The sequence below is a fragment of the Streptomyces rapamycinicus NRRL 5491 genome, from assembly GCF_024298965.1.
Lineage (GTDB): Bacteria > Actinomycetota > Actinomycetes > Streptomycetales > Streptomycetaceae > Streptomyces > Streptomyces rapamycinicus.
Map to the genome: position 1 here is coordinate 1,892,574 of NZ_CP085193.1, position 54,722 is coordinate 1,947,295.

Consider the following 54,722-nt stretch of genomic DNA (forward strand, 5'->3'; position numbering starts at 1 on the left):
GGAGGAGGTCCCCGACGCCCGGCCGCGCGACTTCGACCTGGCCACCATGCCGGTGCGCTACCGCGAGCTGGGCGATGTGCACGCGGACATGGACGAGCACACCTTCCGCCTGGAGGCCGTGCTGGAGCTGGCCGCGCGGGACGAGCGGGAGCACGGTCTGGGCGACCTCCCGTATCCGCCGGAGCATCCGAAGGTGAAGGGCGAACCGAAGCGGGTGCAGCCGAGCCGCGCCAAGAAGTGATGGCCGGATCCTTGGCGGCTGCGAGAATCGCGCCATGTCCGTCTTCACTCACCCCGGCCGCCATCGGGTGGCGGTGCTGGTCCGCCACGGCCTGCTGCCGTTCGAGCTGGGCATCGCGCACCGGCTGTTCGGCCGGGCCGTATCGGCCGCGGGCGACCCGCTGTACGAGGTGGTGACCTGCGCGCTGGTCCCCGGTGAGGTGCGTACGGACTCCGACGTCACGATGAACGTCGCACATGGCCCGGAGGCGCTGGCCGAGGCCGACACCGTGCTCGTCCCGGCCGCCAACGAACCGGACGCGCCACAGACCGAGGGCAGGCTGGGCGCCGAGCTCACCGGCGCCTTCGCCCGGATCCGCCCCGGCGCCCGGATCGCCTCGATCTGCACGGGGGCGTTCGTCCTGGCGGCCGCGGGGCTGCTGGACGGCCGCCGGGCGACCACCCACTGGCAGGAGGCCGACCGGTTCCGGGAGCTGTTCCCGGCCGTCGCGCTCGACCCGGACGTCCTCTACGCGGACGAGGGCGAGGTGCTGACCTCGGCCGGGGACGCCGCCGGTATCGATCTGATCCTGCACATCATCCGGCGCGACCACGGCGCGGCGGTGGCGGGCGAGGTGGCCCGCGCCTCGGTGGTGGCGCCCCATCGCGACGGCGGCCAGGCGCAGTTCATCCGGCGGCCGGTGCCGGAGCGGCGCGGCGGCTCCACGGGAGCGGCCCGCGCCTGGGCGCTGACCAGGCTCGACCGTCCGCTGACCCTGCGGGAGCTGGCCGAACGGGAGTCGATGAGCGTACGGACCTTCTCCCGGCGGTTCCGGGACGAGGTGGGGATGACCCCGGTGCAGTGGCTGACCCAACGGCGCCTCGAGCGCGCCCGGCAGCTGCTGGAGGAGAGCGATCTGCCGGTGGACCGGATCGCGGCGGACGCGGGGTTCGGCACCGCCGCCTCGCTGCGGCAGCATCTGCACACCGCCCTCGGGGTGTCACCGAGCGCCTACCGCGCCACGTTCCGCGGCACCGCCACCCGCCACCAGGCGGCGTCCGGCGGATCAGTCCCCTCCCCGCCCCTTCCCTCAACTGGGGCTCCGCCCCAGACCCCGCTCCTCAAGCGCCGGAGGGGCTGATTTCAGCCCGTCCGGGGTCCAGGAACGGAGCCTCTGGTAACGGGAAGGGGCGGGTAGGGGACTGATCCGCCGCAGGCGTCAGAACCGGGCGGACACCCCCTAACGGCGGGCCGTGAACTCGCCGGTGCCGAAGGTGTGGAACCAGCTCTGGATCCGGTGCTCGTTGTGGCTGGTGGCGAGCGAGAGGAGCAGCAGCAGCCGGGCCTTCTGCGGGGTCAGATCCTGGGCGCCGATGACGCCGCGCACATCGGGGTCGTAGACCGCGCCGGAGCCGGTGCGGGAGGCGGAGACCATGACCACCCCGTTCTTGACGGCGTCGTCCCGGGCCTCGGTCATGGCCGGGGAGAGACCGCCGGCCCCGGTGCCCGCCGTGACGATCCCGGCCGCCCCGGCGTCGGCGAACGCCTTGATGGCCTGGGGTCCGGCGCCCTGGTAGCTGTAGGCGATGTCGACCTTCGGCAGTGGCCGCCGGGCGATCCGGTCGAGGTTGAACGGGGTCTTCCAGCCGGGCTTGCCGCACTGCTCGACGCGGGCGGGCGCGCGGTTGACGCGGATGTGGTTCTGGTCGATGACGCCGAGCTCTCCGCTGCTGCCGCTGCTGAAGGCGTTCAGCCGCAGGGTGTCGGACTTGCGCACCTCGCGGGCGGCGTGGATCTGGTCGTTGAGCATCACCACCGTGCCGAAGCAGGTGGTCCGGCCGCTGGCGGCGAGGTGGATGGCGTTGTAGAGGTTGGCCGGGGCGTCGGAGCCGATCACCGTCCAGGGCCGCATGGCGCCCGTGAGCACCACCGGCTTGTCGCTGCGGACGGTCAGGTCCAGCCAGTACGCGAACTCCTCCATGGTGTCGGTGCCGGTGGTGACCACGACCCCGTCGTTGAACTTCAGGGCGTGGTCGACGGCGGCGGTGAGGCGGCGGTATTCGGGGATCGTGTAGTTGTTGGAGTCCTTGTTGCCGAACTGCTGGGTGGTCACGTCGGCGATCCGGTTCACCTCGGGTCCGAGGTCGTTCACCAGCCGGGAGACGGGGAGCTTGCCCGCCTGGTAGTCGTCGAAGGACACCTTGGTCCTGCTGACGCCGGCGATGGTGCCCCCGGTGCCGATGACGGCGACCTTGGGGGTGGGCCTGGGGATCGGCTCCGCGGCACCGGCGAGGGTGGTCGTGGTCCCCAGGGCGAGGGCCATCAGAGTGATCAATACGCCGGAGCGGCGGGCGAGCTGAGCCATGGGGACGTCATCTCATCGATGGAGTGCGTGACGGGTCGGCCCTTCTTCAGCCACTTTCCACAGTTCTTCAGCCACTTTCCACGGTAACCACGGACTCCTCCGGCAGGCGCGGGCGGCGCAGCCGGGCCAGCAGCAGGGCCACGTCGTCGTCCGGCGCCCCGTGCAGCGCGGCCAGCACCTGGTCGCAGATCCGCTCCAGCGGGCCCTGGTGGCGGCGCAGCAGCTGGACCAGGGTGTGCAGCCCCACGTCGAGGGACTGGTGGCGCTTCTCCACCAGGCCGTCGGTGAACAGGGCCAGCAGCGCCCCCTCGGCCAGTTCCCGCTCCACCGAGGCGAAGGGGACGCCGCCGACGCCGAGCGGGGCGCCGGTGGGGATGTCGATGAGTTCGGCGTCGCCGCCGGGGTGCACCAGCACCGGCGGCAGATGGCCGGCGGTGGACATCTCGCACCGCCCGGTGCGCGGATCGCAGACCGCGTAGAGACAGGTGGCGATGGACTCCCCCAGGCTGGGCGTGATCTCGTCGAGATGGCACAGCACCTGGGCCGGGGGCAGTCCGAGCCGGGAGAAGGCCCGGGTGGCGGTGCGCAGCTGGCCCATGATCGCCGCGGCGTGGATGCCCTTGCCCATGACATCGCCGACCACCAGCCCGACGTTGCCGTCCGGGAGGGGCAGCACATCGAACCAGTCGCCCCCGGCGGCGCTGACCGCGGGCAGGTACCGGGAGGCGATCTCCAGTCCGTCCAGGTCGCGCGGCTGCTGGGAGAGCAGGCTGCGCTGGAGGGTGAGCGCGGCGTCGCGTTCGCGGGCGTAGAGCCGGGCGTTGTCGATGCACAGGGCGGCGCGGATGGCCAGTTCGCAGGCGAGGGTGAGGTCCTCCTCGTCGAACGGCCTGGGGTTGATGGTGCGGTGCAGGCTGAGGGTGCCGAGTACACTGCCGCGGGCGATCAGCGGGGCGGCGATGTACGAGTGCACTCCCTCGCGCAGCAGCACCCTGGCGGCGGCGTCGTCCCGGGCGATCCGCCGTACGTCCTTCTCCGTCACGTGCGGCACCAGCAGCGGCCGGGCCTCGCGGACGCACTGGGTGATCAGCCGGGTGGGTTCGTAGCGGGCGATCTCGCCGACCGGGTCCGCGGCGTGGACGGCGTCGGTGGGATACCCGGCGGCGACTGCGAGCGCCCGGAAGCGGGCGGAGCCGTCGGCCCACACCCGGGGCGTCGCCTCGCGGTGCACCACGGAGTCCAGGACGTCGACGGCCGCGAGGTCGGCGAGCCGGGGCACGGTCACATCGGCGAGTTCCTGGGCGGTCTGGCGCAGGTCCAGCGTGGTGCCGATGCGGACGCTCGCGTCGGCGATCATGGCCAGCCGCTCCCGCGCCTCGGCGATCTCGCTGGTCTCCCGGTGGCGCCGGGAGATGTCCATGATGGAGACGGCGATGCCCAGGATCCGGCCGCTGGGGTCCTCCAGCCGGTAGTACGACTCCGACCAGGCGTGGTCATGGTCGGGGTCGGCGGGGGTCCGGCCGACGCTCTGCTGGTCCAGCAGCGGTTCACCGGACTCCAGCACCTGCCGCATCGCGCCCTCTATGCCCTCGACGTCGAGCCCCGGCAGCACCTCCCCGAGGCGGTGGCCGCGCACCCGGGACTCGGTGATCGAGTTCATCTGCTGGAGGGCCGGGTTGGCGAGCAGCCAGCGCAACTCGGTGTCGAACACCGCGAGTCCCACGGGCGACTGTTTGATCAGGAAGCCGGAGACGGCCAGGTCGGTCTCCAGCCGCCGTACGGTCCCCTCGTCGGCGGCCAGGCCGAGGGCGTAGCCCTCGCCGTGGGCGTCGCGCAGGCCCATGGTGCGGAACTCCACCTCGAGGGTGGAGCCGTCCGGGCGGCGGACCGGGAAGACACCGGCCCAGGTGTCGCCCGCCCGTACCCGTGCGAAGAGCTCCACGGCCGCCCGGCGGTCCTTCGGGTGGACCAGCAGCTTGTCCGCGCGGCGGCCCAGCGCCTCGGCCGCCCGGTAACCGAACAGTTGTTCAGCCTCGGGGCTCCAGAGGGCGATCCGCCCCTCGACGTCCAGGGCCACGGCGGCGACCCGCAGCAGGTCGAGCACCCCTCCCGGGCCGGTCGCCATGCTGCTGATCGCCGCCTCTTCCTCCTGGTCCACACGGTCATGCGTCGTCATACCGGCACCTCACCGGCTCGCCGTGCCCTCCTACTGTCATACCTCGCCCGGCGGGCCGCCGCACACGGATATGACATGGGCACGGTCTCAGATCCCGGTTCAGATGGTGAAGGGCCGCTGCCGGGCGAAAGCGGAGTTCAGCGCACCCGCCTGGAAGAGGTTGGGCGTCTGGTCGGGCGGCATCCGCTTGACGATCTCCCGGTGCAGCCCGCGGTAGTTGCCCGCGAAGGCACCGCCCCGCCAGACCTCCAGCAGGGTACCGGTGAACAGCCCGTTGACGATCCCGTCGGCCGAGGTCTGATTGTCCTGGCAGCCGGAGATCTGCAGCACACTGGCGTCGATCTTGGCGAGGTCCTTGGCGGTACGGGTGTTCTGGATCCGGTCGTAGGCGTCGCGGTCACGCCGGTAGACGGCGGCCTGCACGGACTGGGGCATGGCCCGGATCCTGCGGCCGACCTCCTGGGGGTCGGCGGTGCTGAAGCGCCGGTCGAGCTCCTGGGGACTGAGCATCTCGGGCAGCCGCCGGGCGACGGTGCCGCTGTGGCAGCTGTCGGAGAGCAGCCAGATCCGCACCCCCTTGGCGAACTTCCCGAACAGCTCGAAGAGCTCGTCGTCGACCAACTGCCGGTCGTACAGCACCCAGGTCTCGTCGAGGCGGTCGCCGGTCTCGTCGTGGTTGAGGTCGGGCACCTGGCCGCCGTGGCCCGAGTAGGTGAGGAAGAGGATGTCCCCCTCGGCCAGCCGCCCGGCCGCGGCCTCCAGGGTGGCGGTGACGGTCTCCGCGGTGGCGGCCTGGCTCAGCAGCGGGCCGGTCACATCGAACCCCGCGGCGTCGGCGAGCCCGGCCATGTCCACGGCGTCCTGCTCACAGGCGCCCAGCTCACCGCTCCAGCCGTCGTACGCGGCGGGGTCGACCTGATTGAGTCCGATGTGGACGGAGAGGCCGATGGACATGGGGGCTCCTTGGGTCGAGGACGTGCGGCGGCTCACCATCGCTCGTCCTAAGCGATGATGCGGGCCCGCGACCCGCCATGCCCTGTTCTCCGGCCCCATCCGGAGGAGGCACCCCGCACGCACTCGGCGGGCGGTCCGGCCGTCAGGCCCCGCGCGGCCGGGCGCCCAGGGCCCGCAGCGCCATATCGGCGGCGCGCTCGAAGTAGCCGGGCTCCAGGGGCGCGCCACGGGCCGAGACCCGCCAGTAGACCAGCCCGCCGAGCAGATCGAGCGCCAGCTCGCGGTCGAGGTCCGGCGACAGCTCACCGCGCTCCACCGCCCGGTCCAGCGCATCGGTCATCCGGGCGCGCCGCGGCTCGCCGATGCAGCGGGCGAGGGCCTGACTCAGCTCCTGGTCGCGCTGGGCCTCGGCGATCAGATCCGGCAGGATGCGGGAGAACCGCGGATGGGTCAGCCAGTCGGCCACCGCGCGCAGCCCGGCCAGCACATCGCCGCGCAGGGACCCGGTGTCGGGCAGTTCGACCAGGGCGACGCTCAGCTCGGACACGACCGCGATGACCATCCGCTGCTTCGACGGCCACCGCCGGTACAGGGCGCTCTTGCCCACCCCGGCCCGTTTGGCCACCGCCTCCATCGACAACCGGCCGTAGCCCTGCTCGGCGAGCTCGTCGAGGACGGCTTCGGAGATGGCCGCGGTCTTGTCCGCGCGCAGGGTGGCGGCGCCGCTCGGGGGGCGCCGGGTGGGCTCCGGCATGACCCCGAGGTTAGCAGATGGACAGGACGGTACCGTCTCGTCCTATGCTGTACGGACGGGACGGTACCGTCCCGTCCTGCTGATTCCCGTTGATTGAGGAGAGGTACGTCATGGACGACCGCGTCAAGGTGTTCGAGCGGGCGAAGGAGCTGCTGCTCGGCCACGACATGATGGGATTCGCGGATCTGTGGGCCGTCGACGGCACCATGGTGTTCCCCTTCGCCCCGCCCGGCCGGCCGCGCCTGTTGGAGGGGCGCGAGGCCGTGCGCGAATACGTGCGGGACTACACCGACCACATCGACCTGCGTGCCGTCGCACACGAGGTCGTCCATCTCACCGAGGACCCCGGCGTGCTGATCGTGGAGTTCTCGATGGACGCCGTGGCCGTCGGAACCGGCCGCCCGCTCCGCCCCGGCTACGTCGCCGTCATCACCGTCCGCGACGGTGAGATCGCCTCGTACCGCGACTACTGGAATCCTCTGATGCTCGACGAGATGAGCTTCGGTTCCGAGGAGGGCCGGACCCATGGCTGAACCCACCGTTCTGGTCCTCGGCGCCACCGGGAACACCGGCTCCAAGGTGCTGCGGATGGTGCGCGCGGAGGGCGCGCGGGCGCTGGCCGCCACCCGGCGGCCCGAGGCCGCGGCCGCGGCGGGCGTGGCCGGCGCCGTACGGTTCGACTGGCACGACCCCGACGGCCACCCGGCGGCGCTGCGCGGCGTGGACCGGCTCTATCTCGTCGCACCCCTGGGGGTGGCCGAGCCGCTGCCCGTGGTCGAGCCGTTCCTGAAGACCGCGGTCGCCCAGGGCGTACGGCGGGCGGTGCTGCTGAGCTCGTCCGCGGTCGACGAGGCGGACACCGGACTCGGCGCGCTGCACACGCTGGTGCGGCGGACCGTGCCCGAGTGGGCGGTACTGCGGCCCTCGTGGTTCATGCAGAACTTCACCGGTGACCTTCCGGCGGCCCAGGCCATCCGCGGCGACGGCGAGATCGTCACCGCCACCGGGAACGGCAGGGTGGCCTTCGTCGACGCGACGGACATCGCCGCCGTCGCCACCCGGGCCCTGCTGGACGACCGTCCGCACAACACGGACCACGTCATCACCGGCCCGGAGGCGCTCGGTTACCCGGAGGCGGCGCGCATCGTGGCGGAGGTCTCCGGACGGCCGGTCCGCCATGTCGCGGTGGGGGCCGGGGAGTTGACCGAGAGGCTGAAGGCGACAGGGCTGCCGCCGGAGTACGCCGCGTTCCTCGCCGGGCTCGACGAGGACATCCGGCACGGCGCGGAGGACCGTACGACGGACACCGTCGAGCGGGTCACCGGGCGCGCTCCCCGCTCCTTCCGCGCCTTCGCCGAGGCGCACCGCGCCGCGTTCGCCCCGCCGTCGGCGGCCTAGACCCCGGTCCGGGTAGGGGAAAAATCCGCCGGACGCCCTGGAGCGGCCGGGCTCAGCGGGCGGCGAAGGCCAGGAAGTCCGCCCAGGCGGTGGCGGCTATGTGGAGGCGGGGGCCGTCGGGGTTCTTGGAGTCCCGTATGTGGACGGCGGTGGGGGTGGTGGCGACCTCGACGCAGTCGCCGCCGCCCGCGTCGCTGTGGCGGGACTTGTGCCAGTCGAGAGCGATCTCGACGCACTCGCCGCCGCCCGAGTCGCTGTAGCTGCTCTTGAACCACAACAGGTCGTCGCTCATCTCTCACCCATCAACTGCTCGATGAAGCTCACGGATTCGTCTGGCCTGAGTGCCTGAGTCCGGATCATCGCATAGCGGCGAGTGAGTGCAGCCACCTTGTCCGGCCTGGATACCAAGATGCTCTCGCCGTGGCTTTCCGTGTAGACCAGGGAAGTGTCCTCAGGAGTCTCGATCACCGTGAACGGACCGCGCAGACCGGCATGCTCGGCCTGATTCATTGGCATGACCTGGATACTCACACCGGGGCGGGCTGCGCACTCGACGAGGTGCTCGTACTGGCGGCTCATGACTTCCGGGCCGCCAATTTGCCGCCGTAGCGCAGCCTCTTCGAGGATGACGTGGATCAGTGCCCTCGGCTTTCGCTCGAAGATCGCCTTGCGGTCTAGGCGACCTTGCACGAGCTGTTCGAACTCTGCATCTTCGAAAGGCGGGTAGTTGCACGCGAGGAGCGCCCGGATGTAGCCCTCTGTCTGCAGAAGTCCATGGATCACCTGGGTGCAGTACGACGCGATGCTCAGGGCTTCCTGCTCAAGCTGAACGAAGCCCTGGAAGTACACCGGGTAGCGCTCAAGCCGCAAGTACTTGATCGCAGAACGAAGCAACCCGCCCGCGTCCAGTGCCTTCTCGGCCGCGTCGATGAACTCGTCCGTCGGCGGCTTCGCGCATGTCTCCACGGCGCTCACCGCCGACCCGGTGTAGTTCATCAGCGCACCCAACTCGTCCTGGGTGAACCCCGCCCGCTCGCGCAGAAGCCGCAGGACAGCGGCGAAGTACTGCACGGTCGGCGGAGCGGAGTCCTTCTTCTTCGACTGGGCCACGCGGGCCACCCCCTCAACAGCTCCCAACGCCAATCAACCCGCGTTCGACCAGAGTTGCCGGTCGCCGCAGTTGACGCTCTGTTACTGGTGAAGGTAGCCGCCTGCACTGACAGTGGGAGCATGAACGCGGAAAGTCACGACGTAAACCCGCTCCATGGCTGGAAGCAGAGCTCGGCGGCCCTGGTCGGGCGTCCGGGAGCGCATCGTCGGCAAAACGGGCTGGGCCCGAATCCGCGCGTAGCGGTCGCCGGTTGGGCGCGGCGCCGTCTCGCGCCTTCGGCGCAATTGAGCATGGGTTGGGGGTGCCGGGGCGGGGGCCACGTCGCCGGCCGCCGGGCAAGTGGGGGCGGGGCGAGTGGCGGCATCCAGGCTCGCGGGTCGGGTCGATCCGGACTGCGGGCCGGACGATGTGGCCCCTCCGGGTACCTCTCTCAAAAACACTTGATCTGGCGCAACTAGTAAGCCAAGCAATTTCCAGAGGGGTAACCCACCCCCGGCAGAGTCGTCCGGCATCGGCCCAAGCCCCCGAGTGCGGAAGCCGCCACCGGGCCCGACCTCCCACCGACCCGGCGGCCGGCGACGCGGCCCCCGCCCCCCACCTGCCGCCCCCATGCTCAAATGCGCCGAAGGCGCGAAACGGCGCCGCAGACAACCAACGACAAGCGACAAACGGCCCCGACGCTCACTCCAGGACATGCCGCAGATCTCACGGCCCCCTGGACCGCCTCGGCCGCGACGCGCGAACGTACGGCGATGCGCGCCTATGCGGAACTGATGCGTCATGGATCGGCTCGGCGGCTGATGCTCGCCTCCACCACCGGAAAGCTGGGCTTCGCGGTCTTCCCCCTGGCGACCGTCCTGCTCGGGCACGGCTCGTCGGGCTCGTTCCTGGACGCGGGGATCGTGGCCGGGGCCTGGAGCGTGGGCGGCACCGTGACGGCGCCGCTCCGGGGCAGGCTGGTGGACCGTCATGGGCAACAGTGGCCCATGGGGGCGATGGCCGTGCTCACCGCGCTCGCCGTGGCCGGTCTGGTGACGGCCACGGCGACCACACAGCTGGTGCTCTCCGGCGCCCTCGCCGGGGCGAGCGCGCCGCCCATCGTGGCGAGCACACGCTCCCTGTGGGCGCGGGCCGTCCCCCATGACCTGCTGCGCGGCGCCTACGCGCTCGAAGCAGTCCTCACCGAGGTGACCAAGATCTGTGGCCCGCTCGTCGCGGCAGCGGTGGCCGTACGGTCCCCTCGGCTCGCCGTGATCGTCGCCGGGGCGCTCCTGGTGGCGGGCTCGTGCCTGGTGATGGCACACCCTCCGGCCCTCTCCGCCCGCGCCGCCTCCGCCCAGGGCACCGGCAGCCGCGGCGTCCTGGGCTCGCCCGCGCTGCGGCTGCTGCTCCTCACCAACGTCTGCGCCGGAATCTGCCTCGGGGCACTGACGATCGGCCTTCCCGCCCGGGCCGCCGAAAGTGGTTCGGCGGCGGGCGCGGGCTGGATGTTCGCCTGCCTGGGCCTGGGCAGCGCACTCGCCGGCGCGCGCTTCGGCACCCGCGACCGCGCGGCCCCGCCCGCCACCGGCTATCTCACCGCCCTCACCTGGCTCGCACTGCTCCTGGCCCTCCTGGCCGCCATATCGGAACCCCCGCTCATGGCGATCCTCCTCACCCTCGCCGGGGCGGCGTTCGCGCCCATGACGGTCTGCCTGTTCGAGCTGCTGGACGCACACGCGCCCCGTGGCACGGCCGTCGCGTCCATGATGTGGATGGTCGCGGGCGAGGAACTCGGCATCGCCGCCGGGACCATGGCCACCGGAGCCCTGGCCCAGCAGGCAGGCGCCTGGCCGACCCTCGCCCTCGCGGCGGCGGCTTGCGCACTCGGCGCCACGATTACCGCGCTGCGCACCACCGAATTGGCCTGTGACGAACGATCACCGTGAGGCGAGCGAAAAGCCACTCGGCTCCGGCGGGCCGCGGTGCGCCCCGAAGGGGCGCGGGGGCTGTGTCGAAGTGCGGCTCCGCCGCGCGGCTGTGTCGATACGCGGCTCCGCCGCGTGGGACCAGCCACGACGGCGCCGCAGACGATCGACGGCACCTCGCGGCACTTCCCGCGGACCGCCTAGCGGAACAGCACACCCGGGAGGCCGGGGCGGTCGATGGCCTCCTGGAGGGCGGCGCGCAGGGTGTGGCTGCCGGTGAGGGGGCCGCCGGGCCGGATCAGCCAGACATGGCCCTGCCGTACGCAGCCGGGCCTGGGGCAGCGCAGCACCCGGCCCGGGCCCGCGGCGGCCACCGTGCGGCGGCGGGCGTAGGCCGTCCCGGCCAGCCAGACCTTCCACTCGGCCGCGGATCCGGGCGGCACGAGGAAGGAGAGCACATGGCTGGCGGTGGCCAGCATCACCGGCCCCGCCGCGTCGCGCCGCTGCAGCGCCTGGATCACCGCGGTCCCGATGTCGTCGCACATCCGCACCAGGTCGAAGACCGGGCCCACCGGCAGATCGGCGAGGCCGGTGCCGCTCGCCCACTGGAGCCGCACCCGGCCGGGGTCGTCGCTCGCGGCCAGCAGCCATTCGGCCGCGTCGGTCTCCACGGTGACCCGCATCCGACGCTCCCCCCGCGCCCCCGCGTTCATGAAGTGGCCACCAGCGGCAGGGTGAACCACACCTTCTTCCCCCGGACTCCGGGATCGGGCGGCTCGGTGCCCCAGTCGGCCGCCAGGTCGTCGACGATGGCCAGCCCCCGTCCGGACTCCTCGGTGGGCTCCGGCCTGCGGGCGACCGGGATCACCGGCGAGCCGTCGGCCACCTCCACCCGCAGCTCACGGCCGAAGCGCTCCAGCGAGACGGTGATGGTGACGGTGTCGGCGGGGCCGGAGCTGCCGTGCTCCACGGCGTTGGCGAACAGTTCGTTGGTGGCGAGGACGACATGGTCCACGATCGCGCCGAGCCGCCAGTCGCGCAGATGCCCGGCGACCATCCGGCGCACCGCGGCGGCGCGGTCGGGGAGGGCGGGGAACTCCGCCCGGAAGAGCCGGCGGGTGTCCAGCGGGATCACCGGCCTCTCCCCTCCGGGGCCGGGGACGGGAATCGCCGCGGCGGCCGGGCCGTCGACCGGCGCGGGTCTCGGCGCGGCGGCCCGCCCGGTAACCGGATCGGTTCGCGGGCGGTCCGCGGAGACCGCGACGCCACGGCTCGTGGCCATCTTCTCGCCCTCCTCATCGGCCGACGCCGGCCGGTGCGACAGTCCTGGACAGGATCGGCTCACGGTGTCGGTCCTCACGGTCCTCATCGGTCTGTGGACTCTGGTGGCATACGGGCACATGGGGTGATTGATGTTCGGGTGAGCGGGTAAGCGCATTCTGGCGACCGACGGCGTGGCATCTGGGCTGGTGACAGGTGGTGCGCACGCCCCACCCGACCCGCCTGGACCAGCTGCCACGGACGGAGACGGCCCGGTCGCGGTGAGTGCCGGTTACCGGCATGGTTCCTCCTTCGAAGGCAGCGCAAAGCGCCATCGGTCGCCGTTCATGTAGACAAACGGTTGGACCGGCCGGTGGGCGAGAGGGCATGGGGGTTGTCCGGTTGTACGGGCGTAGTGGTTCGGGCTGTACGGTCCGGACGTGGCAAGCGTGAGCGGGGGCCGCGAGGGGCGGCCCGGCCCGGGGGGACGGTCCGGTGTGGACGGCAAGCGCGTCCTGGTGACCGGGGGCTCCCGGGGGCTGGGTGAACAGATCGTACGGCTCCTGGCCGCCGGCGGGGCGCGGTTGGCCACGTGCGCGCGGACCCCGGAGCATCTGCGGTCCCTCACGGCGTCCCTGAGCGCCGAGGGGCACGGGGAGCCGTTCACCCGCGCGCTGGACGTCACCGAGCCGGAGCTGCTGGAGCGGTTCGTGGAGGCGGCGGCGGAACGTTTCAGCGGTCTTGACGGCGTGGTGGCCTGCGCCGGTGGCGCCCGCGGCCGCGGCATCGAGGACGCCGGTCCCCAGGACTGGTCGCTGACCTGGGAGATGAACGTCGGTCATACGGCCCGGCTGGTGAAGGCCGCGGTGCCGCATCTGCGCCGGGCGGGCGGCGGCTCCGTGGTGGTGATCGCCTCCATCTCCGGCTGGAAGCCGGGGCCGCAGGCGCAGTACGGGGCGGCCAAGGCCGCCCAGATCCATCTGGCGGCCTCACTCGCCCGTGAGCTGGGCCCGGACGGGATCCGGGTGAACGCCGTCTCCCCGGGGTCCATGCTGATCCCGGGGAAGCGGTGGGACCGGATGCGCACCGAAGAGCCCGAGGCCTACGCCCGGTTCACGGCCGAGCTGCCACGCGGTGAACTGGTCACCCCGCGGGAGGTCGCCCAGGTCGTCGCGTTCCTGCTCTCGGACGCCTCGAGCGGGGTCTCCGGTGCGCATCTGCCCGTGGACCGAGCCCAGAACGCCCCCACGCCGGGAGGCTACTGACCCCCCGGCGCTCCCCCGAGCGGAGGCGCTCCGGACACGCCACCGGCCGCCCACATGGAGCGGCCGGAGCTTGACTCAAGGCACCGGCGGGGCGGGGCCCCGGGGCCGGATGCCTCAGGCGGCCACGCCGAGCACGGTCCGGGAGCGCTGCTCGAACTCCCTGACCATGGGCTCCGCGCGGTGCGGCCGCAGCCGGGTGCGGAAGTCGCGCAGCGCCTGGATCGAGCGCTCGCTGTGCACCCCGCTGAGCGTGTCGAGTGCCTCGCCCGCGGTGCCCACGGCCTCGTCCAGCCGGCTCTGCTGGAGATAGGCCGTGGCCAGCACGGATCTGCTGATGGCCTGGCGCCGGCGCCGCTCGGCGTTGGCGCGCACGGATTCGGCGGCGGCGTGCTCGGCGTCCGTGGCATTGCCCAGGTCGCGGAAGCACAGTGCCGCCTCGGCGGCCAGATAGTGGTGGTCGAGGAAGCGCACCCAGGGCGACTCCTGCTCGGGGCCCTGGCTGGCCTCCAGCTGGGCGTCGGCCGCGCGCAGCGACTTGGACGCCTCCCGGGGCTGGTTCAGTGCGGCGTAACCACGGGCGGCCATGGCGTGCAGCCGCATCAGCCCGAGCGGGCTTCCGGCGTGCTTGGCGGTGGCGACACCGACCCGGGCCAACTCGACCCCCGCCTCGGGCTGGCCCAGGTTGGTCGCCAGATGGGACAGGCCGGCCAGGATCTGACCGCCCAGGACCCGGTCGCCGCCCTCGGCGCACAGCCGCAGCGCCTGGGTCATATAGCGCTGGGCCAAGCCGTATTCGGCGTTGTCATAGCTGCTCCAGCCGGCCATCGCGGCCAGCTTGGCGGCCGCGGTGAACAGCTGGCGCCGCTCCTGCGGCGGCGCGCCGCGCTGCTGGAGCATGGGGACGACCTCGGTCGACAGATAGAGCACGATGCTGGCGCGGACCTGGCCGCCGCCGAAGCGATTGTCCATCTCGTCGAACATGTTGATCGCCGCGTGGACCTGTTCGACGCGGCCGCCTTCGGCCGCGGGTGCGAGCCGGGCGGTGTCCTGGTTCTCGACCAGCCACAGCAGCCATTCGCGCTGTGGGGTCACCAGCGCGCCGGCGACGAAGGGCACCGCACCCAGCAGGCTGCGGCGGGATATGTCGGTGGAGCCGAGTTCGGCGAGCGTGTGCAAGGTTTCGCTTACGTCCTCCCGGTAGGCCAGCGCCCGGGCCACGACCGGGCGCTGTCGGTCGGAGATGAACCCCAGCTCGGCGGGGCCCACGGGCCTGCCGAGCCGGTGGGAGAGCACGGCGGCGATCAGCTCCGGCGTGGTGCCGCGCGGCTGTCCGCCTTGCAGCCAGCGGGTGACGGACGCCTTGTCGTAGTTCGACTCGCGCCCCTGCCTACGGCCCAGTTCATTGACCCGCAGGGCCAATGAGGCGTAGGAGCACCCGGATTCCTTCAGAGCGGCGGCCAACGCGCCGTTGGTCACGGCGCATTGGCGCCCGCTCACCGGCTGTGCGTGATGCGTCACCGCGACCGTCCCAGTTTCGGGCCACGGCGGTCTTCGGGATCCCCGTCGCTCGCCGCCCACCGGTCAGCCGGGGGCCTCAACGACGTTGTGGACATAGGTGGTTGGGAGCCCTCGCCATGGAGGGTGAGATGGGTCACGTGCTCACTATGAGTGGTGAAGCCGTCACCCCGCAACCTTCGTTCTGATAATTTCAAAGCGCTCCGCTCGCTCTGTCTGTGTCATCCATCGCGTGGCACACTGTGCAGGCATATGACAGCCATTCCTACGGGAGGCGGACGTGAGCGAGGCACGGCCGGCCGGCGCCGCCCCCACCGTCTTGCGGAGAGTCCTGGGCAAGCGTCTGCGGCATCTGCGCGAGCGGGCGAAGGTGTCGTTCGAGGAAGCCGCGAAGGCCATCGAGGTCACCCCGTTGACCGTGCGCAGGATGGAAAAGGCGGAAGTCGGCCTCAAGATCCCGTATCTGAAGGAGCTGCTGCGGAACTACGGCGTCCGCGGTCCGGAGATGGAGGATTTCCTCGCTCTGGCACGCGAGGCCAACCAGCCGGGCTGGTGGCATCAGTTCCGCGATGTGCTTCCGGACTGGTTCAGTGTTTACGTAAGCCTCGAAAGTGAGGCCACCGTCATTCGCGCGTACGAGCCCCACTACGTCCCCGGGCTGCTCCAGACGGAGGACTACGCACGAGCGGTGTTACGCATGGGCTTCCCGCGCGACACCGAGGAGGAGCTGGAGCGCCGGATCGCCCTGCGGGTCAAGCGCCAGGGCCTGCTCACCAAGCCGGACGCGCCGACCATCTGGGCCATCCTCGACGAGACGGTGCTGCACCGCCCGGTCGGCGGCTCGCGGGTGATGCGCGACCAGATCGACCACCTCATCGACACCTTGGACATCCCCAAGGTCAGGCTGCAGATCATGCGGTTCGCGGCGGGGCCGCACCCCGGGGCCTTCGGCCCCTTCCACTACTTCCGCTTCGGATTCTCCGAACTGCCGGACGTCGTCTACACCGAGAGCCTCACCGGGGCGGTCTATGTGGACAAGCCGGCCGAAGTCGTCGCCTATCTCGAGGTCCTGGACCGGATGGCGGTCCAGGCCGAGCCGATCGGCGACAGCAGCACCATCCTGGCCGAACTGCGTAAGGAGCACTGAGATGCATGACCCCGTCTACACCGGAATGCCGGCCACGGACCTGGGCACGGAGGGCTGGGAGAAGCCCTGGAGCGGGTCCAACGGCGGCACCTGCATCGAGGCCAAGCGGCTGCCGGACGGGCGGATCGCGCTGCGCCAATCCACCGACCCGGCCGGGCCCGCGCTGATCTACACCCGCTCGGAGGTGGCGTCCTTCCTGGAGGCGGCGAAGGCCGGCGAGGCGGACTTCCTCATCTCCTAGAGCGGGCCGCCCACCATCGGTTTCCCGAAACTCCCCGAAAACCACTACGCCCGCACAACCGCACAACCCCGCACCGCACTCCCGTCCCCGCCGTCCCGCCACGCACACTGAAGACGCCGTGGCGGGCGGCGGTGTCGTCCCCCCTTGCAGATGTGCAGAGCCCATGGGACCGACAGGATGCCGTAATGAACCTCGACCACGCGGTGACACAGCACCGCACCCTGATCGTCGAGGGCTGCGACGGAGTCGGCAGGGACGCGCTGCTGACCGGTCTCGCCCGCCGCCACGGCTACACCGTCACCCGCGCCTCCCGCGACCTTCCCCATGTCGACCCGGTCCGGCCGTACCGCGAACTCCTCCAGCACGACGGGGCCCTCGCGGTCGACGCCGGACTGGTCGGCGAGCTCGTCTACGGACCGCTGCGCCGTGGCCACTCCAGGGTGACATGGATTCAGGCGTTCGACCTCGCCGAGGCGGTGGCCGAGCGCCACGGCGCCTTCGTCCATGTGACCGCCCCGGTGCGCGTACTGGAGGACCGGCTGGCCGCCCGCGGCGCCTCGGCGGCGGCCCTCGCGGAGATCGACGCCGCGGTCACCGGCTATGACCACGCCTTTTCCACCCTCGCCGAGCACGCCCCGGTCCTCACCGTCGAGGAGCGGCCGGTCTCCGGCGGCGGTCCGGACCCGGATCCGGGCCACGGCGAGGCGGCGCCGGAGCCCCCGGTGGCCTCGTTCGCCCGGCCCTTCCCGCGCATCCGTTCCCCCGTGCCGTTCGCCGAGCAGAGCTGAACTCCCCGGCACCGGCCCTAAGTTGGTGCCCCGCGAATCGCATCCGCATCGCATCCGCACGGCAGGAGACTGGCGCTATGACAGACGGCTCGTCCACCCCCGACCAGCAGGCCCTCACCAAGATCGACACCACGGTGCCGCATTCGGCCCGGATCTGGAACTACTGGATGGGCGGCAAGGACAACTACGAGGTCGACCGGATCGCCGGTGACGAGTACCGGGAGGTCGCCCCGAACATCGAGACCATGGCCCGTGCCTCGCGCGCGTACCTCATCCGCACCGTCACCCATGTGGCGGGCGAATGCGGGATCCGGCAGTTCCTGGACATCGGCACCGGGCTGCCCACCTACGACAACACCCACCAGGTGGCCCAGCGGGTGGCGCCAGAGGCCCGCATCGTCTACGTGGACAACGACCCCCTGGTGCTCCGGCACGCCCAGGCACTGCTCACCAGCACCCGCGAGGGGGTGACCGACTACATCGACGCCGATCTGCACGAGCCCGAGCGGATCCTTCAGGCCGCGTCGAAGACGCTCGACTTCGGCCGGCCCATCGCCCTGATGCTGATGGGCATCCTCGGTCACATCCAGAACTACGACGAGTCGGTGTCGATCGTGCGGCGGCTCCAGGCCGCCTTACCGTCCGGCAGCTACTTCGTGCACTACGACAGCACCGACACCGACCAGGCGCTCAAGCAGGCCCAGCAGGGCTACGACGACACCGGCGCCGTGCCGTACGTGCTGCGCAGCGTCGAGCAGATCAGCCGCTTCTACGAGGGCCTGGAGCTGATCGAGCCCGGTATCGTGTCGTGTCCGCTGTGGCGTCCGGCCCCCTCCGAGACGGACATCGAGACCACCGATGTCCACGGGGGCGTGGCGCGCAAGCCGTGACGGCGGTGACGACCAAACGAATGGTTCGGCCACCGGGGAGGTAACCCCCGCCCCCGTCGCGTCGTCAGACACGGCGCCGGGAAGCGAGGCGGAGGGACGCGCGGGTGTTCGAGGTCGGGGCCTGGAGAGTGCCCACCTTCAAGCGGCTGCTGCGGGCGTCGGTCGCCGGTGCCCCCGCCGTCGTACGGCAGCGCCGCGGCCCCCAGGACGAGGCGCCGGGGCGGCCGCGGCACCTGGCCATCATCATGGACGGCAACGGCCGCTGGGCCGCCCTGCGCGGCCTCTCCCGCACCCGCGGCCATCAGGCGGGGGTGCTCGCGCTGCCACGGGTGGTGGACACGGCCCTGGAAGAGGGCATCGAACACCTGTCGCTGTTCTTCTTCTCCACCGAGAACTGGAACCGGCCGCGCGGCGAGGTGGCCGCCCTGATGCGGCTCACCGCCCAGCTGGCGGATGTCTTCCGCGGCTACGGCGAACGGGGGGTGCGGCTGCGCTGGCTGGGCTCGGAGGCCCGGCTCCCCCGGGCCACGCTGACCGCACTCCGCCGCGCGGAGGACGACACCCGCGACAACCGCGCCATGACGCTGGCCTTCTGCTTCAACCACGGCGGCCGGGAGGAGATCGCCCGCGCCGCCACCTCGCTGGCCCGGGCCTCGGCGGACGGCGCGCTGGACCCCGGGCTCATCGACGAGGCGCTGTTCACCCGCCATCTGCCGCACGCCGATCTGCCGGACATCGACATGCTGGTGCGCACCTCCGGGGAGCAGCGCATCTCCAACTTCATGCTCTGGCGGGCGGCCTACGCGGAGCTCTTCTTCGTGGACACCCTGTGGCCCGACTTCACCGGTGAGGAGCTCCGCGCGCTGCTGGCCGCGTTCGCCTCCCGGAAGCGGCGCTTCGGTGCGGGGGTCGGCCCCGCCTGACGCGCCCGTCTCCCCTAGCGGATCTGGACGCCGGAGAGGGTGCGGGCGATGACCAGGCGCTGGATCTCGCTGGTGCCCTCGAAGATCGTATAGATCGCGGCGTCGCGGTGCATCCGCTCGACCGGGTACTCGCGGGTGAAGCCGTTGCCGCCGAGGATCTGCACCGCCTGGGCGGTGACCTGCTTGGCGGTCTCACTGGCGAACAGCTTGGACATGGAGCCCTCGGCCGACTCGAAGGGCCGGCCGCTCACGGCCATCCACGACGCGCGCCACACCATCAGCCGCGCGGCGTCGATCCGGGTGCGCATGTCGGCGAGCTGGAAGGCGACGCCCTGGTTGTCGATGATGGGGCGGCCGAACTGCTCCCGGGTCCTGGCGTAGTCGAGCGCGACCTCGTACGCGGCGCGGGCGGTGCCGACCGCCATGGCGCCGACGGCCGGACGGGACGCCTCGAAGGTGGCCATGGCGGCGTTCTTCAGCCGCTCCCCGCCCGACTTGGCCCGCTCCCGGGCGCGCGCGAGGCGTTCGTCCAGCTTCTCCTTGCCGCCGAGCAGGCAGCTGCCGGGCACCCGCACCTGGTCGAGGACCACTTCGGCGGTGTGCGAGGCGCGGATGCCGTGCTTCTTGAACTTCTGGCCCTGGGAGAGACCGGGGGTGCCGGGCGGGATGATGAACGAGGCGTGGCCCTTGGAGCCGAGGTCGGGGTCGACGACCGCGACCACCACATGGACGCCTGCGATACCGCCGTTGGTGGCCCAGGTCTTGGTGCCGTTCAGCACCCATTCGTCCTTGGCCTCGTCGTAGACGGCGCGGGTGCGCATCGAGCCGACGTCGGAGCCCGCGTCGGGCTCGGAGGAGCAGAAGGCTGCGACCTTCACATCGTCGGCGTCGCCGTACATCTGCGGGATCCAGGTGCCGATCTGCTCCTCGGTGCCGTTGGCGAGGACGCCGACGGCGGCGAGGCCGGTGCCGACGATGGACAGGGCGATGCCCGCGTCGCCCCAGAACAGCTCCTCCATGGTCATGGGGATGCCGAGGCCCGTGGGGTCGAAGTACTGCTGGGCGTAGAAGTCCAGGGAGTAGAGGCCGATCTTGGCGGCCTCCTGGATAATCGGCCAGGGGGTCTCCTCGCGCTCGTCCCATTCGGCGGCGGCCGGGCGCATGACGTCCGCGGCGAAGCCGTGGATCCAGTCGCGCACCGCCTTCTGATCGTCGTCGAGCTCGAACGAGAACTCCGCCATGACCCCTCCACGTGCTTGTTACCTGCGGTAACGGCAGTCTGTTACCGCCCAGTAGGCGATGTCAACTCCCCCGGGCACGCGGGCCCCGCTCCCCCTTCGGGTGTTACGTTGCGCTTCAGCGCGAAGCGCGATCGCGCCGGGAAGCGCGAGGTGCGTAAGGCGCGAGTACGACATCGGGGGCGGGGAGGCAACGCATGCGGACCGGGACCAGCCAGCGGGACGACCAGCGGCAGACGGCCCAGCAGAGGCGCAAGGAGCTGCTGGAGGCCGCGGACCGGGTGGTGCTGCGCGACGGACCAGAGGCCTCGATGAACGCCATCGCCGCCGAAGCGGGCATCACCAAGCCCATTCTGTACCGCCACTTCGGCGACAAGGGCGGACTGTACCGCGCCCTCGCCAAGCGCCACACCGACGCCCTGCTCGCCTCGCTGCGCGCGGCCCTGGACGCACCCGCCGACGACCGCAGGCAGCGCGTGGAGGCCACGCTGGACACCTACCTGGCCGCGATCGAGGCCCGGCCCCAGGTGTACCGCTTCCTGATGCACCCGGCCGACCACGGCCAGCAGGAGGCGGAGCAGAGCTTCGACGTCGGCCACCACTCCGCGCCGCTGCTGCGGCGGCTCGGCGAGGAGCTGGCCACGGTGATCGCCGAACGGGTGGAGCTGGGCCCCGGCGGCGACGAGGTGGCCCGGGTCTGGGGCCATGGGATCGTCGGCATGATGCACGCGGCCGGTGACTGGTGGCTGCGCGACCGGCCCTGCGCACGCGGCCAGTTGGTGCACCATCTCACCGATCTGCTGTGGGGGCGGCTGTCGCTGGCGGACGACCGGGGCGGCGCACCGGGCTTCTGAGGCCCCGGCAGCTCCCGAGCAGCGGCTCACGATCCGTCGGCCCCCTACTCTCCGGCGCCTGCCGACGGCGCCCAGGGGGCGCGGCGGACCGCCCGCAGCGCCCTGCGCCGCCGCAGCCCGGTGAGCCGGTCGATGAACAGCCCGCCGTCCAGATGGTCGGACTCATGCTGGAGACAGCGCGCGAAGAAGCCCGTGCCCTCGATCCGCACCGGCTCCCCGGTCATCGTCACGCCCTCGATCGCCACATGGTCGTAGCGCGGGGTGCCCGCCTCGAGGCCCGGCAGCGACAGACAGCCCTCCGGCCCGCGCACCGTCACCCCGTCGGCCGCGACCGGCCGGGGGTTGACGACATGCCCCAGATGGCGGTGGTCCTCGTCGTCCGGGCAGTCGAAGACGAAGACCCGCAGCCCCACACCGATCTGATTGGCCGCGAGGCCCACCCCGTGGGCCGCGTACATCGTGGCGTACATGTCCTCGATCAACAGGGCCAGCTCGGCGTCGAACGCGGTGACCTCCTCGCACGGCGCGCGCAGCGCCGGATCGCCGAAGAGCCGCAGGGGCCGCACCGCTCCGCGGCTGCCCGGGATCACGCCATGTCGCATGGCAGCCAAGCCTACGGCGCCGGTGAGGCGGGCCCCGCGCGCGGCCGGAATTCGGGACCGCCGCCGGATCTCGATAGGCTGCTCTCCGACCGTGGCCTCCCGGCCGGCGACGCGGCGCGGAGGGGGCATACCACCGGCGCCTCGGGGGGCAGGAGCGGCGCCGGTATGCGAGGAGGATCGAGAAGACGATGGCAGGCAACTCGGAGCCGCTGTCACCGCGGGCCAAGCTGGCCGTGACGGCGGGCAGGGCCGCGGCGGCGGTGTCGAAGGCCGCGGGCCGCGGCAGCGGATCGGTGATCGGCGGCAAGGTGGCCCTGCGCCTCGACCCCGATCTGCTCAGCAGGCTGGCGCAGCACCTGGACGTCATCCTGGTGTCGGCGACCAACGGCAAGACCACGACCACCCGGCTCATCGCCGAGGCGCTGCGGGCGGCCGGCCCGGTCGTCTCCAACGCGCTGGGCGCCAATATGCCGGCCGGTATCACCTCCGCCCTGGCGGGCGGCTCCGATGCCCGCTACGGCGTCATCGAGGTCGACGAGAAGTACCTCGCCGGGGTGGCGCGCGACACCGAGCCCAAGGCCATCGCGCTCCTCAACCTCTCCCGTGACCAGCTCGACCGCGCCGCCGAGACCCGGATGCTCGCCGAGAAGTGGCGCGAGGGCCTGACCGGCTCCAAGGCGGTCGTGATCGCCAACGCCGACGACCCGCTGATCGTCTGGGCCGCCTCCTCCAGCCCCAATGTGGTGTGGGTCGCGGCCGGGCAGGAGTGGAAGGACGACGCCTGGTCCTGCCCGTCCTGCGGCGGTGTGCTGCAGCGCCCGGGCGACGACTGGGTCTGCGGGGAGTGCGGCTTCCGCCGCCCGGTGCCCAGCTGGGCGCTGAACGGCGACTACGTCCTGGACCCGCACGGCGCCGCCTGGCCCATCCAGCTCCAGCTCCCCGGCCGCGCCAACAAGGCCAACGCGGCCACCTCGGCCGCCGTCGCCGCCACCTTCGGGGTGCCCCCGCAGGTCGCGCTGGAGCGGATGTACCAGGTCCAGGCCGTGGCCGGCCGGTATGACGTGGTCACCTTCCAGGAGCGCCAGCTGCGGCTGCTGCTGGCGAAGAACCCGGCCGGCTGGCTGGAGACCTTCTCGCTGATCGACCCGCCGCCCACCCCGGTGATCCTCTCGGTGAACGCGCGCGGCGCCGACGGCACCGACACCTCCTGGCTGTGGGACGTGGACTACACCCGGCTCGCCGGGCACCCGATCTGCGTGATCGGCGACCGCAAGCTGGACCTCGCGGTGCGCCTGGAGGTCGCCGGGCTGGACTTCCGGGTCTGCGCGGACGTGGACGAGGCGGTACGGATCTCCCCGCCCGGCCGCATCGAGGTGATCGCCAACTACACCGCGTTCCAGGACCTGCGCCGCCGGGTCGGCAACTGACCCCCGTACGAGAGGCACGAAGATGCGTAGCACGAGCCAGAACGGCCTGCGTCTGGTGTGGGTCTACCCCGACCTGCTGAGCACGTACGGCGACCAGGGCAACACCCTGGTGGTGGAGCGCCGGGCGCGGCAGCGCGGGCTGGAGGTCTCCCGCCTGGACGTCCGCTCCGACCAGCAGATCCCCACCTCCGGGGACATCTATCTGATCGGCGGTGGCGAGGACCGCCCGCAGCGGCTGGCCGCCGAGCGGCTGATCCGGGACGGCGGGCTGAACCGGGCCGTCGCCAACGGGGCGATCGTCTTCTCGGTGTGCGCCGGGTACCAGATCCTCGGCCATGAGTTCGTCAACGACCTCGGGCAGCGCCAGCAGGGCCTGGGCCTGCTGGACGTGGTCAGCACCCGCGGCGAGGGCGCCCGCTGCGTCGGGGACGTGCTGGCCGACATCGACGAGCGGCTGGCGCTGCCCCCGCTGACCGGCTTCGAGAACCACCAGGGCGTCACCCACCTGGGCCCGACCGCCCGGCCCTTCGCCCGGGTCCGGTTCGGCAACGGAAACGGCGCCGGGGACGGTTTCGAGGGCGCGTACAGCGACACCGTCTTCGGGACGTACATGCACGGCCCGGTGATGGCCCGCAACCCGCACATCGCGGACCACCTGCTGAAGCTGGCCCTCGATGTGAACGCGCTGCCGCCGGTCAACGACCAGTGGTACGAGGCGCTGCGCAACGAGCGGATCGCGGCGGCGACCCAGCCCGCCTGAGCCGCGCCCCGCTCGCTCGAGCGCAGCTCAGACGGCGTTCGAGCGCACAGTGACCGCATGGCGGACATCCGGCCGTCGAGCGCGCCCCCGCCACCCGCCCGCTTGTAGGGTGGCGGGGTCCCGCCGGACGACGCGGTCCGGCCGTCGGCCCCCATCTCAGACAGAGGTATGCGTGCCATGCGCATTGGTGTGCTCACGTCCGGCGGCGACTGCCCCGGCCTGAACGCGGTCATCAGGTCAGTCGTCCACCGCGCCACCGTCGACCACGGCGATGAGGTGATCGGTTTCCAGGACGGCTGGAAGGGCCTGCTGGAGTGCGACTACCGCAAGCTGGACCTGGACGCCGTGAGCGGCATCCTGGCCCTCGGCGGCACCATCCTCGGCTCCACCCGGGTGCGCCCGGAGCATCTGCGGGACGGGGTGGAGCGGGCCAAGGGCCATGTGGCGGAGCTCGGCCTGGACGCGGTCATCCCCATCGGCGGGGAGGGCACGCTGAAGGCCGCCCGGCTGCTCTCGGACGCCGGGCTGCCGATCGTCGGCGTGCCCAAGACCATCGACAACGACATCGCCTCGACCGATGTGACCTTCGGCTTCGACACCGCGGTCGGGGTCGCCACCGAGGCCCTGGACCGGCTCAAGACCACCGCGGAGTCCCATCAGCGAGTGCTGATCGTCGAGGTCATGGGGCGGAACACCGGCTGGATCGCGCTGCACTCGGGCATGGCCGCGGGCGCCCACGCCATCGTCGTCCCGGAGCGCCCGTTCGACATCGAGGAGCTGGCCGGGACCGTCGGGGCGCGGTTCGAGGCGGGCAAGAAGTTCGCGATCGTGGTGGTGGCGGAGGGCGCCAAGCCGCGCGAGGGCACGATGGACTACGAGGCCGGCGGCAGGGACGTCTACGGCCACGAGCGCTTCGCGGGCATCGCCCGCCACCTCTCCGTGGAGCTCGAGCGGCGGCTCGGCAAGGAGGCGCGGGCGGTCATCCTGGGCCATGTGCAGCGCGGTGGCACCCCGACGGCGTACGACAGGGTGCTGGCCACCCGCTTCGGCTGGCACGCGGTCGAGGCGGCCCACCGCGGCGAATTCGGCACGATCACGGCGCTGCGCGGCACGGACATCACCCTGGTGCCGCTGGCGTCGGCCGTGGAGCGGCTGAAGACGGTCCCCGCCGAGCGGTACGCCGAGGCCGAGTGCGTGCTGTGATCGATGCGGTTCTAGGCTGGTGCGAGCACATTTCGTGCGCACTGGGAGGTGTACCGGATGGATCACGGCGGGCACGGCATGATGATGGATCTGCCGCCGTTCACGCTGTCGCGCGGGCTGGAGTTCGGCGGCGATCCGTTCTTCCTGGTCGGCTGTGTGCTGGCGCTCGGTCTTTACGGCTGGGGCGTCGCGCGGCTGCGGCGGCGCGGCGACGCCTGGCCGGTGGGGCGCGTGGTCTCCTTCGTGCTCGGGGTGCTGACCATCGCGGTCGCGATGTGCACCAAGCTGAACGACTACGGCATGGTCATGTTCAGCGTCCATATGGTGCAGCACATGATCATCAGCATGGTCTCGCCGATCCTGCTGCTGCTGGGCGCGCCGGTCACGCTGACCCTGCGGGCCCTCCCGGCGGCCGGGCGCGGCCGCAAGGGGCCCCGGGAGCTGCTGGTCGCGCTGTTGCACAGCCGCTATATGCGGATCATCACCCACCCGGCGTTCACCATCCCGCTGTTCATCGCGAGCCTGTACGCGCTGTACTTCACCCCGCTCTTCGACTTCCTGATGGAGAGCAAGGCCGGGCATATCGCGATGATGGTCCACTTCCTCGCGGTGGGCCTGGTCTTCTTCTGGCCGATCATGGGCGTGGACCCGGGGCCGCACCGGCCCGGCTATGTGATGCGGATGCTGGAGCTGTTCTCGGGCATGCCGTTCCACGCGTTCTTCGGCATCGCGCTGATGATGGCGTCCGAGCCCATGGTCGGCACGTACCAGCATCCGCCCGCCTCGCTGGGCATCGACGCGCTGTCGGACCAGACCTGGGCGGGCGGTATCGCCTGGGCCTTCAGCGAGATCCCGTCGGTGATCGTGCTGGTGGCGCTGGTCTACCAGTGGTACAAGTCCGAGCAGCGCCAGGCGCGGCGCATCGACCGCACCGCGGACCGGGACGGCGACCAGGAGCTCGCGGCGTACAACGCCTATCTGGCGTCGCTCCAGTCCCGGAGCCAATGACCTCGCTCCAGTCCCGGAGCCGCTGAGTCCGGTCCCGGCAGCCTGCTGAGAGGCGTCCGCCGGGTCTTGCCGCCTGCGCGGCGGGCTGTTCCCCTACCCGCCCCTTCCCACGCAGCGTCGATTTGCGGCTCCGCCGCGTGGGGGCTCCGCCCCAGACCCCGCTCCTCAATCGCCGGAGGGGCTGATTTCAGCCCGTCAGGGGGCACCTCCCAGCGGTAGCTGGGGGAGATCGAGGACACGCCCGAAGGGCGTCCGGGGTCCAGGGGCGAAGCCCCATGGTTCGGGAAGGGGCGGGGAGGGGAAAGACCCGCCGGACACCCCGTAGCGGCCGGGGCCCGGACCGCGAGACCATGGACCCGGGCCCTGGGTGGCCCGGGTCCTGGCGAAGGGGCGTCGGGACCGCCGTGAGGAGGTCGGGGATGCCCGGTTCCGCGAAGGCGATGACGGTGGCCACGGTAGGGGGTCTGGTGCTGGTGACGGCCTACACCGTGGCTCTGGGGAGCAACGGCTGGCTCTGGTTCAGCTGGGTGGTGCTCGGACTGCTGACCGTGGGGGTCGTGGTGGCCAGGGGCTGATCTCTACCGGGCGGAGGGTCCCTTCGGAGCGGATCCCGAGGGCCTGCCCAGCAGCCACCGCCATAACGCCGCCCACCACGGGACGCGCCCGGGGGCCGCCGCCCCGGGCCCCTCGGTGCCGGACCGTACCGGGGCCGCCGTCGCCTCGGGCATCGGCGGCATCCGCTGCCGAGGCGGCAGGAGCACCTCGACGGGGAGGTCCATGATGTCCGGCTCGGGGCGCCGGGGCATGAACTCCACCGGCAGCTCAACGAGATGGCGGGAGATCCAGGACGAGAGCCAGGTCAGCTCGGACTCGTCCACGGCCAGCCGCAGATCGGGCAGGCGCAGCAGCAGGGTGTCGATGGCGGTGTCCGTGATGGCCCGGCCGATGTCCTGCCCCGGGCATTCGTGGGGACCGCCGCTGAACGCGAGATGGGACCGGTTGCCGTACATGGGCGCGGCGATGTCGGGGCGGATGGCCGGGTCGACGTTCCCGGCGGCCAGCCCCAGCAGCAGCATGTCCCCGGCCTTGATCCGCTGACCGCCCAGTTCGGTGTCCCCGGTGGCCCAGCGGCCGGGGACGACGGTGAGCGGGGGCTCGTTCCACAGCACGTGCTCGATGGCGTCCGGCAGCGTCATATGGCCACCGGCCAGGGACGCGCGGAAGCGCGGGTCGGTGAGGACCATGCGCAGCGTGTTGGCCATCAGATTGGTGGTGGTCTCGTTGCCGGTGAGCAGCACCAGCCGCAGATGCTGGACCACCTCCTCCTCGGTGAGGCCGGAGGGGTGGGCCAGCAGCCAGGACGCCAGGTCCTCGCCGGGTTCGGCGCGCCTGCGGTCCACCAGGCCCTTGAGGGTGTCGGTGACGTACGCGTCGCTGCGCAGGGCCGTCTCGGTGCCCTTCATCAGGTCCCGGGTGGCCTCGACCAGCCGTGGGCCGTACTCGTCGGGCATGCCCAGCAGTTGGGTGAGGACGAGCATGGGCAGCTGCTGGGCGAAGGCGGTGACCATTTCCGCGCCTCCGTCGGCGCAGAAGTCGTTCACCAGCTGGTGGGTGAAGCGGGTGACATGGCGGCGGATCCCACGGCGGTCGAAGCGCCCCATGGACTCGGTGAGCGCGGCCCGCAGCCGTTCGTGCTCGTCGCCGTCGGCGAAGGTGCACATGGGCTGCCAGCCGACCACCGGCAGCAGGGGCGAGTCGGCGGCGATCCTGCCGTCCTTCCAGGCGTGCCAGTGGCGGGAGTCGCGGGAGAAGCGGGAGGGGGTGCGGGAGACCTCCAGGTTCTCGCGGTAGCCCAGCAGCAGCCAGGCCGGTATGCCACCGTCGAGCACGATCGGGGCCACCGGGCCGTGCTCGGTGCGCAGCCGCTCGTACAGCCCCATCGGGTCCTTCTCGTTCTCGGGCCCGAGGAGGTCCACGAGACCGCCGTCCCCGTCGGGGAGCGCGGTGTGGACGGGGCACCGGGCGGGCGGCGGATCGGCGGGCCCGGTGCCGGTGTCGTCGAGGTGAGGAGTCACGGTGTCTCCGGGGTCACGGTGTGGAGGGATTGCAGATGGCGCACGAGGGCGAGGAGGGTGTCGCGGCTGGAGGCCCGGTCGCGGGCGTCGCAGTCGATCATCGGTACGGAGTCGGGCAGGTCCATGGCCGCGCGCAGCTCCGCCATGGGGTGGACGGGGGCCTCGGGGAACGCGTTGACCGCGACCACGAAGGGCACCCCGCGCTCCTCGAGCCGCCCGACCGCGTCGAAGCTGACCTCCAGACGGCGGGTGTCGATCAGGACCACGGCGCCCAGGGCGCCCTCGAAGAGGCCGTTCCACAGGAACCAGAACCGCTCCTGGCCGGGGGTGCCGAACAGATAGAGCACCAGTTGTTCGTTGAGGCTGATCCGGCCGAAGTCCATCGCGACGGTGGTCTCGGTCTTGCGCTCGATCCCGGCGATGTCGTCGACGCCGACCCCGGCCTGGGTCATGGTCTCCTCGGTGGTCAGCGGGCGGATCTCGCTCACCGCGCCGACCATGGTGGTCTTGCCGACGCCGAAGCCGCCGACGATCACCACCTTGACGGCGGCGGCCGCGGAGGCCGGGAGGGTGTCCTCGCTGCGCGGGCCGGCGATTCCCTCAGAGGTTCTGTAGTCCATGCATCACCGCCTGCAGCAGTTCGGGGTCGGGCAGCACGGCGGCCGGGACCGGCGCCCTGACCTCCACCCGGTCGTCCCGCAGCAGCCCCGCGAGGAGCACCGTGACGGTGGAGACGGGCAGGACCAGATACGCGGAGATCTCGGCCACCGAGAGCGGGAACTGGCACATCCTCAGCACGGCGGCGGCCTCGGGGGCCGTCCCCGGCTCCGGTTCGGCGCGCGCCACGATGAGGCTGACGAGTTCGACGGGCCGGTGCCGGGGTTCCTGCGGGGCGCGGCCGCGGCTGACCGTGTAGAGCCGCTCGGGGCCGCCCTCGTCCCACGGCTTGCCGGGCTCGCTCATGTCACCCGTCCGTCGACCCGCGGCGGGCTGCTGAGGTGCTCCCCGAGCCGGGCGACGAGATCTCTCATGCACTGGCCCATCAGCCCGGCGTCCACGCTGTCCTCGGCGAGCACCGCCAGATACGAGCTGGTCCCGGCCGCCATCAGATAGAAGAACCCGCCGTCGACCTCGATGACGACCAGCCGCATCCGCCCGTCCCCCTCGGGGAACTCGGCGGCGATCGCGCCGGAGAGGCTCTGCAGCCCGGCGCAGGCGGCGGCCAGGCGATCGGCGGTGTCCTTGTCCGCGCCGACCTGGGCCATGCACAGGCCGTCCGAGGACAGCAGGACCACGTGCCGGGTCTCCGGAACGCTGGACGCCAGGTCCCGGAGCATCCAGTCCATGTTGAACCGCGGTTGCGTCACTTGCCTACTCATCCTTGTCCGACGTGTTCGGGGTGCTTGAGTTGTCCGGGGTGTGGGGGGACTTCCGGGGGCCCGGCTCCTCCGTGGCGGCGTCCGCGGCCGGGATCGGCTCACCGTTGAGCCCCTTGGTGAAGGCGTCCAGCCAGATCCCCGGCTGTACCGGCTGCCGGGCCGGTTCGCGGGGCGGGGCGGGCGCCGCGGGGGACGCGGAGTCGCCCCGGAAGGACGAGGGGGCCGGGGCGACCATCGGCATCCGGCGGCGGCGCTGCGGGAGTCCGGCGCCGTTCTGCCGGAAGCCGGGGCCGGGGCGGCCCTGCGCCACCGGGCCGGTGCGGGTGGGCGACGGCAGCGGCGTGGCCCGCTTGATGGGCTTGGGCGGGGGGAGTTTGGCCGCGCGGGCGATCGCGCCGCCGGGCGCGGGGGTGGGGCAGATGATGTCCTGCGGTACGACCAGCACCGCGCGCACCCCGCCGTACGCCGAGGGCCGCAGCGAGATCTGGAACCGGTACCGCACGGCGAGCCTGCCGACCACGGCCAGGCCGAGCCGCGGTGTCTCGCCGAGGTCGTTGAGGTCGAATCCGGTGGCCGCCTGGAGCAGCACCGCGTCGGTGCGCCGGCGCGCCTCCTCGGACAGGCCCACCCCGGCGTCCTCGATCTCGATCGCGACCCCGGACTGGACCTCGATCGCGGTCAGGTGGACCCGGGTCTTGGGCGGCGAGTAGCGGGTGGCGTTGTCCAGCAGTTCGGCGAGGGCGTGGATCAGGGGCTCCACCGAGGGGCCGACGATGGCGACGTCCGCGACCGAGTGCAGATCCACCCGCTCGTACTCGAGGATGCGGGACATGGCGCCGCGGCAGACGTTGAACAGCGGCACCTCCTTCTGCCACTGGCGGCCCGGGCGGGAGCCGCCCAGGACCGCGATGGAGTCCGCCAGCCGGCCGATGAGGGCGTTGCCGTGGTCCAGGTGGAGCAGATCCTCGAAGACGTCCGGGTCGGCGCCGTGCTTGTCCTCCATCTCCCGCATGTCCTGGGCCTGTTGGTGGACGATGGCCTGCACCCGGCGGGCGATGTTGACGAACGCCCGCTGGGCCGCGTCCCTCAGGTCCTCCTCGGTCCGCACGGTGTCCAGCACCCACCGCAGCAGCTGCTCGTGGGCGGCGTCGAAGTCCGGGTCGAGACGGGGCGCGTAGTCGACGTCCTTCATCGCCTCGTGCACCATGGCGCCGCGCCGCAGCCGGGCCACCGTCGCGGGGAGCACCTCCCGGGTCAGCCGCCGGATCTCCGCCTCCTGGGCCGTCAGGCGCTGCCGGAACCCGGCCTCCTGGGCGGAGAGCCGGGTGCGCAGCGTGGTGATCAGCCGGCCGCGGCGCATCGCCTCGGCCGCCGCGAGGGCCACCGCGAGCGTCGCCGCCACTCCGCACCAGGCGACCGTGGCCCGCGCCCCGGACGGGACCACGGCGACGGCCAGCGCCGCGCAGAACGCCATCGCGGCGGGAGGGATGACCCATACGAGCGTGGAGGCGGGCCGTCGGCCTCCGGGTGAGGTGCCGCCTCCGGATGAGGTACCGGCGAAAACCATGGGCATCCTTAAAAACAGCGAAGAGAAAATGAGTGCGAAATGCGGGCGATGAGCCAGCCCGCCATGGGCCCTGGAGCATAGCGGTTTCACCGTCACATGAATCGAAGATGCTTTTTTCTTCGGAATGCATCACGGTGAATTCAAAGAGCGTGAAAAAGCGATCATCTGCACTCATTCTTTGACCGTGGATGATCGGCTGAGGGCGAATCTGCTCATGGCGAAGGAGTCTGGGCAGCGTGGCACTCGGGCCCTTAGCCTTGATCCACCGACGCGGTTCGAAATGATCTCCGGGGGTTTCCCCGGGCTGTCAGCTGAGTGCGGGCAGGGTGTATCCGCTGGTCTGCCCAGCTCTTCCACGATTCGGTTTCGGTCGGGCCCTGGTGGGCGGGGTGGTCAGTGACGTCAGGGCGCCTCGGGTGGGGCGTGGACGGTGGCGAACAGTTGTGTCCACGCGTCTTGCCAGGGCCATCGCTGCGGTAGGTGCAGGATGAGGCGCCGGGCGGTGCGGGCGATTCTGGCCGGGACACGGACGAGGTGGGTGCGCAAGGTTGCGGTGGTGGCCTTGGCGTGGAAGGCGGAGGCCAGGGCGCCTGCGGCTCGCAGGAGGTTGTAGGCCATGGCCCACAGGGTCAGCCAGGCCGCGTTGGCGTTGAACTTCCCCGAGGGCAGGTGGGCCAGGGCGGAGGCTTTGCCGTCGGCGATGACCTGCTCGACGACGGCATGGTGACGGTGTTCCCGTTCGGCCTGGAGGGTGTCGGCGGGGTTGTCGGTGAAGAACGGGTGGTAGCGCCAGGCAGGGAACAACTCGCCCTGCTCGCCGACGGTGGCGGGTTTGGCCAGGTCACGGACGCGGCGCACGATGAGGCGGGCGGTGACCTGCTCGCTCTTCCTGCGGCCGGTGAACGCGGTGTAGGCGGGGATCTCGGCGACCTGGGCGCCTGAGATGAGTTCGCCGGTGTCGGGATCGGGCACCGCGGTGGGGTAGGTGATCTGCTGCCATGCGGTGTCGGGGATGGCGAGGACGACCCGTCTGACGGAGGGGTTCATGCCGCAGGTGATCGAGAAGCGGGCCCCGGCCCGGCGGCACGCAGCGATCACACCGGCGTTGTAGAACTGCGAGTCCGCCCGCAGAATGCGCATGCCGGTGCAGCCGATGCCGCGCGCGGTGGCCAGTGCCTCGCTGACCAGCTTCGGGGCGCCACGGGAGTCGGCTGCCTTGCCGCGGCGCATCCGCACGGTGGCGATCACCGGCCGGGAGGTGGGGGTGCAGACCGTGGCGAGCAGGGGATGCAGGGTGCGGATGCCCTTGAACCGGCCGTACTCGGCGCCCTGCTTGGTGCGGCCGTAGACGCGTTTGTGGGTGGAGTCGACATCGATGAACGCCTTCTCGCGCGAGCCGGGCAGCAGCGGGGCATGCGCAGCCAGTGAGGTCAGGAATCGGCGGTGCACGGCGTGGAGCTGGAGTGCATGACCGTGAGTGAACGCGCGCAGGAACGTGCCGAGTGTGGACGGGGCACGGATCCCGCCAAACAGGGTCGGCATGGCACCATGGCGCAGGACATCGAGGTCGTCGATGCTGTCCGCGCCTGCGGCCATGCCGGCCACGATGCTGGTCACCTTGGCGTCCGCCGCCGCACCCGCGCTGTTCCTGGCGCCGGACAGTTTCACCTTCTCCGCCGTCAGACGGGCAAGCCCGCACCGCTCAGCCAGTCGCATGACCGGGACCAGCCCAGCATGCGCGACCAGATTCGCGTCATCGAACGCGGCCGACACCGCCGCAGCGGCATGGGAAGATTGCATCTCGCGGGTGTTCTCTTGCTCTGTGGATATGGAACCGTAGGAAGTCTCATCATCCCAGCTCAGAGGGCATCCGCTTCATCATGTCCTGGCCATGGACCGACCGTTGCCCGGTGGATCAAGGCTTAGCGTCCCGGCATGAGCACTGGGAGCGCATGTGTGATCGGGGCGACGGGGCAGATCGGCCGGGCGGCGGTGCGCGCGCTCGCCGAGGAGGGATGGCGGGTGCGGGCCGCCTCGCGCGGCGGGGGCCGCGACGAGAGCTGGCCCGGGTCGGTGGAGAGCGTGGCCGTGGACCGGGACGACGACGCCGCGGTGGCCGCGCTGATCGGCGACGGCTGCGATGTGGTGCTGGACTGCGTCGCCTACGGCACGGCGCACGCACGGCAGTTGCTGGACCTCGCCGACCGCGTCGGATCGGCGGTGGTGATCTCCACCGGAGCGGTGTACGAGGACGACCAGGGCCGGGGCTTCGGGACCCAGGACCGGCCGGACGGCGCCCCGCGGTATCCGGTGCCGCTCCCCGAGTCCCAGCGGACCGTCCCGCCCGGCGACGGCTACGGCAGCCGGAAGGTGGCGCTGGAGCGGGAGTTGCTGGCCGCCGGGGACCGGCTGCCGACCACCCTGCTGCGCGCCGGGGCGATCCACGGCCCGCACTGCCGCACCCCGCGCGAGCTGTACTTCGTCAAACGGGCGCTGGACGGGCGGCCGGTGCGGATCCTGGCGTACGGCGGCCGCAGCCGGTTCCATCCGGTGCATGTCGACAACATCGCGGAGCTGGTGCGGCTGGCCGCCCACCGGCCCGGTTCACGGGTGCTCAACGCGGGCGACCCGCAGGCGCCGACCGTCGCCGACATCGCCGCCGCCGTGGACGCGGTGCTGGAGGTGCGCGGCGAACTGGTGCTGATCGACGGGGAGCCGCCGCATCCGCATGTCGGCAGCACGCCCTGGAGCCTGGCCCACCCCCTCGTCTACGACATGTCCGCGGCCGAACGGGAGTTGGGCTACCGCCCGGTGACCGGCTATGCGGAATCGCTCCCGGCGACCGTCGCCTGGCTGACGGACCGGCTGACGGCCGACCCGGACTGGCGCACGGCCTTCCCCGACATGGCCGCCGCCTACGGCCCGAAGACCGATCTGTTCGACTACGCGGCCGAGGACGCGTGGCTGCGGGGCGGCGGGAATTCCCCCGCGCCCTGATCGACGCGGGCGCGCGGCGGAGAAACGGAACCGGGCCCGTGCGGGGAACGCACGGGCCCGGCGCAGCACCGCATACCGTCGGCCAGCCGACTACTTGACGACGGCGGCCGCCTCCTTCGCGGCCTCGGCCGCCTTCGCGGACGCGCCCGCCTTCGCGGGCACCGGCGTGGCGTGCGGGGCGCAGGTCACGTCCTTGGCGTCCACCGTGCCCTTGAGCAGGTAGGCGTCCACCCGGTCGTTGACACACGGGTTCACCAGACCGGTGACCCCGTGCGAACCGGCGTCCTTCTCGGTCACCAGACGCGAGCCCTTGAGCCGCTTGTGCAGCTCCACCGCGCCCTCGTACGGGGTCGCGGCGTCACGGGTGCTCTGCACGATCAGCGTCTTGGGCAGCCCCTTGGCGGCCCCCACCTCCAGCGGGGTCCCCTGCTTGGCCCCCCAGGTGGCGCACGGCAGGTTCATCCAGGCGTTGGACCAGGTCAGGAAGGGGTAGTCGCGGTGGAGCCGGGTGTTGTCCCGGTCCCACTTCGCCCAGCTGGCCGGCCACTTGGCGTCGGCGCACTCGACGGCGGTGTAGACGGCGTTGCCGTTCTCCGAGGCGATGTTGCCCGCGGTGTCGGACATGTCCGGGCCCGCGGCCTCGACCAGCGCCTTCTCATCGCCGCCGAGGTAGTCGCTCCACACCTGGGCGACCGTGGCCCACGACGAGTCGTAGTACGGAGCGCTCTGGAAGAGCCCGAGCAGTTCGGCCGGGCCCACGACCCCGCCGATGGGGCTCTTCTTGGCGGCCGCGCGCAGCTTCTCCCACTGCTTCTGGACTGCTCCCGGGGTGTCGCCGATGTGGTAGGCGGCGTCGTTCTTCGCCACCCACGCCTTCCAGTCGTCCCAGCGCGTCTCGAAGGCGACGTCCTGGTCCAGGTTGGCCTGGTACCAGATCTTCTCCCGCGAGGGGTTGACCACGCTGTCCACGATCAGCCGGCGCACATGGGTCGGGAAGAGCGTCGCGTAGACCCCGCCGATGTACGTTCCGTAGGACACGCCCAGGTAGTTGAGCTTCTTGTCGCCGAGCGCGGCCCGGATGACGTCGATGTCCCGGGCGGTGTTGGGCGTCGTCATCTGCGGCAGCATCCAGCCGCTGCGCTCCTTGCACCCAGACGCGTACTCACGGGCCAGCTTGCGCTGAACGCGCTTGTCCGCCTCGCTGTCGGGCACCGGGTCCAGCTTCGGGGCCTTGACGTACTCCTGGGGATCCACGCACGAGATCGCCGTGGAGTGGCCCACCCCGCGCGGGTCGAAGCCGACGAAGTCGTACGCCTTCGACGCCTTCGTCCACAGCGGGTTCTTGGTGGTGACCCGGGTCGGGAAGCGCAGCCCGGAGCCGCCGGGCCCGCCCGGGTTGTAGATCAGCGAGCCCTGCCGCTCGGAGGCGGAGCCGGTGCTGGCGATCCGGTCCACGGCGAGCTTGATGGTGCGGCCGTTCGGCTTGGCGTAGTCGAGCGGCACGGTGACGTAGCCGCACTGGATGGGCTTGGCCAGCCCCCAGTCGGCCGGGCAGTCCGTCCAGTCGATGCCCTTCTTCGCGGCCTTGGCCGCGGCCACCGCCACACCACGGGCCTCGGCGGCCCCGCCGGGCGTCCGCTCAGAGGCCCCGGCCGTGGGGGCGGCCAGCGCACCGGTTATCAGCGCACCGGCGATCACACCGCCGGTCGCGCCGAAGAGTGCTGTGCGTCTCACTTAGTCATCCCCCTGCTTTGTTGCGCCGCCAGGAGCGGCGATGATCACAGAGTGTCAGGGGGATTCTTCTGTCTTGCTTACCGCCGAGTACAGGGCAAACCGCCGTTTCTTTATCAAGACGTGAACATCAGCCCACGGCCGCGACCGCCGCGTCGAGGGCCCGGCGGAGGTGCAGGGCGTCCGGGGCCACGGCGGTGGCGAGGGCGGCGGGGCCGGTCAGCGGCGTGAGGACGGCGGACTCGGCGAGGCGGCGGGACACGATGGGACGAGCGTCGTAGGCCGGGTCGACCACGAGCAGCTGGCCCACCGCCCGATGGCCGCCGAGGACCGCGCCGCCGTCCCAGCCGGGGGCGCCGGGGCCGTGCGCGAACTCCTGGTCGAGAAGCGGACGCCCGGCGCGGTGAACGGTGAGACGACTGGTCAGATGGCCCGGGGATTCGCCGGTACGGCCCAGGATCTGCTCCTCGCGGAGCACGAGGCGGGCGGTGGGCGCGAGTTCGACACGGGTGGTCATCAGCAGTTCGCTGCCGTGGGCGGAGATCAGGGGCTCGGGCAGCCAGTGCAGGGTCGCGCCGTCGGCGACGGTCAGCCGGATCTCGTAGTACGCCGGCCCGGCCGCCCGCCCCGGCAGGGCGATGGTGGCCGCGGCGGAACCGATGCGCAGCCGGGCACCCGGCCCGGCGGTCGCCTCCAGGGCGATCCGATCGCCGCCGAGGGGCGCGCTCATGGCCCCGACCACGGTGACACACGCCTCCCCGCCCACGCCCCGGGTCCGCCGCAACGCGAGCGGCCCGTCCCCGGCGAGCACGGGCAACGCGGTGCCCCCGCGCCCGTCCGCCTCGGCGACGAGACGGGCGGTGGCCCGTACGACCGGGCCGGAGATGCCCGTTGTCGGTGAGGTGCCCGCCGCACCCGAGGCAGCTGCCGCCGCACCCGAGACGCGTGTCGCGCCCGAGGCGCAAGTCGTAGCCGAGGTGCCCGCCGCACCCGAGGCAGCCGTCGTAGCCGAGGCAGCCGTCATAACCGAGGCGGCCGGGGCGCGCCGCGTGTCCGGGGCTTCCCGCTCCCGAGCGCTCCCCGGCATCCGCGGCGCGGGGTGTGGCGGTACGCCAGCCGGAGCGGCCGCCCGCGGTCGCTCCGGCCCGGGCGCGGCGTCCGGGGCGGGGGTCATGCCGGGGCCGCTGTCCAGGCGGCCAGGCGGGTTCGGACCCAGTCGGCGATGGGGCGGACGCCGTCCTCGGCGACCAGGGAGGTGAAGGCGACGGGCAGTTCACCGCGCTGGGCCTCGGCGTCGCGGGCCATGCGTGCCAGGTCCGAGCCGACATAGGGGGCCAGATCGGTCTTGTTGACCACGAGGAGGTCGGCGATGGTGATGCCGGGGCCGCCCTTGCGGGGGATGTCGTCGCCGCTGGAGACGTCGATGACGAAGATCTGCACATCGACGAGGCCCTTGGAGAAGGTGGCGGTGAGGTTGTCGCCACCGGACTCGACCAGGATCAGATCGAGCGGGCCCACGGTCTCCTCGAGCTCCTCGACCGCCTCCAGATTGGCGGAGATGTCGTCGCGGATCGCGGTGTGCGGGCACGCGCCGGTCTCCACCGCGGTGATCCGCTCGGGCGGCAGCACGGCCTCGCGCAGCAGGTACTCGGCGTCCTCGCGGGTGTAGATGTCATTGGTGACGACGGCGAGGGAGAGCTGGTCGCGCAGCGCCCGGCACAGCGCGGCGACGGTCGCGGTCTTGCCCGAACCCACCGGCCCGCCGAGGCCGATGCGCAGCGCCCGGCGGGTGCCGTCGGCGCGGTGGGGGCCGGAGGCGCCGTAGGTGTGGCGCGGGGGGTAGGTGTCCGCGTGGTCGAGGTGCATGAACGGCTCCGATGTTCCAACAGGCGGGGGCGAGGGCGGGGCGGGCCCGGTTACGAGGCGAAGAGGCGTACGGACCAGGTGGCGTGGTGTTCGGCGGCGATGTCGAGCAGTGGCGCGGAGGCGGCGGGCAGCGCGCCCGCGCCCTCGTCGAGGGCCCGCCGCGCCGTCTCGGCGGCCCGCGCCACGACCTGGTCCAGCTCGGGGGCGAGGCGGGCGAGGACGGCGGTGGCCTCGAAGGGGTCGAGGCTCAACAGCCGTACGGCGGCGGTCGCGGGCCCGCTCACCGCCTCGTACCCGGCGGCGTACGCGGCGTCCGGCGGCCCCAGCGCGGCGGCGCGCGCAGTGAGTCCGAGCACCACGGGCTGATGCGCGCCGCGCGGCCGGGCGGCGGCCAGGCCGTCCAGCTCGGGCGAGGGCCAGGTGGCTCGGGCGGCGCGCATCAGCTGGCGCCCGAGCCGCCGGGCGGTGGCCCGCAGCGCGGAGCTGGGCGTACGGGCGTCCGCCGCGTCGTCCAGCACGAGCGGATCGAGCCCGGCGGCGGCCGCGGCGGCGAGCCCCGCCGCGGTGAGCCCAGCGGTGTGCAACCGGCCCCGGCAGAACGCCTCCAGGGAGGCCGCGTCATGGATCCGACCCGCCGCGACGGCGGCCTCGGCACCCCCGGAATGCGCATGGCCTCCGGCGGGAAACCGCCCATCGGCAAGCACGAGCAACGCACCGATCCCACCGGCCCCCCGTCCCACGGCCCCCGCCGCACGCCCCACGACGACGCCCTCCGCACCCGAACGGGCCCGATCCGGCCCGCCCGGTGGCGGGACACCGGGGATCCAGGGGACCGCAGCGGCGACCTCACCGGGGGCGCCGTCCCCCCGGACCCCGCCGGAAGGCGTCTCCGCCGCCACCGAACCGGCCCGATCCGGCCCACCCGATGACGCCCCACCCGAGGCCCGGGGGACGGGAGCGGCGCCCCCACCCAGCCCCCAGGAGCCAGGAGCGACACCCCCACCAGGGACCTCGCCCGCGGGCGACCGCTGAAGGGCCCGATCCGGCCCGCCCGGTGGCGGGGCACCGGGGGTCCAGGGGGCGGAGTCCCCTGGTTGTGGGGAGGGGCGGGGTGGGGAAAGGTCCCGCGGCAGGCGACCCGCGGCAGGACCGCGGGCGTCCCGGGGAGTGGGCGGGGTCTCGTTCGTGGGCATGACGGGTCCGGTCCGGTCAGAAGAGGAAGTACCGCTGGGCCATGGGAAGTTCCGTCGCCGGGGCCGGTTCGACGGGTTCGCCGTCGATCGTCACGGTGAACGTATCGGGGTCGACCTCGACCCGCGGCAGGGCGTCGTTCTCCCGCATGTCCGCCTTGGTGACCCCCCGCGTGCCGCGGATCGGGGCGAACCGCTTGTGGAGGTCCAGCCGGTCCGCCAGGCCGTCGTCCAGGGCGGCCTGGGTCACGAAGTTGACCGAGCCCCTGGCCGCCGCGCGGCCGAGCGCGCCGAACATGGGGCGCGGCAGGACCGGCTGCGGGGTCGGGATGGAGGCGTTGGCGTCGCCCATCTGCGCATACGCGATCTGGCCGCCCTTGATCACCAGCTGTGGTTTGACACCGAAGAAGGCGGGCTCCCAGAGCACCAGGTCGGCCAGCTTTCCGGGCTCCACCGAGCCGATCTCCCCGTCGAGGCCCTGGGCCACCGCCGGGTTGATGGTGTATTTGGCGACATAGCGACGCGCCCGGTGGTTGTCGGCGCGGCCGTCCCCGGCCAACGCCCCGCGCCGTCGCTTCATCACATGCGCGGTCTGCCAGGTGCGCAGCACCACCTCGCCGATCCGCCCCATGGCCTGGGAGTCGGAGGAGATGATCGAGATCGCGCCGAGGTCGTGCAGCACGTCCTCGGCGGCGATGGTGCTGGGCCGGATGCGGGACTCGGCGAAGGCGAGGTCTTCGGGGACGGCCGGGTTGAGGTGGTGGCAGACCATCAGCATGTCGAGGTGTTCCTCGACGGTGTTGACGGTGTGCGGGCGGGTCGGATTGGTGGAGCTGGGGAGCACGTTCGGCTGGGAGACCACGGTGATGATGTCGGGCGCGTGCCCGCCGCCCGCGCCCTCGGTGTGATACGCGTGGAGGGTGCGCCCGGCGATCGCGGCGAGGGTGTCGCCGACGAAGCCCGCCTCGTTGAGGGTGTCGGTGTGGATGGCGAGCTGGGCGCCGCTCTCCTCGCAGACGCCGAGGCAGGCGTCGATGGCGGCGGGGGTCGCCCCCCAGTCCTCATGGATCTTGAATCCGAGTGCTCCGCCGCGCAGTTGGGACCACATCGCCTCGCGGGAGACGGTGTTGCCCTTGCCGAGCAGGCCGATGTTGACCGAATACCCCTCCAGCGCCTCGAACATCCGGGCGAGGTGCCAGGGTCCGGGGGTGATGGTGGTGGCCGTGGTGCCCTCGGCCGGTCCCGTGCCGCCACCGACCAGGGTGGTGATCCCGGAGCAGAGCGCCTGGTCGACGAGGGTCGGGGAGATGAAGTGGACATGGGCGTCGATGGCGCCCGCGGTGAGGATCCTGCCGTTGCCCGCGATGACCTCGGTCTCGGGCCCGATGACGAGGTCGGGGTGGACGCCGTCCATGGTGTCGGGGTTCCCGGCCTTGCCGATTCCGGCGATACGGCCGTCACGCAGGCCGATATCCGCCTTGACGACGCCCCAGTGGTCGAGCACGACGGCCCCGGTGATCACGGTGTCGGGGGCGCCCTCGGCGCGGGTGGCGCGGGACTGGCCCATGGATTCGCGGATCACCTTGCCGCCGCCGAAGACCGCCTCGTCCCCGGCCCGGCCGGGCCCGCCGCCGCGGTCCTCCTCGATCTCGATGAAGAGGTCGGTGTCGGCGAGCCGGATGCGGTCCCCGGTGGTGGGGCCGAAGAGGTCGGCGTACGCGGCGCGGTTCAGCTCAGCGGTCATCGAGCCCTCCTCCCGTCTCCCCGCGCAGCCCCGGCACGATCCGCTCCCCCGCGATCGGGATCAGGTCGACCTCGACGGGGATGCCGGGTTCGAAGCGCACGGCGGTGCCGGCGGCGATGTTCAGCCGCTTGCCGCGGGCGGCGGCGCGGTCGAAGTCGAGGCCGGGGTTGACCTCGGCGAAGTGATAGTGGGAGGCGACCTGGACGGGCCGGTCGGCGGCGTTGAGCACGGTGAGACGGGTGACCGGCCGCCCCTCGTTGAGGAGCACCGGCTCATCGGCGTAAAGGATCTCTCCGGGGACCATGGAAGCGCCCCCGTCAGGCTATCGGCTGGTGGACGGTGACCAGCTTGGTGCCGTCGGGGAAGGTGGCCTCGACCTGCACGTCCTGGAGCATCTCGGGTACGCCCTCCATGACCTCGTCGCGGGTGAGCACCCGGCGGCCGGAGGCCATCAGCTCGGCGACGCCGCGGCCGTCGCGGGCGCCCTCCAGGATGTGGGCGGTGATCAGCGCCGTCGCCTCGGGGTGGTTGAGGAGCACGCCCCGGGCCCGTCGTTTCTCGGCCACGTCGGCGGCCACATGGATGAGCAGACGCTCCTGCTCATGTGGGGTCAAGTGCACGCTTACCACCTCATTCTCGCGCCCATTCCGCAAAAGCCCCGACCCGGTGGAAACCACCCGCTCCATGCGGTCCGGGGCGACTTGCGTCCGGCCTTCGCAGGCTAGTTCCGCGGCATTTCGTCGGCGTTAACTGAGCCATTGACCGAGCAACCCTGATCAATTCGATCGATGCTGGTCAAGACGGTCTTATGAGCCACCGTCACGTCTTCGCACCCCCCCTCGGCCACCGCCCGGCATCCGCTCGGCGGACCCGTACGTCCGGCTATCGCACTTGACGGCCCCACCGCATAGCCCCGATTCTCATCACCGCAACACCATGATTCACCTGCTCCGCTCCAACCCCCCACATCACAACGGAGCCCAACTGTGAAGCGAATAGCGTCAATTCGCCGCGGAAGCCTCGCGGCGGCAACCGGTGCCGCGCTCGCCGCGGCCCTGCTGAGCGGCGCCTCCGGCGCCGAGGCCACCGTCAACACCAAGGCCGCCGCCCCCGACGTGGACGTCGCGGCCGTCAAGGCCGATCTGGGCGAGCTGCAGTCCATCGCGGACGCCAACGGCGGCAACCGCGCCCATGGCGAGCCCGGCTACCAGAAGTCCCTGGACTTCATCAAGGGCAAGCTGGACGAGGCCGGATTCACCACCTCCGTCCAGGAGTTCACCTCCGGCGGCAAGAAGGGCTACAACCTCATCGCCGACTGGAAGGGCGGCGCCGACGACAAGGTCGTGATGGCCGGTTCCCATCTCGACTCGGTCGAGGCCGGCCCCGGCATCAACGACAACGGTTCCGGCTCGGCCGCGATCCTCGAGGTAGCGCTGGCCGTGGCCAAGGCCGACCTCCAGCCCGCCAAGCACCTGCGGTTCGCCTGGTGGGGCGACGAGGAGGACGGCATGGTCGGGTCGACGCACTACGTCGACAGCCTGGCGGCCGACGAGCAGTCGAAGATCGACTCCTACCTCAACTTCGACATGCTCGGCTCTCCCAACCCGGGCTACTTCGTCTATGACGACGACCCGGAGCTGGAGAAGGTCTTCAAGGACTGGTACGCGGCGAAGGACATCACGACCGAGAAGGAGACCGAGGGCGACGGCCGCTCGGACCACGCCCCGTTCAAGGACGCGGGCGTGCGGGTCGGCGGTCTGTTCACCGGCGCCGAGGCCACCATGAGCCAGGAGCAGGCCGACCAGTGGGGCGGCAAGGCGGGCGAGGCGTTCGACCCGTGCTACCACTCCGCATGCGACAAGACGTCGAACATCGACGACAAGGCGCTGGACCTGAACACCGACGCCATCGCCAACGCGATCTGGACGCTCAGCTCCTGATCAGCACCCCCGCACCGGACCGGCGCTGAGCCGGTCCGGTGCGGTCACGTCCGTCACTCCTCGCGGCCCGGACGCCGATCCCCGGCGTCCGGGCCGCTGTGTTCCGCCGCGATGCCGAAGCGCCGCCGTTCGCCCGGAGCGGACGAGGTGGGGCGCATCGACGACACGGTGCTGATCACCTGTTCCTCCCCGCCCGTCTCGATCTCCTCGAGTCGCCGCAGGTCCGCGGCGGACACCAGGGCGACAAGCGGCTTCCCGTGGCGCGTGACGACCACCCTCTCGCCGCCGTACACCACGCGGTTGATCAGCTCCGCGAGCTCTGCACGGGCTTGCGTCACCGGAATCTCGTAAGCCATGCTCCCATCATATCTGGATGTACATCCTGTACATTTTTTACGGAGCCAACGACACCGCGAACGACGACGCCGAGAGGTGACGCGATGGAACGACCGACCGCGCGCTATGTCCTGCCCGAGTTCACCGAGCGCACCAGCTCGGGGACGCACACCATGGACCCGTACTCCAAGCTGCTCTCCGAGCGCATCGTCTTCCTCGGCACCCCGATCGACGACACCGCGGCCAACGATGTGATCGCGCAGCTGATCCATCTGGAGCACGCCGCGCCCGACCAGGACATCTCGCTCTACATCAACTCGCCCGGCGGCTCGTTCGGGGCGATGACGGCGGTCTACGACACCATGCACTTCGTCTCCTGCGACATCGAGACGGTCTGCCTGGGCCAGGCCGCCTCGGCGGCCGCCGTACTGCTGGCCGCCGGCACCCCGGGCAAGCGCCTGGCCCTGCCGGGCGCGCGGATCCTCATCCACCAGGCCGCGTTCAGCGAACCGGTCGAGGGCACCACCTCGGATCTGCAGATCCAGGCCAATGAGCTGCGGCGCACCCAGCAGCTGCTCGAGGAGATGCTGGTGCGGCACACCGGTCGGAGCGCCGAGCGGATCCGGGCCGACATCGACCGCGACAAGATCTTCGACGCCGCGGGCGCGAGGGACTACGGACTGGTGGACGAGGTCACCCAGAGCCGTAAGCGGCCGGGCCCGCCGCCGCGGACGAGGTGAGCGCGATGCTGCCACCGGAGCTGCCCCCGCTGCCCGCGCTCACCCGCGCGGAGGGAAACGTGATCGACGGCTATCTGGAGGTGGTCGATCTGCTGGGCCGGATCAATCCGGCGCGCGGCCGTGACACCTACGGCAGTCTGCGGGCCGCCCAGGCGCTGGTGGGGAAGGCCACCGCGCTGCGGGACGCGCTGACGCTGATGCATGAGCGCGGGGAGAGCGAACTCCACACCGCGACCCTGGCCCGGGCGCTGCGGGTGCTGGACGGTGAGCGGCGCGCGGAGCGCGTCACGCTGCCCCCGGCGCTGCGGGCCTGATGGCCGCGCTCGTCAGGGGCGCGGGGCGGCCGGACCCGTCGCCCGAACGGCGGAGCGGGATTCCGGCGCTCCGGGCGGGACCGGCTTGCGTCCAGCGGCCGCCCCGGGTCCGTGCCACCGCCCGCCCCACCACGCCGTAGCACGGCCGTTCGGGCAGGTCATCGCCGTGGGACGGAGCGGTCTCCACCACCCGAACGGCCCCCAGTGACCACCGTCACACCGCACCCTCTCGGGTCGGTCCCGGCGCCGTGCCTGCGTGACCATCCCTGGAGACGACAGGACCCCGTCACCACACCGGGGCGGGGTCGGCTCACGAAGGGTTCCGTGTGATGTCTGCGCACATACGTATCCCCAGGATGTTCTCCCGAGCGAGCGCCGTCTCCGCCCTCACCGTCGCCGCCGTGGGCGGCACCGTGGCGACGCCGGGCTGTCCACCGGAGGCCGAGGCCGCGACCGTCGCCGCCAAGGCGCTGCGGATCGCGGCCGCCAAGAAGGGCGCACCGTACAAGTACGGCGCGGCGGGTCCGAAGCGCTTCGACTGCTCCGGGCTGACGCAGTACGCCTACAAGCGGGCCGGAAAGCGGCTGCCGCGCACCGCGGCCGCCCAGTACAACCGGACCCGCCATATCAAGGCCACCTCCCGCAAGGGCGGTGACCTGGTGTTCTTCCACTCCGGCAGCGGGGTGTACCACGTCGGGGTGTACGCGGGCGGCGGCCGCCTCTGGCACGCCCCCAAGACCGGCGAGGTGGTGCGGCTGGAGCGGATCTGGACCAAGAAGGTCTGGTACGGACATGTGCGCTGACCCGCCGTAGCCGTCAGTGGCCGTGGGTAGGTTGACGGGGCCGGGACACCGCCGTGGACCGGCCCCGTCGATCACCGGAGGCTTCGCATGGCGTATCTGAACCCGGTCCGGCACATCACCTTCGACGCCCGTGATCCCCACGCCCTCGCGCGGTTCTGGTCCCGGCTGACCGGCTACCCCCTGGAGGACTCCGATCCGGACGGCGAATGGGCGCTGATCAGCCCGGGGCAACCCGGGGTGCCGGGGCTGCTGTTCCTGCGGGTCCCGGACGCCAAGACCGTCAAGAACCGCGTGCACCTGGACATCCAGCCGCCGTCGGGCACCCGGGACGCCGAGGTGGAGCGGCTGACCGGGCTCGGCGCGCGCGTGGTGGACGACCGGCGCACGGAGGACGGGCTGGGGTGGGTGGTGCTGTCCGACATCGAGGGCAATGAGTTCTGCGTGGAGCGCGGCGCCGTCGAGCGCGGTGTGGTGCCGGCATGAGCGAGCCCTTCCAGGCGGACCGGACCTACGACCAGGTGTATCTGCTCTTCGTCGACACCTCCGGGTATTCGACGATCGTCCGCTCGAACCCCAGGGACCGCGCCGCCCACGCCTTCGATCTGCTGCGCGAGCGAATGCGCGCGCGGATCGAGCAGTTCTCGGCCCAGCACCGCTGTGCCCGCGGCGACTTATGGAGCTGGCGCGGCGACGGCGGCTTCTTCGCGGTCCACGACGACCGCGAGAGCGTGGCCCGCGATGTCGCGCTGGAGGCGGCCCGCACCTTCCTCACCCTCGATCTGCGCCATCTGCGGGACGAGTTCGCCCAGGCGGGGGTGGACGGCGAACTGCATGTGCGGATGGCGCTGCACAAGGGGGCGATACGGCACACCGGCGAGGGCCGGACCGGCACCATCCACTCCCCCGACATCAATCTGGCCGCGCATCTGGAGAAGGCCACTCCGCCGGACTGCCTGGCGGTCTCGGAAGATGTGTACCGCACCGCGGGGCCGTACGCGGAGCTGTTCGCCCATGTGGGAAGCCATGAGGGCAAGGACGTCTATCTGATGGCGGGCGACGGCGGCCCGGACGGGGCGGCCAAGGCCTGGCTGGCGGGCCGTGGGCTGGCGGACGGCTCCCCGGTGCACGCGTATCCGGAGCGGCCGAGCCCGCAGGAGAAGGCGCGGCTGCTGGACGCGGCGGCCGAGGAGGTCCTGGACATGGGGACGGCGCTGCGCACCACCTCCGGCCGGCTGGTCACCACCGAGCGCCCGGCCCGCTTCCGCGACTCGGTCCTCGGGCTGCTGCGCCGGGGCGGCACGTACCACTGCTATCTGCTGGACCCGTCCTCGGACGCGGCGGCCACGCTCTCCCGCCAGTACCAGGAGGACATGACGCGGAAGATCAAGGATTCGCTGGAGCGGTTCGGCCGTTTCAAGGAGCGCTACGGGGCGGAGGCCGACGGCCTGCGGGTCTATCAGACGGAGGAGTTTCCCGGCTTCTCGGCGCTGACCATCGATATGCGCGGCCCGAGCGGGCTGATCCTGTACTCCTCGTATCTGATGGGCACGAGCCGGTACGGGGTGATCGAGCGCGGCGACATGCCGCACTATCTGATCGGCCCGGCCGCCGGGCGGGTCCACACCCGGATCCGCCAGCTGGCCGAGGCGCGGGTCTCGGAGGGGCGGGCCCATCGCGTGCTGTGAGCGGTTCGGGCGGATCGGGGCGGTCCGGCCGGGCTCAGCGAACGGGGACGGGGGGGGGGCGGGGACGGGGCGGAGGCGGTCCATCCGCTCAGCGGACCGGGACGATCCACGGCAGGGCGATCCAGACGGTCTTGCCGCCGTCGGCGGTCGGGGTGACGAACACCTCGCCGCCCGACTCCGCGGCCAGACAGCGGACGATCACCATTCCGCGCCCGCTGTCCTGCTGGGTGGCCAGCGGCAGCCACCTGGGCCACTTCGGATGGCTGTCGGTGACCCCGATCTCCAGCCGCTGCTCGCGGTCGAGCCGCAGGTCCACGGTGAAGGTGGGCGACTGGCCCACGGTGTGCTCCACGGCGTTGGTGGCGAGCTCGGAGACGATCAGCCGCACGGTGTCGGCGGCCTCCGCACCCGCCCCGAGCCCCCATTCGGCGAGCACGTCCGTGACATAGGCGCGTGCCGCGGGAACCGACGCCGGTGCGCTCGGCAGAGTGACGGATGCTTCCTGATGGTCTGCCATGACGGCCTGTCCCTTTCCGGCCGGGGCGCGGCTGCGGACGCGTTTCGAGGGGGTACTGCGAAGCCGGTGGTCGTGGGCTGCCCCGACGGCTCTACGCGTCAGACTGCCACCAATGGCCCGTCCAACGGGGGCGATCCACCGAGTTATGCATATATCTGTCGCCCAAAGCGGTGAACTCTGCTACGGAAGACCGGATTTGGAAGGCACACTGGGCCACTGGTGCGACACGCGCTGCGGGTGACGCGCCAAAAGGAAGGCGGGAGGGAGAACTGATGCGATACGGCCCGGCGGTGCGTCGCCGAAAGCTCGGTGCGGAACTGCGCCGCCAGCGCGATCTGGCCGGGCTCACCAGCGGTGAGGTCGCCAACCAGCTGGGCTGGCACCAGTCGAAGGTGAGCCGGATCGAGACCGGGCGGAGCGGCGCCAAGCCCTCGGATGTGGCACGGCTGCTGGAGGTCTACCAGGTCGCCGACCCTGAGCTGCGCGCCCTGCTGGAGGCGCTGTGCCGTGGGGGCGCCTCGGATCCGGAGGGGTCGCGGCGCGGCTGGTGGTACGCGTACCGCGATCTGCTGCCGCCCGCCTACCGGGATTTCATCAGCCTGGAGGCGGAGGCGTCGGACGCTTACACCCTGGAGACCACGGTGGTGCCGGGCCTGCTGCAGACCCCGGACTACGCCCGGGCGGTGACCCTCGCGGCGCTCCCGGATCTGCCGGGGCCGCAGGTGGACTCGCTGGTGGAGGTGCGGATCGCGCGCCAGTCGGTGCTGCACGGGGAGCGGCCGCTGCGGCTGCACGCGGTGCTCGACGAGGCGGCGCTGCGGCGCGAGGTGGGCGGGCCCGGAGTGATGACGGCGCAATTGCGCCATCTGGCCGAACTCTGCGCATTGCCTCAGGTGCAGCTACAGGTGCTGCCTTTCTCTATCGGAATGCCCATTGGTATGACAGGTCCTTTCATTATTTTCTCTTTTCCGCACATTAGTGACCTGGACGTCGTAGTTCTCGACCACTTGACGAGTAGCCTCTATCTGGAGCGGAAAGAAGACCTCCGGGCGTACAGCGCCGCGTTCGAAGTACTGCGCGCTCACGCCCTGACACCTGAGGAATCGTTGTCCTTCATCAACAAAATCGGGGGCGGCGCCTGAGGGGGCACCATGTCCAAAATGTCCGCCAACTCCGTCGACTGGCTGCGCAGCAGCTACAGCGTCGGAATGAACAACTGCGTCGAGACGGCCCTGCTGGGGCCCGACCGGCTCGGCGTGCGCGATTCGAAGAACACGGCGGGCCCCGTCCTGCTGTTCACCCCGTCGACCTGGGTCTCCTTCCTCGACGGAATCAAGGGCGACGGCCCCGGCTCCGGCACCTACCGCTCGACCGGAACCGGAAGCTGATCCGTCAGTGAAGTACCTCTTCCGCTGGTGAGCTGATCCGCTCACCCTCCCGTCAGTGAGCCATCAGGCGGTCGGCGCGGTCCTCACGATCACGTCGACCGCCCCCTCGACCTGCTCCTCCGTCAGATCCCCGCGCGAGGTCAGCCGCAGCCGGGAGACGCCGTCCGGGACGGACGGCGGGCGGAAGCACCCCACCATCAGCCCGGCCGCGCGGCAGTCCGCGGCCCAGCGCACCGCCTCCTCCGGCGACGGGGCCCGCACCGAAACCACCGACGCGTCCGGCCGCACCGCGGCCAGCCCGGCGGCGGTCAGCCGCCCGTACAGCCCCATGGCGACCGTACGGACGCGGGCGGCGCGCTCCGGCTCCCGCCGCAGCAGCCGCAGGCTCGCCAGGGCGGCGCCCACGGCCGCCGGGTTGAGCCCGGTGTCGAAGATGAACGTCCGTGCGGAGTTCACCAGATGGTCGATGACCCGGGCGGGCCCCAGCACCGCCCCGCCCTGGCTGCCCAGCGACTTGGAGAGGGTGGCCGTGACCACCACGTCCGGCGCGCCCGCGAGCCCGGCCTCGTGCACCGCGCCGCGCCCGCCCTCGCCGAGCACCCCCAGGCCGTGCGCCTCGTCCACCACCAGCGCCGCGCCGTACGGCCGGGCGGCACCGGCGAGGGCGGCCAGCGGGGCGGCGTCGCCGTCGACGGAGAAGACCGCGTCGCTGACGACGAGGGCCCGCCGCCGCGCCTCCCCCGCCTCTCCCGCGTCCGCTTCGGCCCCCTCGGCCGCGTCCAGCGCCTTGCGCACGGCGTCCGGGTCGGCGTGCGGGACGACGGCGATCTCGGCGCGGGAGAGCCGGCAGCCGTCGATGAGCGAGGCGTGGTTGTCCGCGTCGGAGACGACCAGGGCGTCCCGGCCGCTCAGCGCGGAGACGGCGGCCAGATTGGCCGCGTAGCCGGAGGAGAACACCAGGGCCGCCTCGAATCCGCAGAACTCGGCGAGTTCCCGCTCCAGCGTGGTGTGCAGCTCGGTGGAGCCGGTGACCAGGCGCGAACCGGTCGACCCCGCGCCCCAGCGGTGCGCCGCCACGGCCGCGGCGGCCGTCACCTCCGGGTGCCGGGCCAGCCCCAGATAGTCATTGCTCGCCAGGTCGAGCAGCGGGGAGTCGGCGGGGCGGGGGCTGAGCCGTCGCACCAGCCCCGCCCGGTCGCGCCGCTCCCGCTGTGCGTCGATCCATGCGAACGCGTCGTGGCGGTCCTGGGGCATCGGCTGCCTCGCCTTCCGTGGCCTCGTCTCGGGCACCGACTGTCGGGTCCGGATAGAACGTAGCCTCGTCCATGCCCGGTCATGGTGTGGCAATACACACACCCCGATCAGCGCGTCTTGTACGGTCTCTCCTTGGCCGCGGGCGGTGGGGTAGGAAAGGATCGTCGCCATGGACCTGCTGAACACGCTGGTGGAGAAGGGGCTGCGGCGCGAGACGCCCACCCGCGAAGAGGCGCTCGCCGTCCTGGCGACCTCCGATGACGAACTGCTCGATGTGGTGGCCGCGGCGGGCAAGGTGCGCCGCGCCTGGTTCGGGCGGCGGGTGAAGCTCAATTATCTGGTGAACCTCAAGTCGGGGCTGTGCCCCGAGGACTGTTCGTACTGCTCGCAGCGGCTGGGCTCGAAGTCGGAGATCCTCAAGTACACCTGGCTCAAGCCGGAGCAGGCGGCCGCCGCGGCGGGCGCCGGGGTCGCGGGCGGCGCCAAGCGGGTGTGCCTGGTCGCCAGCGGGCGCGGCCCGACCGACCGCGATGTGGACCGGGTCTCCCAGACCATCGCCGCCATCAAGGACGAGCACCAGGACGTCGAGATCTGCGCCTGTCTGGGGCTGCTGTCCGACGGCCAGGCGGAGCGGCTGAAGGACGCGGGGGCGAACGCGTACAACCACAACCTCAACACCTCCGAGGCGACGTACGGCGACATCACCACCACCCACACCTACGCCGACCGGGTCTCGACCGTGCAGCAGGCCCAGGCGGCGGGGATGTCCGCCTGCTCCGGGCTGATCGCGGGCATGGGCGAGTCCGATGCGGACCTGGTGGACGTGGTCTTCTCGCTGCGCGAGCTGGACCCGGACTCGGTGCCGGTCAACTTCCTCATCCCGATCGAGGGCACTCCGCTGGCCGGGGACTGGAACCTCACCCCGCAGCGGTGCTTGCGGATCCTGGCCATGGTGCGGTTCGTCTGCCCGGACGTCGAGGTGCGGCTGGCGGGCGGCCGCGAGATCCATCTGCGGACGCTCCAGCCGCTGGCCCTGAACCTGGCGAACTCGATCTTCCTCGGCGACTATCTGACCACCGAGGGCCAGGCGGGCAAGGACGATCTGGCGATGATCGCCGACGCGGGCTTCGAGGTGGAGGGCACCGACACCACGACGCTGCCCGCGCACCGCGCGGACGCGGCTGCCGCCGCCGGTTCCGGCTGCGGCGGTCACGGCGCGGAGGGCGGCGGCTGCGGCCCGTGCGGTGACGCGGCGCCCGCCGACGAGGCATCCGCCGACGCCGCGCCCGCCGATGCCGTACCGGCCCGGGCGGCGGCCGGTGCGACGGTGGCCGCCCCGGCGGGCACGCGGGGGTCCCACGCCGACCTGGTCGCGGTGCGCCGCCGCGGCGCGGGCACGGATCTGCCGCCCAATGCCTGAGCCGCTGACCCCGGCCGAGCTGCGGGAGCTGGACCGGCAGCACGTCTGGCATCCGTACGGCCCGATGCCCGGCCGCCAGGACCCGCTGGTCGTGGAGTCGGCGGCCGGGGTCAGGCTGCGGCTGGCCGAGCCGGTGGAGGGCGTCCGCGAGCTGGTGGACGGTATGTCGTCGTGGTGGTCCGCCATCCACGGCTACAACCACCCCGCGCTCAACGACGCCGCGCGCGGTCAGCTGGACCGGATGAGCCATGTGATGTTCGGCGGGCTCACCCATGAGCCCGCCGTCCGGCTGGCCACCCGGCTGGTGGAGATCACGCCCGAGCCGCTCCAGCACGTCTTCCTCGCCGACTCCGGTTCGGTGTCGGTCGAGGTGGCGGTGAAGATGTGCCTCCAGTACTGGCGCTCCCTCGGCCGCCCCGCCAAGCGGCGGCTGCTGACCTGGCGCGGCGGTTACCACGGCGACACCTGGCAGCCGATGGCGGTGTGCGACCCGGAGGGCGGTATGCACCGGCTGTGGTCCGGGGTGCTGCCCGAGCAGATCTTCGCGGACGCGCCGCCGCCCGGCTTCGACGCGGACCCCGACCCGGCGTACCAGCGCCACGTCCGTGAGCTGGTGGCCCGGCACGCCCATGAGCTGGCCGCGGTGATCGTGGAGCCGGTGGTGCAGGGCGCGGGCGGGATGCGCTTCCACTCCCCCGCGCTGCTGCGGATGCTGCGCGAGGCGTGCGACGAGCACGATGTGCTGCTGGTGTTCGACGAGATCGCCACGGGCTTCGGCCGCTCGGGCACGCTCTTCGCGGCCGGGCACGCGGGGGTGTGCCCCGATGTGATGTGTCTGGGCAAGGCGCTGACCGGGGGTTATCTGACCCTCGCCGCCACCTTGTGCACCCCGCGGGTGGCGGAGGGCATCTCGCGCGGCGAAGTGCCTGTGCTCGCCCACGGCCCGACCTTCATGGGCAATCCGCTGGCCACCGCCGTCGCCTGCGCCTCGATCGACCTGCTGCTCTCCTACGACTGGCGGCAGGAGGTCAAGCGGATCGAGACCGGACTGCGGGACGGTCTCGCGGAGGCCGCCGCCGTGCCGGGCGTCCGGGACGTACGGGTGCTCGGCGCGATCGGCGTCGTCCAGCTGGACCGTCCGATGGACGACGCGGCGATGGCGGCGGCGACGCGGGCCGCGGTGCGCGAGGGCGTATGGCTGCGCCCGTTCCGCGATCTGCTGTACACCATGCCGCCGTACATCACCGGCGACCACGATCTGGCCCGGATCTGCGCGGCGGTCCGGGCGGCCGCCGCCGCGGCCGTCTGACCCGCCCGTCCCGCTCGCGGTCGGCTCTCCCCGGGGAGAAGGAGACCGGCCGCAGCCCGGGGCGCGCGAGGGCAGTCCGGGGCACGCCCCGGGAGCACGAACGAAAGCGAAAGGCAACGGAAGCAAAGATGACAGTCCTGGTCGTCACCGGTACGGGCACCGAGATCGGAAAGACCGTCAGCACGGCGGCCGTCGCCGCCGCGGCGCTCGCGCAGGGCCGCTCGGTGGCGGTGCTCAAGCCCGCCCAGACCGGTGTCGCGGAGGGCGAGCCGGGTGACGCCGCGGAGGTGGCCCGCCTCGCCGGGCGGGTGACCCTGCTCGAACTCGCCCGCTACCCCGAGCCGCTGGCCCCCGCCACCGCCGCCCGCCGCGCCGGACGGCCTCCGGTGCGGCCGCACGAGGTGGCCGAGGCGGCCGAGAAGCTGGCCACCGAGCACGATCTGGTGCTGGTCGAGGGCGCGGGCGGGCTGCTCGTACGGTTCGACGAGACAGGGGCGACGCTCGCCGACGCGGCCCGGCTGCTCGGCGCGCCCGTCCTCGTCGTCGCCCACGCGGGCCTCGGCACGCTCAACGCGACCACCCTGACCACCGAGGCGCTGCGCGCCCGCGGGCTGGAGTGCCCCGGCGTCGTCATCGGCAGCTGGCCCGCCGCCGCGGATCTCGCCTCCCGCTGCAATGTGGCCGATCTGCCGGAGTCCTCCGGCGTCCCGCTGCTGGGCGCCGTCCCGCAGGGCGCCCCCGCCCTGCCGCCCGCCGAATTCCGCGCCCAGGCCCCCGATTGGCTGGCGCCCCGGCTGGACGGCACCTGGGACCCGGCGCGGCTGGCCGCGTAGCGACACCCCCCGCCTGGGCAGAATCCCGGTACCGGGCATCGTCCATCCCTGGGACACCCGGACAAATCGTCCGCACCTGGGACAAGGGGGAGCTCCCATGCCCGTATGCCGTCGCACACCCCCGCGTGACGCCGTCCACCATCCGCTCTTCGCCCGCTGCTACGCCAGGCTGAGCCCACTGGCCGACGAGCGGGCCGGGCTGGGTGAGCTGCGCGGCGAACTGCTGGCCGGGCTCTCCGGCCGGGTCATCGAGATCGGCGCGGGCAACGGGCTGAACTTCCCGCACTACCCCGAGACCGTCTCCGAGGTCGTCGCCATCGAGCCCGAGCGCCATCTGCGGCGGCTGGCCACCCGGGCGGGGCTGCGCGCCGGGGTGCCGGTGGACGTGGTGCCGGGCGTCGCCGAGGCGCTGCCGGTCAAGAGCGAGGGGTTCGACGCGGCGGTGGCCTGTCTGGTGCTGTGTTCGGTACGCGATGTGCGGCGCGCGCTCGCCGAGCTGCTGCGGGTCCTGCGGCCCGGCGGTGAGCTGCGCTTCCTCGAGCACGGCCGCGCCGAGGGGCGGGTCCTGGCGACGACCCAGTGGGCACTGGACCGCACGGTGTGGCCGCTGATGTTCGGCGGCTGCCATACGGCGCGCGAGGCGCGGTCGGAGATCGCGGCCGCCGGCTTCGAGCCGCTCGGCCACCGCCGGCTGCGCATCCCCGACCGGGGCCCGACGCTGCCGACGTCCCCGTGCGTGCTCGGCGCCGCCCGCCGCCCGTCGGCGCCCTCCGGCCCCTGATCGCCTTCCGGGTCGGCGTTCGCGTTCCCGTACACCCGCGTCCGCAGGCGCGCGAACCGGCGGCCGGGTCCCTACCATCGAGGGCACGACGTTCCGATACGGGGAGGCATCATGTCCACACCGGCGGCAACGAAGACGGACGGGTTCGCGGACGGCGGCGCCCGTGCGGCGGCCCGGGCCCGGTCCCTGACCAAGGCGTACGGCAGCGGCGAGACGGCCGTGCTCGCGCTGGACGCGGTGGACGTGGAGATCGAACGGGGCAGGTTCACCGCGGTGATGGGCCCGTCCGGCTCCGGGAAGTCCACCCTGATGCACTGTCTGGCGGGTCTCGACACGGTCTCGTCGGGCCGGGCCTGGCTGGGCGACACCGAGATCACCGGCCTGGGCGACAAGGAGCTGACCCAGCTCCGCCGCGACCGGATCGGCTTTATGTTCCAGTCGTTCAATCTGCTGCCCACGCTCAACGCGGCCGAGAACATCACCCTGCCCATGGACATCGCGGGCCACAAACCCGACCAGGAGTGGGTGGACCGGGTCATCGACACCCTCGGGCTGCGGGACCGGCTGCGGCACCGGCCCGCCCAGCTGTCCGGCGGGCAGCAGCAGCGGGTGGCGTGCGCGCGGGCGCTCGCCTCCCGCCCCGAGCTGATCTTCGCGGACGAGCCCACCGGCAACCTGGACTCACGGTCGGGCCTCGAGGTGCTGCGCTTCCTTCGGGAGGCCGTGGACGAACTGGGCCAGACGGTCGTCATGGTCACCCACGACCCGACCGCCGCCGCCCACTCCGATCTGGTGCTCTTCCTCGCCGACGGCCGGATCGTGGACCGGATGGAACGGCCCACGGCCG

At 72.1% G+C, this 54,722-nt stretch carries 58 protein-coding genes (2 of these 58 cut by a window edge); 31 read left to right on the forward strand and 27 right to left on the reverse strand.

Translation table 11 applies throughout. From position 1 onward, the window contains the following. Together ligD and LIV37_RS07705 are read left to right on the forward strand one after the other, a co-directional pair. On the forward strand, positions 1-241 hold the 3' portion of the coding sequence (gene ligD, locus LIV37_RS07700) for a non-homologous end-joining DNA ligase (protein WP_020866535.1). The gene continues 764 nt to the left of window position 1, outside the view; only the last 241 of its 1,005 coding nucleotides appear in the window; its start codon lies off the left edge, out of view; the stop codon is at positions 239-241. Positions 242-275: 34 nt separating this feature from the next. Next, positions 276-1,361, forward strand: coding sequence for a GlxA family transcriptional regulator (locus LIV37_RS07705; RefSeq protein ID WP_020866536.1), 1,086 nt, complete (start codon positions 276-278; stop codon positions 1,359-1,361). Between the two features lie 99 nt (positions 1,362-1,460). On the opposite strand, the gene LIV37_RS07710 is transcribed toward LIV37_RS07705, so the two are convergent. The 4 genes from LIV37_RS07710 to LIV37_RS07725 all read right to left on the reverse strand — a co-directional run bounded on the left by LIV37_RS07710 (position 1,461) and on the right by LIV37_RS07725 (position 6,469). Beyond that, a complete protein-coding gene (locus LIV37_RS07710) occupies positions 1,461-2,585 on the reverse strand; it encodes an asparaginase (protein WP_020866537.1) in 1,125 nt (374 codons plus the stop codon). 67 nt (positions 2,586-2,652) lie between these two features. Then, complete coding sequence (locus LIV37_RS07715) at positions 2,653-4,761, reverse strand: SpoIIE family protein phosphatase (RefSeq protein WP_020866538.1); 2,109 nt, start codon at positions 4,759-4,761, stop codon at positions 2,653-2,655. Positions 4,762-4,860: 99 nt separating this feature from the next. After that, on the reverse strand, positions 4,861-5,715 hold the full coding sequence (locus LIV37_RS07720) for a caspase family protein (RefSeq protein ID WP_020866539.1): 855 nt from the start codon (positions 5,713-5,715) through the stop codon (positions 4,861-4,863). A gap of 142 nt (positions 5,716-5,857) precedes the next feature. Further along, a complete protein-coding gene (locus tag LIV37_RS07725) occupies positions 5,858-6,469 on the reverse strand; it encodes a TetR/AcrR family transcriptional regulator (protein WP_020866540.1) in 612 nt (203 codons plus the stop codon). Positions 6,470-6,579: 110 nt separating this feature from the next. Between LIV37_RS07725 and LIV37_RS07730 the strand changes: the two genes are divergently transcribed. Then, complete coding sequence (locus tag LIV37_RS07730; protein ID WP_020866541.1) at positions 6,580-7,002, forward strand: nuclear transport factor 2 family protein; 423 nt, start codon at positions 6,580-6,582, stop codon at positions 7,000-7,002. Next, complete coding sequence (locus LIV37_RS07735) at positions 6,995-7,867, forward strand: NmrA family NAD(P)-binding protein (protein WP_020866542.1); 873 nt, start codon at positions 6,995-6,997, stop codon at positions 7,865-7,867. The genes LIV37_RS07730 and LIV37_RS07735 overlap by 8 nt, the downstream gene beginning before the upstream one ends. Positions 7,868-7,919: 52 nt before the next feature. Here LIV37_RS07735 and LIV37_RS07740 read toward each other — a convergent pair whose 3' ends face one another. Together LIV37_RS07740 and LIV37_RS07745 are read right to left on the reverse strand one after the other, a co-directional pair. Then, a complete protein-coding gene (locus LIV37_RS07740; RefSeq protein ID WP_020866543.1) occupies positions 7,920-8,159 on the reverse strand; it encodes a DUF397 domain-containing protein in 240 nt (79 codons plus the stop codon). After that, positions 8,156-8,977, reverse strand: coding sequence for a helix-turn-helix domain-containing protein (locus LIV37_RS07745; protein ID WP_121826176.1), 822 nt, complete (start codon positions 8,975-8,977; stop codon positions 8,156-8,158). The genes LIV37_RS07740 and LIV37_RS07745 overlap by 4 nt, the downstream gene beginning before the upstream one ends. Before the next feature lie 753 nt (positions 8,978-9,730). Here LIV37_RS07745 and LIV37_RS07750 point away from each other — a divergent pair. Next, positions 9,731-10,906 carry an MFS transporter gene (locus LIV37_RS07750; protein WP_020866545.1) on the forward strand — a complete coding sequence of 392 codons (1,176 nt, stop codon included), beginning with the start codon at positions 9,731-9,733 and terminating at the stop codon, positions 10,904-10,906. Between the two features lie 179 nt (positions 10,907-11,085). On the opposite strand, the gene LIV37_RS07755 is transcribed toward LIV37_RS07750, so the two are convergent. Then, positions 11,086-11,568, reverse strand: coding sequence for a hypothetical protein (locus LIV37_RS07755; protein WP_020866546.1), 483 nt, complete (start codon positions 11,566-11,568; stop codon positions 11,086-11,088). A gap of 26 nt (positions 11,569-11,594) precedes the next feature. After that, a complete protein-coding gene (locus tag LIV37_RS07760) occupies positions 11,595-12,167 on the reverse strand; it encodes an ATP-binding protein (RefSeq protein WP_020866547.1) in 573 nt (190 codons plus the stop codon). A gap of 427 nt (positions 12,168-12,594) precedes the next feature. Here LIV37_RS07760 and LIV37_RS07765 point away from each other — a divergent pair, with 427 nt between their 5' ends. Next, positions 12,595-13,410, forward strand: a complete 816-nt coding sequence (locus tag LIV37_RS07765) for an SDR family NAD(P)-dependent oxidoreductase (RefSeq protein ID WP_121825713.1) — start codon at positions 12,595-12,597, stop codon at positions 13,408-13,410. 114 nt (positions 13,411-13,524) lie between these two features. Here the strand turns inward: LIV37_RS07765 and LIV37_RS07770 are convergent, their stop codons facing one another. Next, complete coding sequence (locus LIV37_RS07770) at positions 13,525-14,907, reverse strand: NsdA family TPR-like regulatory protein (RefSeq protein WP_373920598.1); 1,383 nt, start codon at positions 14,905-14,907, stop codon at positions 13,525-13,527. A 298-nt stretch (positions 14,908-15,205) separates the two neighbouring features. Between LIV37_RS07770 and LIV37_RS07775 the strand changes: the two genes are divergently transcribed. The 5 genes from LIV37_RS07775 (at position 15,206) to uppS (ending at position 18,914) form a co-directional block, all read left to right on the forward strand. After that, positions 15,206-16,072 carry a helix-turn-helix domain-containing protein gene (locus LIV37_RS07775; RefSeq protein WP_020866551.1) on the forward strand — a complete coding sequence of 289 codons (867 nt, stop codon included), beginning with the start codon at positions 15,206-15,208 and terminating at the stop codon, positions 16,070-16,072. 1 nt (position 16,073) lies between these two features. Beyond that, complete coding sequence (locus LIV37_RS07780) at positions 16,074-16,313, forward strand: DUF397 domain-containing protein (protein WP_020866552.1); 240 nt, start codon at positions 16,074-16,076, stop codon at positions 16,311-16,313. Between the two features lie 185 nt (positions 16,314-16,498). After that, positions 16,499-17,101 carry a hypothetical protein gene (locus tag LIV37_RS07785; RefSeq protein WP_020866553.1) on the forward strand — a complete coding sequence of 201 codons (603 nt, stop codon included), beginning with the start codon at positions 16,499-16,501 and terminating at the stop codon, positions 17,099-17,101. Between the two features lie 77 nt (positions 17,102-17,178). After that, complete coding sequence (locus LIV37_RS07790) at positions 17,179-17,991, forward strand: SAM-dependent methyltransferase (RefSeq protein WP_020866554.1); 813 nt, start codon at positions 17,179-17,181, stop codon at positions 17,989-17,991. Between the two features lie 104 nt (positions 17,992-18,095). Continuing rightward, positions 18,096-18,914 (forward strand): polyprenyl diphosphate synthase, encoded by an 819-nt coding sequence (gene uppS / locus LIV37_RS07795; RefSeq protein WP_020866555.1) that lies wholly within the window; start codon positions 18,096-18,098, stop codon positions 18,912-18,914. A 14-nt stretch (positions 18,915-18,928) separates the two neighbouring features. Here the strand turns inward: uppS and LIV37_RS07800 are convergent, their stop codons facing one another. Further along, positions 18,929-20,155 (reverse strand): acyl-CoA dehydrogenase family protein, encoded by a 1,227-nt coding sequence (locus tag LIV37_RS07800; protein WP_020866556.1) that lies wholly within the window; start codon positions 20,153-20,155, stop codon positions 18,929-18,931. A gap of 194 nt (positions 20,156-20,349) precedes the next feature. Here LIV37_RS07800 and LIV37_RS07805 point away from each other — a divergent pair, with 194 nt between their 5' ends. Beyond that, complete coding sequence (locus LIV37_RS07805; RefSeq protein WP_020866557.1) at positions 20,350-21,006, forward strand: TetR/AcrR family transcriptional regulator; 657 nt, start codon at positions 20,350-20,352, stop codon at positions 21,004-21,006. 44 nt (positions 21,007-21,050) lie between these two features. Here LIV37_RS07805 and def read toward each other — a convergent pair whose 3' ends face one another. Next, positions 21,051-21,608 (reverse strand): peptide deformylase, encoded by a 558-nt coding sequence (def, locus tag LIV37_RS07810; protein WP_121825711.1) that lies wholly within the window; start codon positions 21,606-21,608, stop codon positions 21,051-21,053. A 188-nt stretch (positions 21,609-21,796) separates the two neighbouring features. Between def and LIV37_RS07815 the strand changes: the two genes are divergently transcribed. From LIV37_RS07815 to LIV37_RS07835, 5 genes are all read left to right on the forward strand, one after another. Then, complete coding sequence (locus tag LIV37_RS07815; protein ID WP_020866559.1) at positions 21,797-23,035, forward strand: Mur ligase family protein; 1,239 nt, start codon at positions 21,797-21,799, stop codon at positions 23,033-23,035. A gap of 22 nt (positions 23,036-23,057) precedes the next feature. Beyond that, on the forward strand, positions 23,058-23,795 hold the full coding sequence (locus tag LIV37_RS07820) for a type 1 glutamine amidotransferase (protein ID WP_020866560.1): 738 nt from the start codon (positions 23,058-23,060) through the stop codon (positions 23,793-23,795). Positions 23,796-23,972: 177 nt separating this feature from the next. Then, positions 23,973-24,998 carry a 6-phosphofructokinase gene (locus LIV37_RS07825; protein WP_020866561.1) on the forward strand — a complete coding sequence of 342 codons (1,026 nt, stop codon included), beginning with the start codon at positions 23,973-23,975 and terminating at the stop codon, positions 24,996-24,998. A gap of 57 nt (positions 24,999-25,055) precedes the next feature. Then, complete coding sequence (locus LIV37_RS07830) at positions 25,056-26,006, forward strand: cytochrome c oxidase assembly protein (RefSeq protein ID WP_020866562.1); 951 nt, start codon at positions 25,056-25,058, stop codon at positions 26,004-26,006. 419 nt (positions 26,007-26,425) lie between these two features. Beyond that, a complete protein-coding gene (locus LIV37_RS07835; RefSeq protein WP_020866563.1) occupies positions 26,426-26,581 on the forward strand; it encodes a hypothetical protein in 156 nt (51 codons plus the stop codon). A 3-nt stretch (positions 26,582-26,584) separates the two neighbouring features. Here LIV37_RS07835 and LIV37_RS07840 read toward each other — a convergent pair whose 3' ends face one another. From LIV37_RS07840 to LIV37_RS07865, 6 genes are all read right to left on the reverse strand, one after another. After that, positions 26,585-28,081, reverse strand: coding sequence for a cytochrome P450 (locus LIV37_RS07840; RefSeq protein WP_020866564.1), 1,497 nt, complete (start codon positions 28,079-28,081; stop codon positions 26,585-26,587). Then, entirely contained in the window at positions 28,078-28,701 is a 624-nt protein-coding gene (locus LIV37_RS07845; RefSeq protein WP_020866565.1) for a GTP-binding protein, read from the reverse strand. The genes LIV37_RS07840 and LIV37_RS07845 overlap by 4 nt, the downstream gene beginning before the upstream one ends. Continuing rightward, positions 28,682-29,044 (reverse strand): DUF742 domain-containing protein, encoded by a 363-nt coding sequence (locus tag LIV37_RS07850; RefSeq protein WP_020866566.1) that lies wholly within the window; start codon positions 29,042-29,044, stop codon positions 28,682-28,684. The genes LIV37_RS07845 and LIV37_RS07850 overlap by 20 nt, the downstream gene beginning before the upstream one ends. Continuing rightward, positions 29,041-29,460, reverse strand: a complete 420-nt coding sequence (locus LIV37_RS07855) for a roadblock/LC7 domain-containing protein (RefSeq protein WP_044568123.1) — start codon at positions 29,458-29,460, stop codon at positions 29,041-29,043. The genes LIV37_RS07850 and LIV37_RS07855 overlap by 4 nt, the downstream gene beginning before the upstream one ends. Beyond that, a complete protein-coding gene (locus LIV37_RS07860; RefSeq protein WP_020866568.1) occupies positions 29,453-31,027 on the reverse strand; it encodes a sensor histidine kinase in 1,575 nt (524 codons plus the stop codon). Before LIV37_RS07860 ends, LIV37_RS07855 begins: the two co-directional genes overlap by 8 nt. 402 nt (positions 31,028-31,429) lie before the next feature. Continuing rightward, positions 31,430-32,827 (reverse strand): IS1380 family transposase, encoded by a 1,398-nt coding sequence (locus LIV37_RS07865; RefSeq protein ID WP_121825710.1) that lies wholly within the window; start codon positions 32,825-32,827, stop codon positions 31,430-31,432. Positions 32,828-32,962: 135 nt separating this feature from the next. Between LIV37_RS07865 and LIV37_RS07870 the strand changes: the two genes are divergently transcribed. Continuing rightward, entirely contained in the window at positions 32,963-34,024 is a 1,062-nt protein-coding gene (locus LIV37_RS07870) for an NAD-dependent epimerase/dehydratase family protein (protein WP_121825709.1), read from the forward strand. A 90-nt stretch (positions 34,025-34,114) separates the two neighbouring features. Here the strand turns inward: LIV37_RS07870 and LIV37_RS07875 are convergent, their stop codons facing one another. From LIV37_RS07875 to LIV37_RS07905, 7 genes are all read right to left on the reverse strand, one after another. Next, positions 34,115-35,758 (reverse strand): alpha/beta hydrolase, encoded by a 1,644-nt coding sequence (locus LIV37_RS07875; RefSeq protein WP_020866571.1) that lies wholly within the window; start codon positions 35,756-35,758, stop codon positions 34,115-34,117. 127 nt (positions 35,759-35,885) lie between these two features. After that, entirely contained in the window at positions 35,886-36,779 is an 894-nt protein-coding gene (locus LIV37_RS07880; RefSeq protein ID WP_121825708.1) for an urease accessory protein UreD, read from the reverse strand. A gap of 146 nt (positions 36,780-36,925) precedes the next feature. Next, entirely contained in the window at positions 36,926-37,621 is a 696-nt protein-coding gene (ureG, locus tag LIV37_RS07885; protein WP_254807093.1) for an urease accessory protein UreG, read from the reverse strand. A gap of 50 nt (positions 37,622-37,671) precedes the next feature. Beyond that, positions 37,672-38,331, reverse strand: a complete 660-nt coding sequence (locus tag LIV37_RS07890) for an urease accessory protein UreF (protein ID WP_185057952.1) — start codon at positions 38,329-38,331, stop codon at positions 37,672-37,674. Between the two features lie 499 nt (positions 38,332-38,830). Further along, positions 38,831-40,555 carry an urease subunit alpha gene (locus tag LIV37_RS07895; protein ID WP_254807094.1) on the reverse strand — a complete coding sequence of 575 codons (1,725 nt, stop codon included), beginning with the start codon at positions 40,553-40,555 and terminating at the stop codon, positions 38,831-38,833. After that, complete coding sequence (locus tag LIV37_RS07900; protein WP_254807095.1) at positions 40,545-40,859, reverse strand: urease subunit beta; 315 nt, start codon at positions 40,857-40,859, stop codon at positions 40,545-40,547. The genes LIV37_RS07895 and LIV37_RS07900 overlap by 11 nt, the downstream gene beginning before the upstream one ends. Positions 40,860-40,872: 13 nt before the next feature. Continuing rightward, positions 40,873-41,175, reverse strand: coding sequence for an urease subunit gamma (locus LIV37_RS07905; protein WP_020866578.1), 303 nt, complete (start codon positions 41,173-41,175; stop codon positions 40,873-40,875). Positions 41,176-41,541: 366 nt separating this feature from the next. Here LIV37_RS07905 and LIV37_RS07910 point away from each other — a divergent pair, with 366 nt between their 5' ends. Continuing rightward, positions 41,542-42,495 (forward strand): M28 family metallopeptidase, encoded by a 954-nt coding sequence (locus LIV37_RS07910; RefSeq protein ID WP_020866579.1) that lies wholly within the window; start codon positions 41,542-41,544, stop codon positions 42,493-42,495. Between the two features lie 53 nt (positions 42,496-42,548). Here LIV37_RS07910 and LIV37_RS07915 read toward each other — a convergent pair whose 3' ends face one another. Beyond that, on the reverse strand, positions 42,549-42,851 hold the full coding sequence (locus LIV37_RS07915; RefSeq protein ID WP_020866580.1) for a type II toxin-antitoxin system Phd/YefM family antitoxin: 303 nt from the start codon (positions 42,849-42,851) through the stop codon (positions 42,549-42,551). An 84-nt stretch (positions 42,852-42,935) separates the two neighbouring features. Between LIV37_RS07915 and LIV37_RS07920 the strand changes: the two genes are divergently transcribed. The 5 genes from LIV37_RS07920 (at position 42,936) to LIV37_RS07940 (ending at position 46,373) form a co-directional block, all read left to right on the forward strand. Continuing rightward, positions 42,936-43,571 carry an ATP-dependent Clp protease proteolytic subunit gene (locus LIV37_RS07920; protein ID WP_020866581.1) on the forward strand — a complete coding sequence of 212 codons (636 nt, stop codon included), beginning with the start codon at positions 42,936-42,938 and terminating at the stop codon, positions 43,569-43,571. A 5-nt stretch (positions 43,572-43,576) separates the two neighbouring features. Next, positions 43,577-43,885, forward strand: a complete 309-nt coding sequence (locus tag LIV37_RS07925; RefSeq protein ID WP_020866582.1) for a hypothetical protein — start codon at positions 43,577-43,579, stop codon at positions 43,883-43,885. Positions 43,886-44,214: 329 nt separating this feature from the next. Then, positions 44,215-44,688 (forward strand): C40 family peptidase, encoded by a 474-nt coding sequence (locus LIV37_RS07930; protein WP_121825707.1) that lies wholly within the window; start codon positions 44,215-44,217, stop codon positions 44,686-44,688. Between the two features lie 87 nt (positions 44,689-44,775). After that, complete coding sequence (locus tag LIV37_RS07935) at positions 44,776-45,171, forward strand: VOC family protein (RefSeq protein WP_020866584.1); 396 nt, start codon at positions 44,776-44,778, stop codon at positions 45,169-45,171. Continuing rightward, the gene (locus LIV37_RS07940; RefSeq protein ID WP_020866585.1) at positions 45,168-46,373 is read left to right on the forward strand and encodes a nucleotidyl cyclase domain-containing protein; all 1,206 of its coding nucleotides are present in this window, start codon (positions 45,168-45,170) and stop codon (positions 46,371-46,373) included. Before LIV37_RS07935 ends, LIV37_RS07940 begins: the two co-directional genes overlap by 4 nt. Before the next feature lie 88 nt (positions 46,374-46,461). Here LIV37_RS07940 and LIV37_RS07945 read toward each other — a convergent pair whose 3' ends face one another. Then, on the reverse strand, positions 46,462-46,890 hold the full coding sequence (locus LIV37_RS07945) for an ATP-binding protein (RefSeq protein WP_020866586.1): 429 nt from the start codon (positions 46,888-46,890) through the stop codon (positions 46,462-46,464). A gap of 272 nt (positions 46,891-47,162) precedes the next feature. Here LIV37_RS07945 and LIV37_RS07950 point away from each other — a divergent pair, with 272 nt between their 5' ends. Both LIV37_RS07950 and LIV37_RS07955 read left to right on the forward strand, forming a co-directional pair. Beyond that, positions 47,163-48,032 carry a helix-turn-helix domain-containing protein gene (locus tag LIV37_RS07950; RefSeq protein ID WP_020866587.1) on the forward strand — a complete coding sequence of 290 codons (870 nt, stop codon included), beginning with the start codon at positions 47,163-47,165 and terminating at the stop codon, positions 48,030-48,032. 18 nt (positions 48,033-48,050) lie between these two features. Then, positions 48,051-48,278, forward strand: a complete 228-nt coding sequence (locus LIV37_RS07955; protein ID WP_020866588.1) for a DUF397 domain-containing protein — start codon at positions 48,051-48,053, stop codon at positions 48,276-48,278. A gap of 63 nt (positions 48,279-48,341) precedes the next feature. Here the strand turns inward: LIV37_RS07955 and LIV37_RS07960 are convergent, their stop codons facing one another. Continuing rightward, positions 48,342-49,532: an 8-amino-7-oxononanoate synthase gene (locus LIV37_RS07960; protein ID WP_020866589.1), complete on the reverse strand. Its 1,191-nt coding sequence runs from the start codon at positions 49,530-49,532 to the stop codon at positions 48,342-48,344. Positions 49,533-49,701: 169 nt separating this feature from the next. Here LIV37_RS07960 and bioB point away from each other — a divergent pair, with 169 nt between their 5' ends. The 5 genes from bioB to LIV37_RS07985 all read left to right on the forward strand — a co-directional run. Next, positions 49,702-50,952, forward strand: coding sequence for a biotin synthase BioB (gene bioB / locus LIV37_RS07965; RefSeq protein ID WP_121825705.1), 1,251 nt, complete (start codon positions 49,702-49,704; stop codon positions 50,950-50,952). Beyond that, positions 50,945-52,261: an adenosylmethionine--8-amino-7-oxononanoate transaminase gene (locus tag LIV37_RS07970; protein WP_020866590.1), complete on the forward strand. Its 1,317-nt coding sequence runs from the start codon at positions 50,945-50,947 to the stop codon at positions 52,259-52,261. The genes bioB and LIV37_RS07970 overlap by 8 nt, the downstream gene beginning before the upstream one ends. 128 nt (positions 52,262-52,389) lie before the next feature. After that, positions 52,390-53,094, forward strand: coding sequence for a dethiobiotin synthase (gene bioD / locus LIV37_RS07975; RefSeq protein ID WP_020866591.1), 705 nt, complete (start codon positions 52,390-52,392; stop codon positions 53,092-53,094). Between the two features lie 97 nt (positions 53,095-53,191). Next, entirely contained in the window at positions 53,192-53,875 is a 684-nt protein-coding gene (locus LIV37_RS07980; protein WP_020866592.1) for a class I SAM-dependent methyltransferase, read from the forward strand. Between the two features lie 111 nt (positions 53,876-53,986). Next, positions 53,987-54,722: the 5' portion of an ABC transporter ATP-binding protein gene (locus tag LIV37_RS07985; RefSeq protein WP_020866593.1), read on the forward strand. The gene runs 83 nt beyond the window's last position; the window shows 736 of its 819 coding nt (coding positions 1-736); the start codon lies at positions 53,987-53,989; its stop codon lies beyond the right edge, outside the window.

Excerpts from the sequence above, each read along its gene's own strand:
- LIV37_RS07705 (WP_020866536.1), top strand. The coding sequence starts at position 276 with ATGTCCGTCTTCACTCACCCCGGCCGCCATCGGGTGGCGGTGCTGGTC.
- LIV37_RS07710 (WP_020866537.1), bottom strand. The coding sequence starts at position 2,585 with ATGGCTCAGCTCGCCCGCCGCTCCGGCGTATTGATCACTCTGATGGCC.
- LIV37_RS07715 (WP_020866538.1), bottom strand. The coding sequence starts at position 4,761 with ATGACGACGCATGACCGTGTGGACCAGGAGGAAGAGGCGGCGATCAGC.
- LIV37_RS07720 (WP_020866539.1), bottom strand. The coding sequence starts at position 5,715 with ATGTCCATCGGCCTCTCCGTCCACATCGGACTCAATCAGGTCGACCCC.
- LIV37_RS07725 (WP_020866540.1), bottom strand. The coding sequence starts at position 6,469 with ATGCCGGAGCCCACCCGGCGCCCCCCGAGCGGCGCCGCCACCCTGCGC.
- LIV37_RS07730 (WP_020866541.1), top strand. The coding sequence starts at position 6,580 with ATGGACGACCGCGTCAAGGTGTTCGAGCGGGCGAAGGAGCTGCTGCTC.
- LIV37_RS07735 (WP_020866542.1), top strand. The coding sequence starts at position 6,995 with ATGGCTGAACCCACCGTTCTGGTCCTCGGCGCCACCGGGAACACCGGC.
- LIV37_RS07740 (WP_020866543.1), bottom strand. The coding sequence starts at position 8,159 with ATGAGCGACGACCTGTTGTGGTTCAAGAGCAGCTACAGCGACTCGGGC.
- LIV37_RS07750 (WP_020866545.1), top strand. The coding sequence starts at position 9,731 with ATGCGCGCCTATGCGGAACTGATGCGTCATGGATCGGCTCGGCGGCTG.
- LIV37_RS07755 (WP_020866546.1), bottom strand. The coding sequence starts at position 11,568 with ATGCGGGTCACCGTGGAGACCGACGCGGCCGAATGGCTGCTGGCCGCG.
- LIV37_RS07760 (WP_020866547.1), bottom strand. The coding sequence starts at position 12,167 with ATGGCCACGAGCCGTGGCGTCGCGGTCTCCGCGGACCGCCCGCGAACC.
- LIV37_RS07780 (WP_020866552.1), top strand. The coding sequence starts at position 16,074 with ATGCATGACCCCGTCTACACCGGAATGCCGGCCACGGACCTGGGCACG.
- LIV37_RS07785 (WP_020866553.1), top strand. The coding sequence starts at position 16,499 with ATGAACCTCGACCACGCGGTGACACAGCACCGCACCCTGATCGTCGAG.
- LIV37_RS07790 (WP_020866554.1), top strand. The coding sequence starts at position 17,179 with ATGACAGACGGCTCGTCCACCCCCGACCAGCAGGCCCTCACCAAGATC.
- LIV37_RS07800 (WP_020866556.1), bottom strand. The coding sequence starts at position 20,155 with ATGGCGGAGTTCTCGTTCGAGCTCGACGACGATCAGAAGGCGGTGCGC.
- LIV37_RS07805 (WP_020866557.1), top strand. The coding sequence starts at position 20,350 with ATGCGGACCGGGACCAGCCAGCGGGACGACCAGCGGCAGACGGCCCAG.
- def (WP_121825711.1), bottom strand. The coding sequence starts at position 21,608 with ATGCGACATGGCGTGATCCCGGGCAGCCGCGGAGCGGTGCGGCCCCTG.
- LIV37_RS07815 (WP_020866559.1), top strand. The coding sequence starts at position 21,797 with ATGGCAGGCAACTCGGAGCCGCTGTCACCGCGGGCCAAGCTGGCCGTG.
- LIV37_RS07820 (WP_020866560.1), top strand. The coding sequence starts at position 23,058 with ATGCGTAGCACGAGCCAGAACGGCCTGCGTCTGGTGTGGGTCTACCCC.
- LIV37_RS07825 (WP_020866561.1), top strand. The coding sequence starts at position 23,973 with ATGCGCATTGGTGTGCTCACGTCCGGCGGCGACTGCCCCGGCCTGAAC.
- LIV37_RS07830 (WP_020866562.1), top strand. The coding sequence starts at position 25,056 with ATGGATCACGGCGGGCACGGCATGATGATGGATCTGCCGCCGTTCACG.
- LIV37_RS07835 (WP_020866563.1), top strand. The coding sequence starts at position 26,426 with ATGCCCGGTTCCGCGAAGGCGATGACGGTGGCCACGGTAGGGGGTCTG.
- LIV37_RS07845 (WP_020866565.1), bottom strand. The coding sequence starts at position 28,701 with ATGGACTACAGAACCTCTGAGGGAATCGCCGGCCCGCGCAGCGAGGAC.
- LIV37_RS07850 (WP_020866566.1), bottom strand. The coding sequence starts at position 29,044 with ATGAGCGAGCCCGGCAAGCCGTGGGACGAGGGCGGCCCCGAGCGGCTC.
- LIV37_RS07855 (WP_044568123.1), bottom strand. The coding sequence starts at position 29,460 with ATGAGTAGGCAAGTGACGCAACCGCGGTTCAACATGGACTGGATGCTC.
- LIV37_RS07860 (WP_020866568.1), bottom strand. The coding sequence starts at position 31,027 with ATGGTTTTCGCCGGTACCTCATCCGGAGGCGGCACCTCACCCGGAGGC.
- LIV37_RS07865 (WP_121825710.1), bottom strand. The coding sequence starts at position 32,827 with ATGCAATCTTCCCATGCCGCTGCGGCGGTGTCGGCCGCGTTCGATGAC.
- LIV37_RS07870 (WP_121825709.1), top strand. The coding sequence starts at position 32,963 with ATGAGCACTGGGAGCGCATGTGTGATCGGGGCGACGGGGCAGATCGGC.
- LIV37_RS07880 (WP_121825708.1), bottom strand. The coding sequence starts at position 36,779 with ATGACGGCTGCCTCGGCTACGACGGCTGCCTCGGGTGCGGCGGGCACC.
- ureG (WP_254807093.1), bottom strand. The coding sequence starts at position 37,621 with ATGCACCTCGACCACGCGGACACCTACCCCCCGCGCCACACCTACGGC.
- LIV37_RS07895 (WP_254807094.1), bottom strand. The coding sequence starts at position 40,555 with ATGACCGCTGAGCTGAACCGCGCCGCGTACGCCGACCTCTTCGGCCCC.
- LIV37_RS07900 (WP_254807095.1), bottom strand. The coding sequence starts at position 40,859 with ATGGTCCCCGGAGAGATCCTTTACGCCGATGAGCCGGTGCTCCTCAAC.
- LIV37_RS07915 (WP_020866580.1), bottom strand. The coding sequence starts at position 42,851 with ATGGCTTACGAGATTCCGGTGACGCAAGCCCGTGCAGAGCTCGCGGAG.
- LIV37_RS07920 (WP_020866581.1), top strand. The coding sequence starts at position 42,936 with ATGGAACGACCGACCGCGCGCTATGTCCTGCCCGAGTTCACCGAGCGC.
- LIV37_RS07925 (WP_020866582.1), top strand. The coding sequence starts at position 43,577 with ATGCTGCCACCGGAGCTGCCCCCGCTGCCCGCGCTCACCCGCGCGGAG.
- LIV37_RS07930 (WP_121825707.1), top strand. The coding sequence starts at position 44,215 with ATGTCTGCGCACATACGTATCCCCAGGATGTTCTCCCGAGCGAGCGCC.
- LIV37_RS07935 (WP_020866584.1), top strand. The coding sequence starts at position 44,776 with ATGGCGTATCTGAACCCGGTCCGGCACATCACCTTCGACGCCCGTGAT.
- LIV37_RS07940 (WP_020866585.1), top strand. The coding sequence starts at position 45,168 with ATGAGCGAGCCCTTCCAGGCGGACCGGACCTACGACCAGGTGTATCTG.
- LIV37_RS07945 (WP_020866586.1), bottom strand. The coding sequence starts at position 46,890 with ATGGCAGACCATCAGGAAGCATCCGTCACTCTGCCGAGCGCACCGGCG.
- LIV37_RS07950 (WP_020866587.1), top strand. The coding sequence starts at position 47,163 with ATGCGATACGGCCCGGCGGTGCGTCGCCGAAAGCTCGGTGCGGAACTG.
- LIV37_RS07955 (WP_020866588.1), top strand. The coding sequence starts at position 48,051 with ATGTCCGCCAACTCCGTCGACTGGCTGCGCAGCAGCTACAGCGTCGGA.
- LIV37_RS07960 (WP_020866589.1), bottom strand. The coding sequence starts at position 49,532 with ATGCCCCAGGACCGCCACGACGCGTTCGCATGGATCGACGCACAGCGG.
- bioB (WP_121825705.1), top strand. The coding sequence starts at position 49,702 with ATGGACCTGCTGAACACGCTGGTGGAGAAGGGGCTGCGGCGCGAGACG.
- LIV37_RS07970 (WP_020866590.1), top strand. The coding sequence starts at position 50,945 with ATGCCTGAGCCGCTGACCCCGGCCGAGCTGCGGGAGCTGGACCGGCAG.
- bioD (WP_020866591.1), top strand. The coding sequence starts at position 52,390 with ATGACAGTCCTGGTCGTCACCGGTACGGGCACCGAGATCGGAAAGACC.
- LIV37_RS07980 (WP_020866592.1), top strand. The coding sequence starts at position 53,192 with ATGCCCGTATGCCGTCGCACACCCCCGCGTGACGCCGTCCACCATCCG.